This window comes from Actinoplanes sp. NPDC023936 (genome assembly GCF_040639325.1).
In the GTDB taxonomy this organism is placed as follows: Bacteria; Actinomycetota; Actinomycetes; order Mycobacteriales; family Micromonosporaceae; genus Actinoplanes.
This window is the reverse complement of record NZ_JBEZZR010000001.1, coordinates 170148-226671: the sequence shown is the minus strand read 5'-3', so window position 1 is coordinate 226671 and position 56524 is coordinate 170148. Positions and strand designations below refer to the sequence as shown.

Sequence of the window (56524 nt, the reverse complement as noted above, 5' to 3'; positions counted from 1 at the left end):
CGCTCCGGCAGGCAAAGTTCGATCTCCCCGGCGGGCAGCGCCGAACGCTCCAGCGCGGTGGTGACGAGGCGCGGACCGGCTTCCTCGACGGTCCGGCGGATCGAGTAGTACTGAGTGGCGAGCGGCGACGGCGGCAGGGTCAGCAGGGGTACGCCGAGACCGGTGAACAGCGGTGTCAGATCCACCGGCACACCGGCGACGGCGAGCCGTCCCAGGCCTTCGAGCAGCGCGTACCCGTCGTCCGGCTCGGCCGGCATCAACGCGATCTTGCTGAGCCTCGCGGTGGCCGGGATCTGCGCGGCCATGCCGAGCAAGGCGTCGCCGGCGCAGACCTGGACCAGGATCCGGGCGCCCGCGGCAACGGCCGTGTCGACCGCGTCGCGGAAGAGCACCGGCGACGAGATGTGCCGGCTCCACAGCGCGCGCAGCTGGTCCGGCTCCGCCGCCGCCTCCGGGTCGACGCTGGACACGAACCGCACACCGGGTGCACGAACCGCCAGGTCCGCGGTGTATTCGGCGATCCGGCCGTCCACCTCGGCCAGCAGCGGCGAGTGGAACGCGTGCGACACCCGCAGCTCGACCGCCGAGATCCCCCGGGTACGGCAGCGGTCCAGCAGGTGCGCGACGGCTTCCCGGTGGCCGCTCGCGACGGTCTGCGCCGGGTGGTTGTAGCACCCCGCCCAGACCCCGCGGATGCCCGACCGCAGCTCCTCGAAGGCAGCCGCGTCCGCCTTGATCGCGGCCATCGTTCCGGGCGCCGGCTCCTGCCCCGCGGTCACGGCTGCGCCGCGCTCGATCAGGAAGTCGAGGCCGTCGTCCGGGGAGAGCGCGCCGGCGGCCACCGCGGCGACCAGCTCGCCGACGCTGTGGCCGAGGGCGACGTCCGGCATGACACCGCAGTCGGCGAGCAGCTGGGCCATGCTGATCCCGGCGACGCCAAGTCCGGGCTGGCAGATCCGGGTGTCGCTGACCTGCGCCTCGGCGCCCGGTCCCGGGTTCTCGCAGAGCAGGTCGGAGACCGAGGTGCCGGTGCGCTTGTCGACGGTGTCGGCGAGCGGGCCGGCGTACCGGGCGAAGAGCGGGAACCGCTCGACCAGGTCGCGCAGCACGCCGGGGCGCAGCGAGCCCTGTCCGGGGAAGAGGAACGCGAGCTTGCGCTCCTCCGCGTCCAACGGCGCTTCGGCGGCGTACAGGCCGGGGCCCAGCCTGCCGAGGGCGCCGGCGCCGAGTTCCTGTGCGGCGAGCGCCAGACGCGCCGCGAGCTCCGCTCGCGTGCGGCACATCACCGCCAGGCGGGCCGGGAGCGCTTCGCGCGTGGCCATGGTCCGGGCCACCGCGGCGGGCGTCAGGGCCGGGTCGGTGGAGACCATGGTGGAGAGACGCTTGGCGTACGTGGAGAGCAGCTCGACAGTGCCCGCCGTGATGAGCACCATCCACGGCCGGCCCTCCGCACCGGTGTCCTCGCCCAGGCCCAGTGGGCTCGGGGCCTCGCTGAGCACCGCGTGCACGTTGGTCCCGCCGAACCCGAACGAGTTGACACCGGCACGACGCCGGTCGCCGGGGACCTCCGGCCACTCCCGCGCCGCAGTGGTGATCGCCAGGCCGGCGGCGGTCAGCGGCAGGTTGGGGTTCTCGGTGATCGCGGGCTGCGGCGGCACCGTGGTGTGGTGCAGCGCCAGCGCGGCGCGCATGATCCCGGCAGCGCCGGCGGCCGGCATCGTGTGCCCGATGGTCGCCTTGCCGGAGGAGAGGTAACAGGGCCGGTCGGTCACGTCCGCGCGCAGCCGCCGGATCGCCTCCACCTCGACCCGGTCACCCACCGCCGTGCCGGTGCCGTGCGCCTCGAGGAAGTCGATGGCGCCGGCTTCCAGCCCGGCGTCCCGGTACGCGGCGCGCATGGCCGCCTCCTGACCCTCCGGGAACGGCGTCATCGGCCCGGCGCCGCGGCCGTCGTTGGCCGTGCCGATCCCGTTGATCACCGCATAGATCCGGTCGCCCGCCGCGAGCGCGTCGTCCAGCGGGCGCAGCACCGCGAGAGATCCGCCCTCACCGAGCACGAAGCCGTCGGCGCGGACGTCGAAGGGACGGCAGACGCCGTCCGAGGAGAGCGCGCCCACCCGGGAGAAACCGATCAGCGCGCTCGGCGTCATGTTGATGAAGACCCCGCCGACCAGCGCCGTGGTGCAGGAGCCGGTGCGCAGGTGGTTGATCGCCTCGTGCAGGGCGACGAGCGCGGAGGAGCAGGCGGCGTCCACGGCGAACGACGGGCCGCCGAGGTCGAGCAGTTCGGACACCGTGCAGGGCGCCATGTTGAGCAGGTTGCCGGCGAGCGAGAACGACTGCGGGGGCTCGATCGCTGCGGCCGCCTCGGCGGTGGCCGCGAGCAGCGCCTCGTCGTACGCGCCGGCCGGCAGCGAGCCGTCGGCCAGCATCGTCGCGGTGATCCGGGCCCCGGCGATCTCCCGGTAGTCCGACGAGCTGAGCCCCACGAACACGCCGGTACGGGCGCGGTCGAAATCGGTCCGCTCCCAGCCGGCGTCCTGCACCGCTTCCCGGGCCAGGTCGACGAGCAGCCGGTGCTGCGGGTCCATGGCCTTCGCCCGGCGCGGCGGAACGCGGTGGTGCAGGGCCGCGAACTGCTCCACGTCCTCGAGGAACGCCACCCGGTCGGTGTAGGTGGAGTACTTGTCCCGGTAGTTGGTCGAGAAGAAGCTGTCGTGATTCCACCGTTCGGCCGGAACCGGCCGGAAATGATGGGCCGCGTTCAACGAGTTCGTCCAGAACTCGGTAACGTCGCGAGCGCCCGGAAAACGGCAGGAAAGGCCGACGATCGCTATATCCACTGATGTCCCCATGCTTGCGGTACCCGTTAGGCCCGACCGGAAAGAGAGCAGAAAAGCGCCGACCTCGCCGATGAACGACCGCCGGCGGTGGCGCTAATGAGCAAGGGCTAACGCCTTCCGGGACTCCTACCCGGACGTCGCAGCCTGATCGTACAAGAAGCTAGAGCATGTGATCACGATCGAGAAGATCTTTCCCATGGCGTCACCCGGATGGGGTCGACCCAGCTCTGAGCTGCTGATACTCACCGGCATCACCGGCGGCTCACGAAGCCGAAAATTTCTATCAATTCATTCTTTGAATAAACCTCGATATCTTTCTCAGGCGCGGTTCACTCCTACTCAACGGCACGGCATTCGGAAGGTGTCGGGGGGAGGTCGATGATTCACAGCACACCCCGCCGCCAAACATCAGCGATGCCGCCGCCGGCGCCGCTCGACGCGCAGGAAACGCATCGGAACGGAAAGGGTTACGAATGTTGACCCGATTCGGTAGTCATCGGCCACTCGTGAGTGCGGCGTTTTGGTGTTAGGTCGCCGGATCGCCTAGTTTTCTGCGCCATGAAGCACATCACCAAGCGGTGGCTCGCCGCCGCGGCCGCTGTGGCAGCCCTTGTCGCAGCGAACCCGGCACCGGCTCAGGCCGCTCCTACTTTCCAGCGGCAGCGTCTCATCGCGACTGCCTACTACGGCACCATGGACATCATCGCCCGGGAGACCCTCGGCCTGCGGGCCCGGTTCATCACGGTCGGCGGCCGTCCCGTGCCCAACCTGATCGTCAACTTCGTCACCACCGGGGAGCGGTTCCCGATGTGCGAGGCGACGACCGACCTCAACGGCTGGGCCGAGTGCCGCAACGGCCCGATCCCCCCGCCGCAGTCGCTGGCCAACCTCCTGGTCAACGGCTACGACGCCGTCTTCGACGGAAACCGCTACTACATGCCGGTGAGCGCCCACAACAACATCGGCATCGGCTGACAACAGCCTCTGGCAGTCCGGCCGGTGATCGACAGCCTCAGCCCTCGATCACCGGCCGCCCGGCAACAGTGAAAAGCCCCGCTGATCAGCGGGGCTTTTAGCCGTACCAGGGGAAACTTTGTCGATCGCCCAGACGGCCAGCGCACAGGCCGCGAATCCCGCCCCGAGGAGACTGGAGGCGGTCCAGCCCGCGGCGGTGAACATGACCGTGGTCGCGGCCGCGCCGAGAGCCGAGCCGAGCGAGTAGAAGACCATGTAGCTCCCGAGGACGCTGCTGGTGCGATCCGGATACGCGGTGGCTATCACGTGCTGGTTGCTCACATGTACGGCCTGGACCGCGAAGTCGAGAACCAGGATTCCGACGATGAGCAGCCACAGTGAGCGCGGCAGTTGTGCGATCGCTGCCCACGAGAGGATGAGCAGCGCGAGCGAGAGGCCGATCACCGGCCCCGTCCGTCCCGCGTCCGCCCACCGCCCCGCACGTGCCGCGCCGAGCGCGCCCGCGAGCCCGACGATGCCGAACAGGCCGATCTGGCTCTCGCCGAGCTGCCACGGCGCGCCCGCCAACGGCAGAGACATCCCGCTCCACAGGGCTCCGAACGAGGCGAACAAGAAGAACGCGATGAGCCCGCGCACCAGGAAGAAGCGCTGCCGGAACATCCCGCCGAGTGCGACGACGGCCCGCCCGTAGCCCACCGGCCGGCTGCGTCGCTCCTCCGGCGGCAACACGACGAGGACGAGGGCCGCGAGCGCCAGCGACAGCGCGGCCAGCACCGCATAGACGCTCTGCCAGCCGCACGCCTCGGCGAGCATGCCGGTGACGACCCGCGCGCCGATGATGCCGACGACAACTCCCGATGTGACGACACCGATGTTTCGTCCGCGTTCAGCAGGCGGCGAGACCGACGCGGCGTAGGCCACGGTGGTCTGCACCACGACCGCGAACACACCAGCCGTCGCGAGGCCTGCGAACGCCGCCCATGCGACCGAGGCCGAGGCCGTCAGTGCTGCGCCCGCCGCGATGAGCGTCAGGTGCGCGGCGATGAGCCGGCGCCGGTCGACCACATCACCGAGCGGCACCAGCAGCACCAGCCCGGCCAGATAGCCGACCTGGCTGATCGCCACGATCCATCCGGTGAAGGCTGCCGACACGCCGAGATCGCGACCCATCGGCTCAAGAATCGGCTGCGCGGCATAAACGCTCGCCACTGACACACCACACACCATCGCGAGCAGAAAGCTTCGCCACACAGCCACCACGGCCCCGATCAGTAGCAGATTGCAACCAATTCACCGTAGGGCATGATGGTTTCAAACCGCAACCAATCGAGGTGTCATGTCACGCTCCGCACTTCGCGCCCCGAACCCCGACTGGACCGACCCGCACTGTCCCGTGGCTCGCACGCTCGACCTCGTCGGCGACAAGTGGAGCCTTCTCGTCATCCGCGACGCGATAGACGGGGCCCGATCGTTCACGGAGTTCCAGCGAAGCACCGGCATCGCCCGCAACATCCTCACCGACCGCCTCGGCAAACTCCGGGCTCACGGGCTCCTCACCCAGCGCACCGCACCATCGGGCCGTCGCCAGGAATACGTGCTCACCGATGCCGGCCGCGATCTCTTCGCCGTCGTCCTCACCCTCCGGCAGTGGGGAGAACGCCACGCCTTCACCCCCGGCGAGACCCACTCCACCCTTGTCGACCAGCACGGCAACCCGGTGCCGGAGATCGCGCCGACCAGCGCGGACGGCACGATCCTCGGCCCCGACACCACCAGCGTGCGGAAGGTCCGATAGACGGCAGCGCCTCCGCTCCGCCGGCTGAACCTCCGCTCCGCCGGCTGAACCTAGGAGACGCGGCTCAACAGGTCGGCCTCGGCCATCCGGATGTCGTCAGCGAAGGCAGCCACCTCGGTGAAGATGTTGCGCCGGTCGTCGTATTCGGGGTCGCAGTCGCCGCCGAAGCTGACGATGCCGACCTGTTGCCAAGTGCTGTCGGTGAGCTGGGTCAGGGCCGGACCGCCCGAGTCGCCGCCGCAGATGCCCTTGCCCTCATCGGCGAAGGTGCACACGTGACGATCGGGGTGGTACATCCCCTCGACGCCGCCCTCCAGCTCGGTGCAGGCGGTGTCGTTCATGAACGGCACCTCCGCTCGCTGCAGGAACCGTTGCTGGTCCTGGTCTTCCTGCGACCGTCCCCATCCGAGCACCGTCAGGTCCGCGTAATCCTGGGACGCCTCGCCGGCCAACGTGACCACGGGCAGGTCAACCGGCTCGGCGAGCTTCAGCAGTCCCCAGTCCGACTCCCACCAGAACAAGCCGGCCGCCGAATAGCTGTCGACGACGGGCACGCGGGTAGTGGTGTCACGGTCCTGCTGGTCCACGGTGCCGACGACCGCGGTGAGGTCTTCGGCTTCCGGGTTGACGCAGTGCCCGGCTGTCAGCACGATCTGCGGGCTGATCAGCGTGCCACCACATCCGGTCGGCAGCAACCGCACCATGAACGGAAACTCGCCCTGGGCAGCGGAGTTGCCGCCGTTGACGGCCTGCGCCCCGCCGGCCGGCGTCATCGCCAGAACCAGACCTACGGCAGCAGCCGCCAGAACCGTACGCGTTGCAGAGAAAACCATGGTGTCCTTCCACGTCATCAGGAGCCGTGATCTCAGCGGCCCCTTCGCCGGGATCAAAACGCTCGCCGAGGACCGGAAGGTTGCATACGGATGCGCCGAATCTTCGCGATGTGGCAGTGGTCTCCCTTTCGCGCGCCTCCGCGACCCGCACTGCCGGGCCCGGGAGTTCAGCCGGTACGTGCTGGGGCCGGGACGAAGCAGCGGCCGGCCCGTACCCGGTCCTCATGTAGCTCATGGGCACGTCGCAGCAGGTCGAGCAGCTCCTTCTCGATGCGGATCCGGCTCCGATGTTTCGCCGGCAGACCGTCGATGCGTGCCTCGTCCTCGAGCAGGCGGTGGTAGATCTCGTCGCAGTAGGCCGGGTCGGTCTCGACGTCGAGGTACGCGTTGGCGTGCCGGCGCGCCGCTCGGGCGTACGTCTGTGCCCGGCCTTTCGGGCTCAGCAGTGAGAACACCACCGTGACCAACAGGATGCCGATGATCAGCGACAGCGACAGGCCGGTGGAGATCTCGGCGGCGTCGACGTGCTCGCCGCCGTTGATGAACGGCACGTTGTTCTCGTGCAGGGCGTGCAGGAACAGCTTGACGCCGATCAGCGCGAGGATCGCGGCCAGGCCGTAGGAGAGGTAGACCAGCCGGTCGAGCAGGCCGTCGATCAGGAAGTACAACTGTCGCAGGCCGAGCAGGGAGAACGCGGTGGCGGTGAAGACCAGGTAGGTGTTCTGGGTCAGGCCGAAGATCGCCGGGATCGAGTCGAGGGCGAACAGGATGTCGGTGCCGCCGATCGCCACCATCACCAGCAGCATCGGGGTGAGCATCCGGCGCCCGTCCACGACGGTGACGAGCTTGTCGCCGTCAAAGTTCTCGGAGGTACGCAGGACCCGCCGCGCCAGCCTGATGACGATGTTGTCCGGCGGCCGGTTGTCGTCATGCTGTTCGCGCAGCAGGTTACCGGCGGTGATCAGCAGGATCAGGCCGAACAGGTAGAACACCCACGCGAACGAGTTGATCAGCGCGGCGCCCAGGAAGATGAACCCGGTACGGACGATCAGCGAGAAGGTGATGCCGAACAGCAGCACCTTCTGCTGGTCGGCACGCGGCACCCGGAAGCTGGCGAGCAGCAGCAGGAAGACGAAGAGGTTGTCGACCGACAGCGCCTTCTCGGTGACGTAGCCCGCGAAGTACTCGGCGCCCGCCGTGCCGCCACCGAGGATCAGCACACCGATCCCGAACGCCACGGCGATGCCGATGTAGACGGCCGTCCAGCGCGCCGCCTCGCCCAGTGACGGGACGTGCGTGCGCCGTACATGGAAGAAGTAGTCGAACAGCAGCAGGCCGACGATGCCGGCCACCGTCAGCAGCCAGACGCCACCGGACACGCTCATGCGGAGATCTCCGACAGCAGTTGCCCGGTGATCTGCTTGGCATCGCGGTCGTCGCCGGACAGGAAGACCGAGCCGCGCTCGGGCAGGGCACCCGGGTTGGTCATGACCTCGCCCGAGGTGACGGCCTCGGCCGAACCGAGCGCCGTGCCGACGCCGCCCGCTCCCAAAACCGCAATCTTCACCGCTGAACCCCGTTCTGTGTTGGTGCGGCAGTCACCGCCGTGGTGGGAGCCATGCCGGTCACAGCGGCGTGAGCGGGCAGGCGGTCGTCGGTGAGTTGTTACGGGCGAGCTTGCCGGCGCATCACGAACTCGGCGTGGAACAGCTGATCGCCGATGAACTCGCCGAACGCGTAGAAGCCGGAGTCGTCCAGGTAGTCGATGCGGTCCCCGTCGAGCCAGTAGCGGCCGGTGTAGGCATGCCGGCGCCCGCCGCGGGTCTCGTCGTAACGACCCTGCGGCAGCAGTTCCTGATGCAGCCAGTCGTTCTGGTCCACCCACACGCCGATCCGGGCGCCGTCCGGGTTCGCCGGCCGGTCGAGCGGCTCGCCGTCCCGGATCACCACCCGGCCACGGGTCAGCAACGCGCGGAGATCCGTACGGCCGACGATGACCCGCCACCACGGTGTGCCGAGCCTCGGCATGCTCCCCCGAGGGACCAGGAGCAGGTCGGCTGGGATGCCCGGCTCCACGCGTCCGACCATGTGTCCCTGATCCTTGCGGGTCGCCGGCACCACGGCGACCAGGCCGAGGCCGGATCCGTCGATGATTTCCGTGTCCGGCCCGGTGCCGGCATCGGCGACCATGCCGTCCTTCACCCGGACATCGGTGACCAGGCTCCCGGTGGCGCCATGGACCTGGACATTCTTGAACAGCACGGATCCTCCTGTGGGAGCGGCAGCCGGCGTCCGAGGATCGCCGGCCGAGCATGCCTGCTGAGACATGACCGTCGCGGCTACGACCGTTACGGCGAGCGTGTGAAGACTTCCGCGCGTCATCGTTCCCCTCCCGGCCGGCGCTGGTTCCATGATCGAAGACCCGCGGCCGGCTGGAATCGGTGCTCGTCGCCTATAACCGCGCGCCTTCGCCGGCGTCCCGGTACATGTCGCGCAGTTCGCGGCGCGACTTCACCCCGAGCTTGGCGAAGATGCTGCGCAGGTGCGCGTCGACCGTACGCGGGCTGATGAAGAGCTCGGCCGCCGCTTCCTTGCTGGTGGCGCCGCGGGCGACGAGCCGGGTGACCGCCTGTTCCGCGGCGGTCAGCGCTGCTTCTCCGGCGTTGGGGCGCCGGACCACTCCGGTGGCGGCGCGCAGCGCGCGACTCGCCCGGCCGGCGAAGTCCCGGGCGCCCATGGCCAGGAACATCTCGTGCGCGGCTTCCAGCTGCTCGCGGGCCTCACCCTTGCGTTCCTCGCCGGCCAGCCACTCGCCGTAGGCCAGGCGGGCCCGTGCCAGGTCGATGCGGCGGGTGGTGCGGGCCAGCCGCTTGATCGCCTCTCGGTAGGCGGTGTCCGCCTGTTCGCCGGCACTGATCAGGGCCCGGACGTAGAGCGCGGTCCCAGTCCCCCAATCGGTGTCCATCTCGGCAGCGACCCGTTCCAGGCGCTCGACCACCTCGAGCGCGTCCTGCGGCCGGCCGGAGCGGGCGGCGCCCTCGACGAACTCCGGTATCAGCCAGGGCGGGAAGCTCGGCTCGTCCAGGTGCACGGCGGTGCGGCAGGCGTCGGCCGCGGCCGCGAACTCACCCATGCCGTTGAGGGAGACGGCGGTGGCGTACTCGGCGGCGGTCAGCAACCGGCCCTCGTCGCGGGCGGTCGCGTCGGCCATGGCCTGCTCGGTGAGTTCGCGCACCCGCTGCCGGTCGCCCTGCCAGGCGGCGATCGCCATGTCGACGAAGGCCATCCGTGGCGCGCCGATCTCGGCGGAGATGGCGTACCCCTCGTCGACGAGCCGCTGTGCCGGCGGGAAGCGTCCCTCGTGAATGAGGCTCAACGCCCGATGGGTCAGCGCGATCGGCATCCCGGCGAGCGCGCCGTTGTCGCGGGCATAGTCGAGTTGCTGGCGCGAGAGCGCGATGAAGATCTGGTCGTCCCAGATGTCCTGGGCTGCTTGGCAAGCCAGCCACAGCTCGCCGATGTCGAACCGCTCCACGGCCCGGTCCGCCTGACCGGCCTTGCTGCCGTACTCCAGGTAGTGGGCGAGAACCGGCCGGATCGCGCCCGGGTCGGCCTTCCCGCCGCTGATGCAGGCGATCAAGGGGTCCAGCAACCGGTCCAGTGGGCGCGTTCGCTCGTCGTCGACCGGCAGGTCCCGCACGGCCTCGGCGAGGTCGAGGGTCAGCGACCAGGTCGCGAACCGGCCCATGAGTGTCGCCGCGGCGAGGGCGTCGAACAGCACGTCCCGACCGAACAGCACGTCGAAGGGTCCGATCGCCCTGGCGGCCGCGATGAGCCCGCGTACGGCCGGCTCGTCACGTCCGCGGTCGAAGGCGACCCGGGCGCGGACCACCTGTGCCCGGGCCTGCAGCACCGGGTCCTGCACGGTGGCCTCGGCGGCGGCGACGAGTCGCAGAGCCCGGCCGAAGTCGCCGCATTCGTGCCGGGCGCGGGCGGCGGCGAGCAGGCGCCGGGCCTGGGAGCCGGTGTCCGGTGTCAGCGCCGCGGCCTGTTCCAGGAAAGCGCCCGAGGCCGCCAGGCCGCCTCGGGACCGGGCCCGGTTCGCCAGCCGTTCGAGTTCGTCCGCGAGCTGCTCGTCGGGTTCGGCCGCCGCCTGCGCCGCGTGCCAGGCCCGGCGCTCCGGGTCGACGAGGGGGTCGGTCGCCACCGCGAGCGCGTCATGGACGGCCCGGCGGTCGTCCACAGTGGCGGACTCGTAGATCGCCGAGCGCACCAGCGGGTGCCGGAAGCGGATCCGGATGTCGATCTGTATCAGTCCCGCGTCCACCCCGTGCGACGCCGCCACCGGGTCGAGCCCGAGATGACGCGCCGCGCGCCAGACGACCACCGGATCGCCCGTCGGGTCGGCCGAGGCGACCAGCAGGAACCGGCGCGCCTGGGCCGGCAGCCGTTCCAGCCGGTCCTGGAAACCCACCTCCAGGGTGCGGGGCAGCCGGGCGGTCCCGGGGACACCGAAGCCGCCCGCCAGCGCACCCAGGTCCGCGCTGCGCGGCAGCTCCAGCAGAGCGAGCGGATTGCCCTGCGCCTCGGCCAGGATGCGGTCGCGCACGCGCGGGTCGAGTGGAGCGCGCAGGCCGGTCCGCAACAGGGTGCGGGCGTCGGCGTCCTCCAGGCCGCGCAACCGCAGCACGGTGACCCCGCTGAGCGCGTCGGAGGTCAGCGGCTCGCGGGCCATGAAGATCACCGACACCGCGGCGCCGCTCAGCCGGCGGACCACGAACGCCAGCACCTGCGACGAGGCGTCGTCCAGCCAGTGCGTGTCGTCGACGACGCAGATCACCGGACGTTCCCGGGCGGCCCAGGTGAGCAGGTTCAGTGTGCCGAGGGCGACCAGCACGGTCGCCGGTGACACCGTCTCGCCCGTGCCCAGCGCGGAGGCGACCGCGCGGGCCTGCGGCTCCGGCAGGGACTCGATGCCGCCGACCAGCGGTTGCAGCAGCTGCTGGAGCGCCGCGAACGGCAACTCCATCTCGTACTGGGCGCCGGCGGTCTGCAGCACGCGTACGCCGCCGGTCACCTCCGCGATGGTCTCGGCGACGAGCGCCGTCTTGCCGATACCCGCCGGGCCGGTGACGAGGATGGCGTCACCCGTCGCGCCACGGGCGCCCTCGACGAGTTCGCGTAGCACCGCGCGTTCGTGGTGTCGTCCGAGGAAGGTCATGCCGGCTCGGGAAGGGGGGTCAGCGCGCCGCCGGTGGTGAACACTCGCCCGAGACTACGAGTCGAAGCGCCCGGAAATCTTGCCGGCATGGGTCGAGAACGTCACATCCGGGCGACACCACGTCCTTTTGCTCCCCCGAGGAGTAATTTCAGCCAGTCCGAGTGACGCATGTCACAGCTACTGGCCGCCCGGCGCGTCGTACCTGGAGAAGTACGGTCCGTAGCCGTTGTCCGCGATGGCCCGGACGAGCCGCAGATGCTGCTCCAGCAGTACGGCACGGTGGAGGTCGCCGACGAACACCGGGGCGAAGCCGACGTCGCGGATCAGCTGCTCCGCGACCGACCGGGCCGCCGCGTCGGCGGCGTACAGGTGACTCGGGCGGATCACCTGGCGCTCGATCTGGTCGTACAGCAACGCGTAGTCGGTGTTGAACGCCTTCGCGACCGGGCCTCCGATCAGCGACTGCACCAGGTGCGCCAGGGACGGGTGCCCGGCCGGCGGCGGGCCCTGCAGGTTCGTCGCGTCGACGGTCACGGCCCCGCGAAAGCCGCGGACGCGGGTCAGGGCGTCGGTGATCGCGGCGGCCGGCACGGCTACGACCAGCACGTCCGCGCCGGCCACGTCCCCGCCGTCGCGGCCCAGCACGGTGATCCGGTGGCCGGCCCGCGTCCAGAGCCAGGACAGGGTGGAACCGAGATGCCCGCGGCCCACGACGGCGATGTCCACTCGTACCCCTCTCTGAATCTTTTGATCGTGTCGCGGCAGCCGCCCACTCGAATCGGTGAAGTCGCCTATCCGGGATGGCCGGGCCCCGACCGGACCGCCCGATTCAGGTCGTTCACCGGCGGCGGTCCGTCTAGGCGAAAGCTGCCGATTCAAACCGGTCTCGGCGGCTGCGATCTTCGGATCAGCCGATGCCGGCCACCCGGCCCGGCCTTCGCTTTCCGCAGTGTCAGAACGCAGCGTCAGAACCTGGAGGAACGCACCATGACCGATAGCCTCGCCACCCTGGCCGACCTGCGCCGGCAGGCTGCCGACCCGCAGCGCAGGATCCTGTTCACCAACGCGACGATCATCTCGATGGATCCGCAGATCGGGATCCTGCACCGCGGCGACCTGCTGGTGGAGGGGTCCCGGATCGCCGCGGTGGCGCCCGATCTGCGCTCGCAGGGCGCCGCCGACGGCGCCGTGGTCGTCGACGCGACCGGAGCGATCCTCTCCCCCGGCTTCGTCGACACGCACCGCCACTCCTGGCAGGCGGCCCTGCGGCGGATCATGCCGGACGTCAACGACCTCGGTGAGTACGTCATGTCCACCCTCGCCCGGTACGCGCCGGTGTACCAGCCGCAGGACGTGTATCTCGGCACCCGGCTCGCCGCGCTGAGCGCCATCGACAGCGGCATCACGTGCCTGCTCGACTTCTCGCACAACGCCCGCACCGCCGCGCACTCCGACAGCGCCGTCCAGGCACTGCTGGACACCGGCATCCGCGGTGTCCACGCCTCGATGCGGCCGCACTTCGGCGCCTGGGACGGGCAGTGGCCGGCCGACCTGGCCCGTCTGCGGGAGCAGTACTTCAGCTCGGCGGACCAGTTGCTGACGCTGCGCCTGGCGACCCTGGCCACCGACGAGATCGCCGGGCCGGACCTGGCCTACGGGCCGCAGCTGGCGCAGGTCGCACGGGACCTCGGCATCGGCGTCAGCATCGACGCCGTCTTCGGCACCACGTCGTCCGCGGCGATCCTCGGCTGGGCTCGCGACGGTCTGCTCGACCCCGGCGTCACCCTCATCCACTCGACCGGCCTCACCGGTGAGGCATGGAAGGCGATCGGTGACACCGGCGCCACCGTGTCGCTGGCCCCGGTCTCGGAGGCCCAGATCGGCCTGGAGACCGCGGTGCCCGCCGTCGACGAGGCTCTCGCCGTCGGTATCCGCCCCGGCCTGAGCATCGACGTGGAGGTCGCCCTGCCGGGCGACATGTTCATCCAGATGCGCACCCTGTTGTCGATCCAGCGGATGCGGGCCGTGAACGCCGGCTACGGGACCGATCGGATCCCGCCCCGGATCACCACTCACGACGTGCTCGACTTCGCCACCCTGCAGGGCGCCCGCACCAACGGGCTGGAATCGGTGACCGGCTCGCTGACCCCCGGCAAGCAGGCGGACCTGCTGCTGATCCGCGCGGACGACCTCAACAACATGCCGCTCAACGACCCGATCGGCACGGTGGTGCTGGGCAGCGACGCCCGCAACATCGACGCCGTCCTCATCGCCGGTCAGGTCCGTAAGTGGGCCGGCACGGTCCTGGACGTCGACCTGCCGCAGCTCCGGAACGCGGTCGAGGAATCCCGCGACCGGCTGCTCGCCGCCGCCGCACGGTGAGGCGCCGCAGTCCCCGGGTCCCGCGACCCGGGGACTGCGCCAGTGCTCAGGCTCCGATCGCGGTGAGTGCCGGATCGGCCGCCGGCCCGGTGAGATCGCCGAGATCGGCGATCTCCCGCCGGGACGTGACGCCCAGCTTGGCGAAGACGTTGCGGAGGTGTGCCTCGACCGTTCGTGGGCTCAGGTACAACGTCTGCGCCACCTCCCGGTTGGTGGCGCCGCCGGCGACCAGCCGGGCCACCGCAAGCTCCTGGGCGGTGAGCTGGTGGGCGGGCTGCCCGCCGCCACGCTGCAGGCTGATGCCCGTCGCGGCCAGTTCCCGCGCGGCGCGTTCGGCGAAGGCGGACGCCCCGATCGCGGTCAGCTGACAATGCGCCAGCCGCAGCTGGACGCGGGCCTCACGTTTGCGCCTCTCCCGGCGCAGCCATTCCCCGTAGAGCAGGTGCGCCCGCGCCAGCCGCGGCGCGGCCTTGCTGCTGGTCAGCTCGTCGATCGCCTCCCGGTAATGGGCCTCGGCCTCGGCACCGGTCGCGGACAGCGCCCGGCACAGCGCGGCCAGGCCACGGCTCCAGGCGGACGGGCGCAGCCGCGCCCGCTGCGACAGCCGCCGCGTCAACGGCTCGGCCAGCTCGGGACGGCCGGCCCGGACCGCGGCCTCGACCACCTCCACCGGCAGCCAGGCGTGGAAGCCGCCCTCGTCGAGCTCGGCCGCGAGCCGGCCCGCTTCGAGGGCGTCGGCGTACCGGCCCAGCCCGTTGAAGAGCACCGTCCGGGCGTAGTCGAAGCCGGTCAGGAACCAGCCCTCCTCCCGGGCGACCACGCCGGGCTGCCGTTCGGCGATCAGCCGTTCGACATGCCGCTGGCGGCCCTGCCACGCCGCGATGACCACGCTGACGTGCGACAGCGGCGGCACCCCGATGACAGCGGCCGACGCGTCACTGTCATCGGCGAGCTCCTTGGCCCGCTCGAACTCGCCGGCATGCAGATGCCAGAGGGCCTGGTACGCGGCGACGACCGGAACCGACCCGAGAGCGCCGTCCTGCCGTGCCGACCTCAGCCGGTCCCGCGTGACGGCCCGGAACGCCTCCTCGTCCCACGCGTCGCCGGTCTGCCGGGAGAGGTGTTTCAGGGCGGCGAGGTCGCTCCCGCTGTCACTCTCCGATGCCGCGGCGAGCGCCGCCCGCAGCTCCGTCACGATCCGCGGGTCGGCGAGGCGTCCGTGCAGGATGGTGACCGCGTAGGCATCCAGCCGGATCCGGACGGCCTCGGCGGGATCGGTCGCCTCCACCTCCTCGGCGGCAGCCAGGAACATGTTCAGCGCTTCGCGGTTGTGCCCCTTGGACAGGGCGATCCGTGCCTCCAGGACGTCCACCGCGACCGGGTTGCCGGTGCCGCCGGCGTGCGTGCGCGCCGCGACGGTGAGCGCCGTCGCGGCCTCGAGGTTCCCGCTGAGCCGATGGGCGTCCGCCGCGGCCAGCAGGCGACCGCGCCGCAGACCCGGATCCGGGGTACGGGCGGCCGCCAGCCCGAGGAGGACGGCCGCGGCCGGCAGTCCGCCACGCTCTCGCGCATGCGGAGCGGCGTCGGCGAGTTCCCGGGCCACGTCCTCGTTCAAAGCGTCGCTGGCGAAAGCCTGGTGCCACGCGCGCCGGTCCGGGTCGATCAGCGGGTCGATGACCGCCGAGATGGCTCGGTGCACTGCCTGACGGTCTTCCGGGGTGGCCGCGTGATAGACGGTGTGGCGCGTGTGCGGGTTGGGGAACCGCACATGCGAGTCGATGGTCAGCAGGCCCGCCTGTTCCACCGCGCGCAGCGTGCCGTCGGGCAGGCCGAGGTGCCGGGCCGCGGTGGCCAGCAGCACCGGGTTGCCGGTCGGGTCCGCGGCGGCCACGGTCAGCAGTCGCCTGGTCGCTTGCGGCAGCGTGGCCAGCACGGGGAAGGGTTCCTCCGGTGCGCTGGTCCAGGCGGGTGGCGGAGGGCAGTCGTACCCTCCGCCGAACGCCCATGGCGTGGTGGCGGTGAAGTCGGTCAGCAGACCCGGATTGCCGCGCGCCTCGGCCACCAGGCGCTCCCGGACCCGGGGATCCATCGGAGTGAGCGCCCGAGTGATCAGGAAGTCCCGGGCGGCGTCGTCGCTGAGCCGTGCCGGGATCACCGTCGGCAGGTCGCCGAAGGACGCGGCGGCGCCGTCGCGATGCACGAACAGCAGGAGCACCGGCTCGCTGGTCAGCCGGGAGGCGACGCTGCGCAGCACGGTCAGGCTGGCCAGATCGATCCACTGGGTGTTCTCGACCACGCAGGCGACCGGGCCGGAGTGGGCGGCATCGGCGAGCCAGCCCAGCAGTTCGTCGATCAGGGCGCGGGTCATCTCCAGCGGCAGATCGGCGGAGTTCAGCACCTGGTGCAGGATCGGCGCCGAGGAGGCGAGGTCGCCGCTCTGCGGGCCCACCGCGCAGGACAGCAGGTGCAGCCCGGCGAACGGCACCGCGCGCTCGTGGCGGCTGCCCACCACCTGCAAAATCTTGAAACCTTTGCCGTACGTTCCCAGCGCGTGCTCGACGAGCGCGGACTTGCCGATCCCCTCCACGCCTCGAACCACGACTGCGGCGCCCGCCCCGGCACGTACGGTGTCGAACAGCCGGCCGAGGCGGGCGAGGTCCTCGTCACGTTCGTACAGCGCGGCGCCAGTGCTCATTCGCTTTCCCCCAGGTGCAAGCTGACTTTTCTGGTTCCTTCATCGAAGCGGTTCCGTCGTCCGGAGACCAGGAAGAAGACACGAAGAGTTAGTCCGCAGCGGGGCTCGGGCGCACCGATGCCGGTGGAGGCCGCCCCCACGACCTCCACCGGCTGGCGGCAACGCCGCGCGATGGCCTACTCAGATGATCTGCTCGGTGGGCAGGATGGTGATCTCGGTGAGGTTCACGTGCTTGGGCACCGAGGCCACGAACGCCACTGTCTCGGCGACGTCAGCGGACTGCAGCACGTCGATCTGCTTGATCAGGTCAGCCATCAGCGCGGTGGCGTCCGGATCGGTGACGTGCAGCGGCAGCTCGGTGTCGACCATGCCGGGCTCGACGGCCGACACGCGCACCTTCTTGCGGCCGAGCTCGGTGCGCAGCACCCGGGCCAGGTGGCTGATGTAGGCCTTCGTGCCGGAGTAGACCTGGAACTTCTCCAGGATGCGGGTGGCCGCGATCGACGAGGTGAAGATCAGGTCGGCGGACTTACCGGCGGCGGCCGCGGACTCGAGGTCGTGCACGAACGTCTGAACGGTGTTCATGACGCCCTTGATGTTGAGGTTGATCTGCTCGTCCCAGTCGTCGATCGTCAGGTCGTCGATCGGGGAGACGTGCTGGACGCCGGCGTTGGCGAAGACCAGGTCCACGGTGCCGAACTCGTCGTGCACGGCCTCGGCGGCGCGGACCATGGCGGCCCGGTCGGTGACGTCGGTCGGCACGGCAAGGGCGCGGCCGCCACGCTCGGTGATCCGGGCGACGGCCGCCTTCAAGCGGTCCTCACGGCGGGCCAGCAGCGCCACGTTGGCACCGAGCGCGGCGAGCCGCTCGGCGGTCGCCTCCCCGATGCCGCTGGACGCGCCGGTCACCACGGCGATGCGGCCGGCCAGCGGGCTTGCGGTCAGGACGGTGCTCATGTTCGTCATTCCTTCCGTGGGGGTGAACCGGATCAGTTGTGAACGGGCAGGCCGGCGGACTCGCCGCCGTCGGCGATGAATTCGGCGCCGGTGCTGAAGGCGGAGTCGTCGCTGGCGAGGAAGAGCACCAGCGGGGTCAGCTCGGTGTCGGCAGCGGTGCGGTGCAGCGCCACGTTCGCGGTGTTGTCGCCGAGTTCCTCGGTCATCGGGGTACGGACGAAGCCGGGGTGCACCGAGTTGACACGGATGCCGTACTGGCCGAGGTCGAGAGCCGAGGTCTTCGTGAGGCCGCGGATGCCCCACTTCGAGGTCGTGTACGCGGGCAGCCACGCGTACCCGGTCATCCCCGCCGTCGACGAGACGTTGATGATCGATCCACCACCGGCCGCCTTCAGCGCCGGGATGACCGCCTTCGTGCCGTTCCAGATGCCGGTCAGGTTGACGCCGATGACCTCGTCCCAGAGTTCGTGCGAGTGGGTCTCGATCGACTCGCGCCGGAAGATGCCGGCGTTGTTCACCAGGACGTCGAGGCGGCCGAACCGTTCCACGGTCTGCGCGACGACGTCGGTCCACCGCTCGCGGTCCCGGACGTCGAGCTCGGCGAAGATCGCTCGCTCGCCCAGGTCGTCGGCGAGCTTGGCGCCGAGGTCGGCGAGCACGTCGGCGATGACGACGCTCGCGCCCTCCTCGACGAATCGCCGGGCGTGCGCGGCACCCATGCCCCGGGCGCCGCCGGTGATGATGGCTACTTTGCCGTCGAGTTTGCCCATCTTTCCTCCTTGTGCGTCAGTGCTGGATGAGTGGTGATGTGCGGGCTGCCAGGGCAGCCGCAGCCGAGGGGTCGCGCGCCTCGTCGCTCGGCACGACGATCTCGCCGTCGTCGATGTAGGTGCCGGTGGGCACGTCGGCGGTGACGGCCTCGGCGATACGCCGCCCGCCGTGCTCCACCCGGGCGCCGCCGGCCCCGAACATCTGATGCAGCAGGCTGGTGCTGATCACGCCGGGGCTGATCGCGACGACGCCGATGCCGCGATCGCTCACCTGCTGCGCGAACCGCAGGGAATAGGTGAGGATCGCCAGCTTGGACTGGGCGTAGGCGCGAACGGGGTCGTACCCGTGCTCCAGATTGAGGTCGTCGAGCGCGAGGCTGACCATCCGGTGCGTGGTGGAGCTGACGTTCACGATCCGCCCGCCCGCCGGGATCGCCGGCAGCAGATTCTCGGTCAGCAGGGTCAGCGCGAGGTAGTTGACCTGCAGCGTGCGTTCGTTGCCGTCCGCGGTGACCTGCCGGTGTGCGGTCCCGGGCACACCGGCGTTGTTGATCAGAACGTCGATCGCCGGCACTGTCGCGCGGATCTCGGCGGCCGCCTGCCGCACCTGCTCGAAGGACGTGAAGTCGGCCGCCACGTAATGGACCTCGGTATGGGCGCCGAGCTCCTTGATCAGGGTGGCGACCTCGGAAGCCGGCTGCGGGCCCTGGATGACCAGCGTGCCGGTGCGCGGTGCCAGCAACCGGGCGGCGGCTTCCCCGATGCCGCTGGTGGCACCGGTCAGGACGACGGTTCTGCCGTCGAGGTTCATCTCAAGCCCCCTTCCGTTGGACAAACCGAATGTCCCAGGGGGAGGTGGCCGAACGTATCGGTGTTTCTCGCCTAAACGGTCAACGCGACGGCCACGGCGTCGCCCGGGGCGAGAAACGCAGGCGGTGGGTGATCCGGTCGCGTCGCCATCGGCGACGAGCACCTATACCGGTGGCTGCGGTCGCGACAGCCACCGGACTCCCGTGGTGGCGTCCCGGCGCGAGAAACCGCAACGGCCGAAGTAGAACTCGCTCAGCGGCGGCTCGAACTCCACCAGCAGGCGCGACAGCCCGGCCGCTTCGACGTCCCGGATCACGTGGCGGACCAGTGCCAGGCCGATGCCCCGGCGCTGCCGGTCCGGATCCACAGCCACGTCGAGCAGACCGGCCTGCCCGGGATCCGTCCGGCGCGCCTGCGCGAACCCGACCAGGTCGGCGCCGAGGAAGGCCCCGACGAACGTGACCGTCGCCGGCTGGCCGAGGACCCGGCCCCAGGCGAACGGCGTCTCGGCGTAATCGAAGGCCCGCGCGTGCAGGCGACTCAGCGCGGTGTCGTCCACGGCGAAACGTGTGCGGTAACGGATCTCCACCTGACGACGATACGCAGCGCGTACAACCTCGATGGAATAGCACAGCCCAGCTCGGCGTCGTCGGCGTGGGAGCGCTCACCTCCCCCGCGAAGTGGGAATACGGTGTAGCTCGGGGACTTCGGTTCGTTACGGAGGTGGACGTGGTGGAGCCCGAAGCACTGGGCCCCTTGCTCCGCCGGCTCCGCCTGGCCGCGGACATGACCCTCGATCAGCTGTCCACTGCGGCCGGCATCACCGACCGCGCGCTCAGCGATCTGGAGCGTGGAGCCAGCCGGGGTGCGCGGGTCAGCACGATCGACGCGATCGCCGACGCGCTCGGGCTCGATGCCGCCGAGCGGTCGGCGCTGACCGCCGCCGCCCGAGCCGGCCGCAAACGCGGTTCGGCGGCCACCGCGCAGGCGCTGCCACTGCCTGCCCCGTTCGCCGATTTCACCGGACGCGACGCCGAACTGACCCACATCCGGGCACGGATCGGCAGCGACCCGGCCGACGGTCAGTGTCCGACCGTGTTGATCAACGGAGAGCCCGGCATCGGGAAGACCGCACTGGCCGCGCAGGCCGCGACACAGCTCGCGCCGCGCTTCCCGGACGGCCAGTTCTTCGTCGACCTGCAGGGACTCGCGGAACATCCGCTGAGCCCCGAGGCGCTGCTCATGCAGCTGATTCAGGCGGTGGAGCCGTCCACCGGCAGCTTTCCTCCCCGGCTGGCCGACGTCACCGCCGCCTGGCGCAGCGTCAGCAAGGGCAAGCGGATCGTCATCGTGCTCGACAACGCGGCGAACGAGGCGCAGGTGCGGGCGGCGATACCCGCACACGGGCCCGCCCTGGTCATCGTGACGAGCCGGCGGTTGCTCAGCGGACTGGAGAACGTGGAACGCGTCGTGCTCTCCCCGCTCCAGGAGCGGGAGGCGGTCGCGCTGCTCGCGGACATCACGGCCGATCGTCCGGCCGACGAGACCGAGCTTCGTGATCTCGCCCGGCTCTGCGCCCACCTGCCGCTCGCGATCCGGGTCGCCGGCAACCGCCTGGCGGGCCGCCCCGACAAGACGGCGGGTGACCTCATCGCCCGCATGTCGGACCGGCAACACCGCCTGGCCGAGCTCTCCGCGGGCGAGTCGGGTGTCAGCGCGGCGTTCTCGCTCTCATATGACCAGCTGTCCGACGACGGCAGGCGACTCTTCCGGCGGCTGTCCTTGATGTACGGTCCGACCTGTGGGGCGACGATGGCCACCGTCGTCGAGCCGCAGTCCGTCACCGGGGCGGAGGACGCCCTGGACGAGTTGATCGAGCTCGGCCTGCTGCAGGAGGCGGAGAACAACCGGGTCACGTTCCACGACCTGTTCCGGCTCTACGCGCAGCTCAAACTGCGCGAGGACGACGACCCGCACGCCGTCTCGGTGGCCCGGGCGCGGCTGCGGAACTGGCTGCTCGACACCGCCATCGTCGCGGGGCGATGGTACGAGCCCGACGGCGCAGACGCTCCGGAGCCGCGGCTCCCCGTCATCGACTCCCCGGCGGCCGCCAAGGCGTGGTTGACGGTGGAGGCGGAGAACTGGTTCGGCGCTCTGGCCGAGGCGGCGGAGCTCGGTGAGCACCAGCGGGTCGTCGACGTCGCCGAGTCTCTGCACTGGTTCTCCGATCATTGGCTGGACTGGGGCCGCTGGCACGAGGTCTTCGCACTGTCGAGCGAGGCGGCCAGCCGGCTGTGCGACGACCGCCTGCAGGCCACCCACCTGGGCTACCTCTCCTGGGCACACAACTTCTGTCTCGCCGAGTACGACGTCGCCACCCGGTTCGCGGAGCGGGCCTTCTTCTTCGCCCGGCGCGCCGGTGATCGCCGGCAGATGGCGTGGGCGCGCATGTATCAGGCATGGGCGCTGCTGACGCAGGACCATTACCAGCAGGCGCTCGCACCGGCGCGGGAGTCGGTCGAGCACTTCTCCGCCGCCGGCGACCGGGCGGGACTGCCACAGGCGCTGATCGGCCTCGGCAACGTGTTGCGGGCGCTGGACCGGCACCAGGAGGCACTCGACGCCATCGAACGAGCCCTGGCCCTGGTCACGGACCCGCGGACGGCGCCCCGGGACAGCATCGCCTACTTCACGATGATCTCGGCGCGTGCTCACGCCGCCCATGTGTATGTGCACCTGCGGCAGTGGCAGAAAGCGGTGGATGCGGTCACCGCGGCACTGCGACCGCACGAGACGCCGATCCCGTTCCAGCATCGGATACGTCTGCTCGGACGACGCGCCGAGGCCTACCAGCAACTCGGCGAGAACTCCGCAGCCAGAGACGATCTCGAAACGATCCTGCGGCTGCAGGAGGCCGCGGACGACGACGGAGCCGAGCAGACCAGGACGAGGCTGCGGCATCTGCCGGCGTAGGACCCGGCGGGGCTCGGCCCCGCCGGGTCCGGTGTCACTCTCGTGCGCCCAGCAGGGCGACGGGATGTTCCCGGGTGGCCGCCCAGGTGGCCACGGTGCTGGTCACCCCGGTCACCAGCACCGTGCCGGCCACCACGGCGCTCACCAGCAGCCACGGCACGTCCACCGTGACCGTGCCCGCCACGGCGGCCGTCGTGGCCATCACCCCGACCAGCGTTCCGGCCGCCGCCAGCAGACCGAGGAGCAAACCGGCCACGGCGACCACTATCGCTTCGAGGACCGCCGCGCGGACCGCCTGCCCGCGGGTGAATCCGGTGACCCGCACAGCGGCGAACTCGCGCGGCCTCGTCGCCCCCGCGACGACGACAGAGTTGATCACTCCGATCAGCGCGTACAACCCGCCCAGGCCCATCACCATGATCAACACACCGGTGCTGGTGGCGGTACGGGCCACGCTGTCGCGCTCCAGCCAGGCGTCCAGTTCGGAGACCGTGCCGACACCGGTGAGGGCGGCGACCACCTGTTGCCGGGGCACGCCCGACACCAGCTGCACGAACGTGTGCGACGGCACGCCGGCGAGCTGATCCTCCGGCACCACCCCGGCCGGCAGCAGCACTGTCGCGCCGCCACCGATGGCCTGGGGCACCGCGGCGACGACCGGTAGCGGGCCCAGATCACGGTCACCGACGCGAACGCCCACGGTGTCGCCCGGGGAGAATCCGTCGGCTCCGGGCCCGGCCGCCACCGCGCCTTGGCGCAACGCGGTCAGGTCGCCGGCGCCGGGATGCGTCCGCCCGTACGAGACGGGGTCGACGAGAAGCGCGGTGGCGGACCGGGTGTAGGCCAGGTCGCCACTCCCGGTGGTCAAAGCGATCGGCACCTCCACCTCGGTCGACGCGCCGGCGACACCGGGTGTGGCGGCGATCTGGGCGCCGGGCGCCTGCGGTGCGTCGATCACCAGGTCGGCGGAGATCCATCGCTGCTGCTCCTCCCGGCCGGCGGCGGTGAACGACGACGACGCGGTGGCCTGACCGAGCAGCAACCCGACCAGGACGATCACCGGTGCGGCGGTGGACGCGGTACGGCGCCGGTCGTCGCGCAGGCTGGCCGCGGCGAGCTCGCCGAGCACGCCCGCGGCCCGGACCGGGATCAGGCGGGCCACCGCCGGCACCAACGAGGGCCCCAGCAGGGTCAACGCGATCGCCGCGCAGACCGACACGTTCATCGCCATGGCCTGTCCCCCGACGGCCCCGCCCACCGGCGACAGGCCGATCAGGGTGATGGCACCCGCCAGGAACAGCAGTCCGGTCACCCACCGTACGGTGGTCATCACCCGGGTCGCCTCCCCGGTCTCCCGCAGCGCCTCCAGCGGCCGGACCCGGGCGGCGCGGCGGGCCGCGAGGGACACCCCGGCCACGGCCAGAGCCACGCCGGTGCCCACCGAGACGGCGACGATCCAGAGGTGCCATCGGCCGGAGAACCCGTCCGGCACGAAGCCCAGCCGGTGCAGCAACCAGGTCTGTACCGCCATGAGGGCGACACCGACCGGCACGCCCAGCGCCGAACCCACCACGCCCAGCAGTGTCGCCTCGGCGAGCAGCAGCCGCCGGATCTGGCGCCGTGCTCCGCCGACCAGCCGCAGCAGCGCCAGTTCCCGGCGTCGCTGCTCGACAGTGAACGCGAAGGTGGAGCTGATGATGAAGACCGCGAGCAGGGCCGCGAAGCCCAGCGTCACGCCCAGCAGCGCCACCGCCGCCTCGGTGCTCGCGTCGAACCGCATGCGGGCGAGCGCTGTCGCGCCGGCCGGAGCGCTGGTGGCGGCCGCCGAGACCAGGAGCAGCAGCGACGATTGCACCAGCGCCACGCCCAGGCACACCGTCAGCACCGCTCCGGCGAACAGCGTCCATCGTTCGCGGAAACCGGCCCAGCTCAGTCGGAGCATGTCACGCCTCCAAGGCGACGAGGCGGTCCGCGACGGCACGCACGTCGGCGCCGGCAAGGCGGTCGACGATCCGGCCGTCGCGCAGGAACACGACGGCATCGGCGCGGGCTGCGGCGGCGGGATCGTGCGTCACCATCACGATCGTCTGCCCGTTGTCGGCAGAGGTCCGCAGCAATCGCAGCACGTCGCGGGCGGCACTGGTGTCGAGCGCGCCGGTGGGCTCGTCAGCGAACAGCACTTCCGGACGCGTCACCATGGCACGGGCGATGGCCACCCGTTGCTGCTGGCCGCCGGACAACTCCCGCGGGCGGTGGCCGGCCCGCTCGCCCAGTCCGACGGCGGCCAGCGCATTGCGTACCTCGTCGCGCGGCGGGCGGCGCCCGGCCAGCCGCAACGGGAGCGCGACGTTCTGCTCGGCGGTGAGCGCGCCCACCAGGTTGAAGCTCTGAAAGACGAAGCCGATACGGGTACGCCGCAGCTCCGACAGCGCGTCGTCGTCGAGGGTGGTGATGTCGGTGTCGCCGAGCATCACCCGGCCGGCGTCGACGCGTTCCAGGCCGGCAGCGCAGTGCAGCAGGGTGGACTTGCCGGAGCCGGACGGTCCCATCACCGCGGTCCAGCTGCCCCGGCGGAAGCCGATGTCGATGCCGTCGGCAGCGCGGACCGCGGTGGGCCCGGCGCCGTAGGTGCGGCTGACGCCCTCCAGGGCGATCACCGTGTCTGATTGCATGTTCGTCCTGTCGTATGGGTCACGGGTGGCAGTGTGACGATCCCGGACGGGGCAGAAGAGCGAATCGGTGAAGATCGCCTAGTCCGTGCCAGCGAGCCGTCACCGCCTTCGAGCGCGCCGTCGAGGCGCGGAACCGGGAGACGGCCGTGATCGAATCCATTGCCGCCGTGGGGACCGGCGTGGCGCTTCACTATGCGGCACTGGTCCACGCGGACCTGCAACAGTGGGAGACCGCGGTTCAGGTCACCACCCGAGCACTGCAGACGCCGGGGTTGCCAATCGCGGCACCCATCCGCCCCTGGATTCTCCGGACCAGGGTCCGCGCCTACCGGGAACTCGGTGATCTGGCGGCGGCCCGCGCGGACCTCGAAGCGGTACGGGAGATCAAGAAGGTCGACGGTGACGCATCAGGTCTGCGCGAGGTGGAGGAGGAACTACGCGCCCTGAGCTGATGGAGGGCGAGCGAGACTCGGCGCGGCCCGGCACCACGCCGTTTCAGACGGCGGGCAGACCCGCGCGCCGGTCCGGCGCCATCACGTGCAGCACCCGCTTGCCCCGGACGTGGCGGGTGGCCAGATCCCGGTAGGCGTCCGCGACGCGGTCCATCGGGTAAGCCTGCGCGATCGGAACGACGATCCGCCCGGCCGCTACGAGCCGGGCGAGTTCGTCCCAGATCTGCGGAGAGTCCGCCTGCTCCTGTGCGTCGGAGTGGACCCCGTACTTCCGGACACCGTTTCCGTCGGCAACCGTGTTGATCCGATACGGCGGCACGCCGAGCGCGATCGCGATGTCGACGTTGCCGGCGCCGAAGGTGTCAAGGTAGGCGTCGACGCCGTCGGGCGCCGCTGCCAGGAGGCGTTCGAGCAGCCCCGGGCCGTAGCGGACCGGGATCACGCCCAGTGAGGCCAGGTAGTCGAGGTTGCCCTCCCCGGCGGTGCCGATGACCCTGGCGCCGCGCAAAGCCGCCAGCTGAGCGGTGATGACGCCGACACCGCCGGCGGCGGCGGACACGACAACGGTCTCCCCTTCCCGGGGGAAGACCGCTTCGACGCCCGCCCACGCGGTGGCGCCGACGCCGGCGATGGTCGCCGCTTCGTCCCAGCCGAGGCCGGCGGGCTTGTGCGCGAGCGCGGCGGGATCTGCCACGACGAACTCGGCCTGCGCCGCCCGTGGCGCGAAGCCGAGCACCGGCTGACCGACCTGGAACTCGGTGACGCCCTGTCCCACCTCGGCCACCACACCGGAGTAGTCGTTGCCTTGGCCCTCGGGAAAGGTCGCCGGCCAGATCGAGGCGAAGACGCCCGCACGGATACCGATCTCCCCCGGGTTCAGGGCGGCCGTGACCACCTCGACCAGCACCCGGCCGGCCGGGACCACCGGCCGTGGGACGTTCACGACCTGCAGCACTTCGGGGCCGCCGTACTGCTCGAATCGCACTGCTCTGGGCACTGTTCTCCCTCACCAGGTTGTCGGCGCTTCGATGACCGCGCAGCCCGAGTCTGCCGATGTCCCCGAGCCTTGACATCGGTGTGACTCGCCTAATCCCTACCGTCTGGACCTGGTGGCTCTCCGTCGAAGGGCTGCGGGTTCGGACGGCAGGGGAGCTTTCCCTCACGGTGCAACCCCGACGCCCGGGCAGCCGTCATCGGGCCGGAGCCTTGCCCGCCTTCGGTGAGAGCCAGATCGAGGTTGTTCATCCGGACGACCATGCGCCGTCGCCCGACCCACGTAAGTTCGCGCGGTGACAACAACGCAAAAGGCGCGGTTGGCCGACGTGCATCGCCGTGTGGCCGACACCGAACGCGCCGTCAGTCGCCGGTATGCCGATCTCGCAGCGGCCGTTCGACTCTCGTTCGAGCACCTGCGCCACGGCCTGGAGCTGGCGCATGCCCGGTGCTCGGCGGTCGAGGACGGGCACTGGGCTGACTACGTCGCACAGCTGGATCGCGGGCTCGCCGAACTGGACATCGAGATCAACCGGGCTGCGAGCGGCGGCGCCGGCCCCAGCGCCCCGGAGGTCCTGGTGATCCATACGACCGCTGTGGAGCTCGCCGGCTGGCGGCTCCGGACGAGCCTGCCGGATTCGGGCCTTGAGGAGCCGTCCGCCGTGCGGTCGCGGCTCGCCGCCGCGGAGGCGGAGCTGGAGCAGTACCGGGCGGAGTGCGTCACCGGCCGGGCGTCGGCCACCGCCCTCGAGCGCCGCGTCGAGGAGCTGCGAGCCGGGGCCCACAGCTGATCGTCAGCTCCACAGATCGCCGGGGGCGGCGTACCAGGAGAAGTAGGGCCCGTAACCGTGCGCCGCGATGGCACGGACCAGGCTCAGATGCTGTTCCAGCAGTGGGGCGTGGCCGAGGTCGCCGATGAAGACCGGACTGAAACCGACGTCCCGGATGAGTTGCTCGGCGACGGGCCGCGCGGCGGCGTCGGCGGCGTACAGGTGACTCGGCCGGACCTGCTGACGTTCGATCTCGTCGTACAGCAGGGCGTAGTCGGTGTTGAACGCTTTCGCGACCGGGCCGCCCACCAGCGACTGCACCAGGTGCGCCAAGGACGGGTGGCCGGTTGGGGCAGGGCCCTGCAGGTTGGTCGCGTCGATGGTTACCGCGCCGCGGTAGCCGTCGACCACCTGCAGGGCGCGCGGGATGGCGGCCGCCGGTACCGCGACGACGAGCACGTCGGCTCCGGTGACGTCTCCGCCGTCCCGGCCCAGCGCGGTGACTCGGTGGCCTGCGCTCGACCAGAACCGGGACAGGGTGGAGCCCAGGTGTCCCCTGCCCACAATGGCGATCTCCACTGATCTCCCGTCGACTGCTCCGCTGCCTGAGCGGAGTCGGTCCGGCATTGGGAGCCGGTCTGGCTGCCGCCCCCGCTGGACACCAGACGCTCGCCGCGCCACAGAAGGTTGCATAGAACTCGTCGTAGCGTTCGAACCTCGCCGGCCCGGCTCCGTAGCGCCGGGCCGGCGGGGATCACGCTCAGGACATCATGTCGCGGACCATGGGTACGACAGTGGATCCGAACAGCTCGACGGCGCGCATCCGGGCGCTTGCCGACTGGGCGCCAGCGGTATAGATCATGTCGAACCGGCCGACACCGAGCGCGCCGGCGCCCTGGGCGATCCGGCGGGCGACGGTCTCCGGGGAGCCGATGTAGAGCGAACCGTGGGCCACCTCGGCATCGAAGGTGGAGCGGCGCAGCGGCGGCCAGCCGCGCAACGCACCGATCCGGTCGATCTGCACCTTGTAGGCCGGGTAGAACAGTTCCTTGGCCTCCTCGTCGGTGTCGGCGACGAAGCCGGGCGAGTGCATACCGACCGGGTGCGCGATCGTGCCCAGTTGCTCCGCCGCTCGCCGGTACAGGTCGACGTACGGCGCGAACCGCTGCGGCTGCCCGCCGATGATGGCCAGCATCAACGGCAGACCGTGCCGGGCGGTGCGCACCACCGACTGCGGCGACCCGCCGACACCCACCCAGGTGGACAGCCTGCCCGATTCGGTCTTCGGGTAGACGTCGGCGTTCTCCAAGGCCGGCCGGGTCGTGCCGCTCCAGGTCACCGGCTTCTCGTCGAGAAGCTTCACGAACAGGTCGAGCTTCTCTTCGAACAGCACGTCGTAATCGGCCATGTCGTAGCCGAACAACGGGAACGACTCGGTGAACGACCCCCGTCCGAGGATCGTCTCGGCCCGGCCGTTGGACAGGGCGTCGACGGTCGAGAACCGCTGGAAGACCCGAACCGGGTCATCCGAGCTGAGCACTGTCACCCCGGAGCCCAGCTTGATCCGCTTGGTCCGGGTGGCGATGCCGGCCAGCACGGTCTCCGGCGTGGAGATCGAGTATTCCGGACGGTGGTGCTCGCCGAGCGCGATCGCGTCGACGCCGAGGTCGTCGGCGAGCACCGCCTCGTCGACGACCTGACGGATCGCGGCCGCGTCGGACAGCAGCGCGCCGGTGTCGTCCGACGGCACGTCGCCGAAGGTGTCGAGGCCCAGGATCAGGTCGGTCATGGCAACCCCCAAGTGGTTGACGCGTCAATCATCAGCTTCTGGACGCGTCAACCACTCGGCGGGCCGGTTTATGCCGTCCAGCTCGCACCGTAAGCAGCAAACACCGAACGACCGTTACCAAATTCAGAAGCCAAAAATGGGAAATGAAAGGCCGTGACCTTTTTTGTGCAGGTCACAGCCTTGATCATTTAGGCGCCCGAAGGGCGACTTACTTCATCGCTGCCCGCCTCCGTCATCGTGACGCTCAACGGTTCACCGCGGCGCCGGCACCTCCGGCGAGCGCCATCACCTCAGCAGCCGTCGCCATCGAAGTGTCGCCGGGAGTGGTCATCGTCAGCGCACCGTGTGCCGCGCCGTACTCGACAGCGATCTGAAGCGGACGCCCGCAGAGCAATCCATAGATCAACCCGGAGGCGAACGAGTCACCTGAGCCGACCCGGTCGAGCACGTCCAGGTCCAGCCTCTCCGTGGCTCGTACAACACCGGTCGACGGCGACCAGGCCGCGGCGCCGAAGTCGTTGCGACTGGCGCTCACCACCCGCCGCGTGGTGGTCGCGACAACGGGTGTCTCCGGGTACGACTCGACATCGCGCACACCGATCAACACGTCCACGAACGGCAGCACCTCAGGCAACAGGTCATTACCGAGACTGGGCCGGTAGTTCACGTCGAACGACACCGCGGTCCCGTGCCGCCGAGCGGCCTCGACAGCGGTGAGAACTGTGGAGGCCGCCACCGGCGACAACGACGCGAAGATCCCACCGGTGTGCAACCACCGCACCCCGGCGACCCCGAACAGATGGTCCCAGTCCACGTCGGACGGCCGCATCTGTGACACCGCGCTATGGCCACGATCGGACACCCCCAGCGCTCCGCGTACCCCGAAACCGCGTTCGGTGAAGTTGAGCCCGTTACGAACGGTACGACCGACGCCGTCATAGGGCACCCAGCGCACCAGCGACGTGTCCACCCCACCGGTCAGCATGCAGTCCTCGACGAGCCGCCCCACCTCGTTGTCGGCGAGCGCCGTGACAATCGCGGTCCGCATCCCGAAAACACGTCGCAGCGCGCGAGCCACGTTGTACTCGCCGCCACCCTCGGAGACTCGGAACGTCCGCGTGGTCCGTACCCGCCCCTCGCCCGGGTCGAGGCGCAGCATCACCTCACCGAGGCTGACCACGTCGTATTTGCAGGAATCAGCGTCCCGCAGCCGCAATGACGTCACGCACCCCTCCGATGAGCTCGTGGATCTGGTCGAGATCAGCCGAGCGCGGCACCATCCAGGAGCCGCCGACCGCGAGCACCGAGGGCAGCGCAAGATAGTCACCGGCATTGGCCGCGGTGATACCGCCCGTCGGCACGAACCGCATGTCGCCGAAAACCGCCGCGAGCGCGGCCACAGCCGGCGCTCCTCCCGAGGTTTCGGCCGGGAAGAACTTGACGGCCTCCAGGCCGATCTCCCGAGCAGCCAGGACTTCCGTCGCGGTGGCGACCCCCGGGAGTACGGGCAATCCGAGCGCGCCGCACCGCTCGACCACGGCGCGGGACAGTCCCGGGCAGACGGCGAAGCGGGCACCGGCCTCCGCAGCGGCCGTCGCCTGCTCGGGGGTGAGCACGGTGCCCGCCCCGACCAGCAAGTCCTTGTTGCGCGCCATCGTGGCGATCGCCGCGAGCGCCCCCGGCGTACGCAACGTGACCTCAGCGATCGGCAGCCCGCCGCCCACCAGCGCCCGTCCCAGGTCCGCGGCCCGGGATTCGTCATCGAGAACGACGACCGGAACAATGGGATGTTCCTCGAAGATTTTCATCGGATCACCTTCTCCAGGCCGGCAGCGGCCCGGCGTCGTGAATCGTGCAGGTGTTCGGCGATCTCAACCGTGAGCGCCGGCGTCAGCGGGCAAGCCATCCGCCGTCGACCGGAAGGATGGCTCCATTGACGTAGTCAGCCGAGCTGGAGCAGAGGAACAGCACCGCACCGGCGATATCGGCGGGCTCGGCCCAGCGTGCGGCCGGGATCCGACCGAGGATCTCGCCGCTGCGCTGGGGGTCTCGGCGCAGGTCGTGGGTGTTGGCGGTGGCGACGTAGCCGGGCGCGACGGCGTTGACGTTGACGCCCCGACCGGCCCACTCGTTCGCCAGCGCCTTCGTCAGACCGGCGACAGCCGACTTGGAGGATGTGTAACCCGGGACGTTCACTCCGCCCTGAAAGCTGAGCATGGACGCCATGTTCACGATCTTCCCGTGGCCGCGGTCGAGCATCGAGCGGCCGATCTCGCGGGACAGCACCCAGGTCGCGCGAAGGTTGACATCCATTACGTGGTCGAAATCCTCGTCGGAATGCGTCGCAGCCGGGGTCCGACGGATGGTGCCGCCGTTGTTGACCAGGATGTCGACTTCGCGGCCTGCCAGATCGGCTGCCAGCGCCGTTACGTCCGGCCGGATGGAGAAATCGGTTCGCACGGGGGTGAAGTTGCGCCCCAGTCCTTCCACCAGAGAACGGGTCTCGCTGGCGCCGGACGGCATGTTGTGGCTGACGCCGATGATGTCAGCACCCGCGGCGGCCAACGACTCCGCGATCGCCAGCCCGATCCCCCGGCCGGCGCCAGTCACCACTGCGACCTTTCCCTCCAGGCTGAAGCTGCGGGTGAGGTACGCGGCAGGACTGCCGGCTGGGCGCGTCATGGATAGGCTCCTTCAGGTGGCACAAAAGACGATGTGGGGGTGAATCCGAGGGCTTCTGAGATCTGCGCGGCGCTCTCGACGACCAGTGGGGCCATCGCCTCCAGTTGCTCGAGAGTGTGTTCGATCGTCAGGGTCGAGATGCTGATTCCGTAGTTGATCTTGTGGGTCGAGTCCCGGATCGGTGCCGCCACGCAGATGACCCCGGGCACGTTCTCTTCGCGGTCGAACGCGTATCCCACCTCGCGGATCTCGGCGAGCTCGGCCCGCAACGCGTCCAGGGTGGTGATCGTGTTCGCGGTCAGGGCCGGCAGTTCCGCGCGAGCCACGAATCGGTGGAGCTCGTGGTCGTTGTACCCGCTGAGCACCACCTTCCCGATGCCCGATGTATGCATGGGGATCGCAAGACCGACCCGCGACGGCATCCGGTACGGCTTGTCCGAATCGGCACGGATCAGGTAGATGATTTCGTCGCCGTTGACCACGCCGACGTGGACCGTGCAATGCACCTGATCGACCAGAGCGTCGACGAAAGGCTGTGCGATCGCGGAGATGTCGATTCGCCGCAGGGCCTGCCCGGCCAGCGAGAGAATCTTCGGGCCGGGCAGGTAGCCGCCGTCGGGCGCGACAGTGACGAACCGCCGGTCGATCAGGGTGGCCAGGATGCGGTGTGTGGTGGCCTTGGCGAGACCTGTCGCCTCGACCACCTCCGAGAACCGCGCATGAGTCATGACCGCTTCCAGGACGAGCAGGGTCTTCTCGCTCGCGTTGGCACCACCGGTAAGCAGCTGGTCGGCCATTCGGACCGTTTCGTTGGTCATGAACTCACCTAACTGAAGGGCGTCTGATCAGCGCATGTCAGCGATGGCGAAGCCATCCATGTCGTCGAACGACTGATTTTCCCCTGCCATCGCCCAGACGAAGCTATAACTTGCGGTGCCGACACCGGAATGCACTGACCAGCTCGGGGAAATCACCGCTTCCTCGTTGCCGACCACCAGATGCCGGGTCTCGGTGGGCTCGCCGAGCAGGTGGACCACCCGGGCATCGGCCGGCAGATCGAAGTACAGGTAGACCTCGGTCCGCCGGGCGTGGGTGTGCGCGGGCATCGTGTTCCACATGCTGCCCGTGTGCAGGGTGGTGACGCCCATCACCACCTGGCAGCTCCGCACACCCTTCTCGTGGATGTACTGGTTCAGGGTCCTCCGGTTCGACTGCTCCGGGTCGCCGAGCTCCCGGACGGTGCCCTCGCCGGGAGCCACGAAGGTAGTCGGGTAGGTCGTGTGCGCCGGCGCGGAGAACAGGTAGAACCGGGCCGGGCCCGCCTCGCCCGCGGCATCACCGGACTCGAAGACCACGTCGACGGCCCCGCGCCCCACGTACAGGCATGCGCCGTGCTCGGCCTCGTACCTGGTGCCGTCCACGGTGATGGCTCCGGGGCCACCCACGTTGACGATCCCGGCCTCCCGGTGCTCGAAGAAGTACGGGCTGACGATCTCCGGGAACGTCGGGAGTGTGACCGGCCCGGTCACCGGCTTCACGCCGGCCACGACCACCCGATCGTGATGCGTGTACAGGGCGTTGACGTCATCGTCGACGAACAGGCCGGGCACGAGGTAACGGTCACGCAGCTCGTTGGTGTCCATGCCCGGGACATGCTCGGGGCTGGTGGCGAAGCGCTGTTCCATCGTTCTCCTTACAGCTGTGGGGGCAGCCCCGGCCGGCGGCGCAGCCGGGGCGATCCGGATTCGGTGGAGGTATCGACCTTGATCAGGGCATCAGGCCGAAGAGCTCCGGCAGCCAGAGCGACAGCCCGGGCGTGAAGATGACGACGATCAGGCAGATCGTCAGCGCAGCCAGGAACGGCAGCAGTTGGCGGACGATGCCCTCGATCGGCTGGCCGGACACCTTCGCTCCGACGAAGAGCACGGTCCCGACCGGTGGGGTGATGGTGCCGATACTGAGGTTGAAAATCATCATGATGCCGAAGTGGATCGGGTCGACACCGAAGCTGGCCACGATCGGCAGGAAGATCGGCGTGAAGATCAGGACGGCCGGGGTGGCGTCCATGAAGCAGCCGACGACCAGCAGGATGACCGCGATCAGCAGCAGGAGCACGACCGGGTTCTCGCTGAACCCGAACATCGCGTCCGCGACCAGCTCGGGAATCTTCGAGAAGGACAGGACGAAGCCCATGATCGTCGAAACGGCGATCAAGAACATGACCACTGCCGTGATCTTGGTGGACTCCAGCAGGATGCCCGGGACGTCGCGAAGCTTGATCGTGCGGTAGAGCGCCGACTGGATCGCCGAGTAGAACACCGCGATGGCAGCGGACTCGGTCGCCGTGAAGAAGCCGGCCAGGATGCCGACGATCACCACGGCGATGAGCATCAGCGACGGCAGGGCGATGAGCAGCACCCGGGCACCCTCGCGGAGGCCGACCCGCTGGGTCTCCCGCAGTTCGGGGTGCCGGCGGACGTAGAGATACACGACGGCGGAGCAGGCGACCGCCCACAGGAGTCCGGGCAGGTACCCGGCCACGAACAGGGCCGCGACCGAAGATCCCGACACCAGGGAGTACACGATCATCAGGTTGCTGGGCGGGACCAGCATCCCGCCCGGGGCTGAGGCGACGTTGACCGCGGCGGAGAAGTTCTTGTTGTACCCCTCCTTGGCCTCCAGCGGGCCCATCGTGGTGCCGATCGCGGCCGCCGCCGCGATCGAGGATCCGCTGACCGCCCCGAACAGGGTGTTGGCCGCCACGGTGGTCTGGGGCAACGACCCCGGCACCCGGCCGACCAGCACCTTGCCGGCATTGATCAACTGCAGGGCGATGCCGCCTTGACTCATGATCACACCGGCTAACACAAAGAACGGGATGGCCAGTAGTGCGAATGAGTTGATCCCGCGGAACATCTGCTGTGCCGCGGTGAGCGCTCCGTTGTCGAAGCCGACCACGACGAACATGGCCAGCGTTGAGGACAACCCGACCGCGACGCTGATCGGAGCTCCGATCAGCAGCAGAACGGCGATACCGACGACCAGGACGAGACCCGCAAGTGCTGCGGCTTCCATGAATTCCTCCTTCCTACGAGAGCGCGGTCTCGGCTTCCAGGTCGATGGGGACCTCGTCGCCCTTGCTGATCGAGATCGTGTGGTAGACGGCGTAGAACGCGGTGATCACGCCGGAAATGGGCAGGGCCAGGTACATCCACCCGACATTCAGCGGCAGTCCGGTCAGGGTCTGGTCCCAGGTCAGGTGCACCACCTGGTAACCGCCCCAGATCAGGGTCAGCGCCGCGAACGTCAGCGTGGCGAGCTGAACGAGGACGGCGGTGACACGCTGGACCTTCTCCGGCATCCGCTGGACCGCCAGATCGGCTGCGACGTGCCCGCGCTCGCCGAAGACCCAGGCCCCGCCCAGCAGGCCCAGCCAGATGAACAGGTACTTGGCCAGCTCCTCCGACCAGCCGCTGGGCGAATTCAGCACCTGCCGGGCGAACACCTGCCAGCCGACATCGAGCACCAGAGCCGCGAACAACACGATGCAGCACCAGCCCAGCACTCGATCCAACACATTCTTGACCGCGGTCATCCCGCCAGCCCTTCCGCTGTCACCCACCCGGACCGCCGGCTCACTTGGCGGCCGCACGAACCTTGGCGTGGATGCCGCGGATCTTGTCGTTGTCGAGCTTCTGCTGCGTCAGCGGAGCGATCAGGCTGGTGAAGGCGGCCGAGTCGACCTCGTTGAACTTCGCGCCGGCCTTCTCGGCAAGGGCCTTGGACCGGGGGATCTCCTGACCCCAGAGCTGTCCCTCCTCCTCGACCGCGAGGGCGATCTCCTCCAGGAAGATCTTCCGGACGTCCTCGGGCATCGCGTCCAGAACCTTCGGGTTGATCAAGAGGTAGTCGGGGAGCATCAGGTGCCGGGTGTAGCTGTAGAACTTGGCGACCTCGGCGTGCTTCACGTTGGCGTACGTGAGTTCGTTGTTCTCGGCGCCGTCCAGAACTCCGGACTGAATGGCGGTGTAGACCTCGCCCATTCCCATCGGAGCCGGGCTACCGCCCATGAGCTTCATCATCTCGACGTTCGTGTCCGACTCGATGACACGGATCTTCAGGCCCTTCATGTCGGCGGGCGTGTTGATCGGCTTCTTCGAGGTGTACATGTTCCGCACCCCGCCGTGGAAGGAACCGAGCACGCGCAGGCCCTGGCTGTCCAGTGAGGAGTACAGCTCGGAGACGATCGCCGGGTCGTTCGTCGTCTTCCGCTGGTGTTCCTGCGAGTCGAAGGTGAACGGCAGGTTGAAGACGATGAAGTCCTTGTTGAAGCTCTCCATCAGGGGCGCGGCCACCATCGACATCTCGATGGTTCCGGCCTTGACCAGCTCGACGGTGTCCTTCTGCGTGCCGAGGGTCTCGTTCGGGAACACCTCGATGTCGTACTTGCCGCCGGTCCGCTGCTTCAGCCGCTCGCCCATGGCGTCGAGTGCGATGAACTGCGGGTGATTCGGCTGCTGGTTGAACGCCAGCTTGAAGGTCTTCTCGGCTTTCGCGCCGCCGTCCTTCGTGTCGCCCTTGCTGCTCGTTCCGTCGCCGGCTGCGCACCCCACCAGGGCGAACGCGGCGACCATGGCCGCGGCGGTGAAGGTAACGACCTTGTTCCTTCTCATGCTGACTCCTTCTCGGTACACCAGCGCGTGCCGCACTGCGGCGGTCCGCAGGTCCGAGGGCGGTCCCGGGAGCGGGGGCCCTGAGGGGTTGAGGACGGTCCTTGCGGGACACTCGATCTCGGTGCAAGATTCATGGAACCGCGTTCCGTCGAACGGAACCATAACCAGGAGTAACCGAAGCGTCAATCCTTTTTTGTGATCACCAACACCCGCCAAGAGACAGCTCCGGCCTGCGGTCGCGGCTGCTGCCTCGGCACGCCACCCCACGGAGGAATCGATGACCAACCCCGCCGGCATGTTCCTGTCCGCGTACATCTCCGCGCCGACGGATCCCGTCGCTGAAGACGCCTTCTACGACGCGGCTGCCGGGCTTGACATCGACGGTCTGGAGTTCGCGCTGTTCCCGTCCGGCGCCCGAACCCTCGAGCCGGACTGGATCCGGGCGCACGTCAACCCGGGACACGATCTGATCGTCTCGCTCGTGCCGTCGATGATGGCCGCACTTGGCAGCACTCCGAACTACGGTCTGGCCTCGACCGACGACGTGCAGCGGAAGCGGGCGTTGAGCGACGTCGGGCGGGCATGCGACCTGGCCGTCAGCCTCGCCGCCGAGTACGGGACCCGGCGGGTGGTCGCGATCGAGGTGCACACCTCCCCCGGTCCCCGCGGTGGCTCCCTCGAGGCGTTCCAGCGATCTCTCGCCGAGATCCTGACCTGGGATCGGGCCGGCGCCGAATTGCTGGTCGAGCACTGTGACGCCTACGTTCCCGGCCGGACACCCGCCAAGGGCTTCTTCCCGCTGGCGGACGAGATCGCCGTCGTCCGGTCCTTCGGCCTGCCCGCCGACGTTCTCGGGATGAGCCTGAACTGGGGCCGCTGCGCCATCGAGGGACACGGACCACGGCTGCCGATGGAGCACATCCGGGCCGTCACCGACGCCGGGCTACTGCGGGCCTACATCTATTCCGGCGCGACCGGCGAGGACACCATGTGGGGACCTGCCTGGACCGACATGCACATCCCCAGCCGCGGTGACGCTCCCGCCCTGGCCGCTTCCGCGGCATCCCTGCTGGGGCCCGACGAGATCGCCGAAACCCTCCGCGCGGTAGGTGACACCCCACGGATCGGCTTGAAGTTCGGTATCCGCCCTACCGACGCCGATGTGGCGACCAGGCTCGCGGTTGTCGAAGCGACCCTCGCGCAAATCGTCGCTGCCCGCGCTGCCGGCTGATCCGACCCCGCACCGGCCACCGCCCCGATGAACAACCGAACGATCAACGCCTTCGGCAGCCTGTCCCCTGGCGGCAGGCGCAACTTCACCGACACCCTCCGGGCAGAGAACGCCGGCGCGATCCTGCTCGCCATCGGAACAGTGCTGGCCCTGATCTGGGCCAATTCACCGTGGCGCGACTCCTACACCGACCTGAGCAACACCGTGGTCGGCCCCGCCAGCCTGCACCTGAACCTCTCCATCGCGGACTGGGCCACCGACGGACTGCTGACAATCTTCTTCTTCGTCGTCGGCCTGGAACTCAAGCGCGAATTCGTCACGGGCCAGCTCCGCAATCCCGCCACCGCAGCGGTCCCGATCGTCGCCGCGGTCGGCGGCATGATCACGCCGGCCGCCGTCTACACCCTGGTCAATCTCGCCCACGGCGGCCCTTCGATGGGCGGCTGGGCCATTCCGGTCGCCACCGACATCGCCTTCGCGGTGGCGGTGCTCACCCTGTTCGGCCGCAGCTTGCCCGTCGCGCTACGAGCCTTCCTGCTCACCCTCGCCGTCGTCGACGACCTGCTCGGCATCGTCGTCATCGCGGTGCTCTACGCAGACGGCCTGGCCTTCGGGTGGCTGGGCGCGGCCCTCCTGATGATCGGTGTTCTCGCCGGCCTGACCCGGCGGCACGTCACCGCCTGGATCCTGGTCCCGCTCGCTGTCCTGGCCTGGGCCTTCATGCACCTGTCCGGAGTCCATGCCACGATCGCCGGCGTCCTGATCGGGTTCACCGTTCCCGCGCTGGCCCGGGACGGGGAGGATCGCAGCGTGGCCGAACGTTGGGAGCACCGCTGGCGTCCGGTGTCAGCGGGGCTGGCCGTCCCGGTCTTCGCCCTGTTCGCCGCCGGAGTCAGCCTGAGCCCGGACGCCCTGGCAACGACCCTGACCGAACCCGCCGCCCAGGGCGTCATCCTCGGGCTCGTGGCCGGCAAACCCCTCGGCATCATGCTGGCAACGTTTGCGCTGGTCACTCTTACCCGAGCGGCCCTTGACCAGAGGGTTACCTGGCTGGACCTGCTCGCCGTCGCCGCGGTATCCGGGATCGGGTTCACAGTCGCGCTGCTGATCGGCGAACTCTCCTTCGCCCCCGGCACCCCCCAATCGGAGCCCGTCAAAGCCGGCATCCTGATCGGCTCTCTCGCCTCCGCCGTGATAGGCGGCCTGCTGCTCACGTGGCGGAGCCGAGCGCACGAACGCCGCCGGAGAGCATCAAGTCGGGGCACGGCCGGGCGACAGCCCGGCGAGCGACGCGGCGCTGCATGACCCGGACGACCGCCGGGTGAAGCTCCGCACGACCCGCCCACACCGACCCGGCGGTCGTCACCCATCACCCACGGGAGCACACCGCAGAGCCCGATCACCGTAGATGATCTTGCCCCCGTCTGCTTCACCGTAAGCACCAAAACGCCAACGGCCCGTTACCAGAATCCTGGTAACGGGCCGTTGAGCTGCATAAACTTCTGTGGGCGATACTGGGATCGAACCAGTGACCTCTTCCGTGTCAAGGAAGCGCGCTCCCGCTGCGCCAATCGCCCTCGTCATCCGAGGTGGAGACGGGATTTGAACCCGTGTACACGGCTTTGCAGGCCGTTGCCTCGCCTCTCGGCCACTCCACCGAGGCGGCCGATGCAAGGATCAGCAACAGCCCTCTCCGAGCGGACGACGGGATTCGAACCCGCGACCCTCACCTTGGCAAGGTGATGCGCTACCAGCTGCGCTACGTCCGCACGCCCCCGGAGTCTTTCCCGGCGACGGATGAAACCTTAGCCGAGGCCTGCCCCTGTTGACAAAGCGGGTCCCCTCACCGCGATTCCCCACAGCGCGCCGGCCGTCGTGGGCCGGTCATCGCGGGTCGCCCAGGATTCGGCGCATTTCGGCGGCGAGTTCGGTCTGGAAGGCGGCGACGCTGCCGTCGACGACGCCGACGCGGTAGTCGGAGCCGGTCTCGGGGTGGTCGGCCTGCGCCTGGTCGCTGTGCCGGGCGGCGCCATCGGTGTGGCCGGCGTTATACGCCTGCAAAGAATCGTCGAACACGGCGACAAACCTCCCACACCCGGGCGGCCGTGGCGCTCCGGCCTTCAGGTCGAAAGAACCGTCACGCAGTGGAGTTTCCGCACCTTGCGGAGGGGCCCGGTGTCGGCGGACCGGACACCGCCGGTCGGCGTTTCCGGTGGGCAGCGATCAACCACAGTCGACCCTCACTGTGATCACAGACTCCGCACAACCGGGGTGCCGATGCTTGTCTCCGGTGACCAGTCGAGGAGCCTTGATGACCACGCATGACCAGGAAAAACAGTCCGTCAACCCGGAGCCGGCGGCCCCGACGGCGGGCGGCGGCGCAGCAGACGAGCCCACCGCTGCCGTCGTGCCGGCCGCAGGCCCTTCGTCACAGCCGGGCCCTTCGTCACAGCCGGGCGCCGCGGAGTCACCCACCACGGCGACCGAGATCATCACCGCGCCGCCGGACGCGATCACGCCGACCGAGGTGGTGCCGACACCGCCCGAATGGGCGCAGACCGGACAGTCCCTCGAGGTGAGCGCCGCCTCCGCCGCACCAGTTCCCGCCGCTGACGGATCCGGCACGAGCGCTACCCCCACCACGACGCAGACCGCGCCGGGCGCTCCCGGTGAGCCGCCCGCCGGCGGCGGGGTCCCGCCGACGACGGATGCCGGCGCCCCGCCTCCGTGGATGCCGCCATCCAAGGTCTCCGCGAAGGAACGGTTCGCGAAGAGCCCGAAACTCGTCCTCGCGGCGGCGGTGCTGTTCACCGCGGTGGCGAGTTCCGGCCTGACCGCCGGGATCATGTCCGCGACCGGCGACGGCGCCTCCACGCCCGGCGTGACGGTCCAGCAGGGCGGTCCCGGCACCGGCATGCGTGGCGGAGGCGGTTTCCCCGGCGGCGGCGGCTTCGGCGGCGGCCAGGGCGGCTCCGGAAGCGACCAAGGCACCACAGATCAAGGCACCACAGATCAAAGCACCACAGACCAAGGCACCACAGACCAAAGCACCACCCAGCCGGGCACCACCGGTCAGGGCACTCAGCAGGGCACCACCGAGCAGGGCACCGGCACCTGATCCGAACAGCGTCGCCAACCACGACCACCCGAACCGAAGGCGGCGTGACTCCCCCCGGGTCGCGCCGCCTTCCCTATCGTCCCCTCATCACTCGCCGCACCCGTGACCGTCACCCGGCGTGCGAGCACCAGAGGTAAACACAACGCTGACCGGAAAGGCGCGGACGCCCCAGGCCCCACAGAATGACGCAAAGCGCCAACGCTCCACGGTCACCAGTCACCCACCGTCACACCGCGCGCCCTTCACGCGGATCCAGGCGAAAGACGCGGCACCACCCTGGGCAAACATCTCCAAGATCGCCAAAAGCGGGGCGGATCGCCCTACAACCCCAGGACACCCGGGTCGGACGCCAGCTCGCGCAACCGCTCCGCCGGACTCGGCACCAACCGGCGACTCTCCCGGTCCAGCAGCCCCGCCACCCCGGTGACCGCCGCGACCGGCGTCCCGTCGACCCGGGTGTAATCCTGCTCCACCCGGAACGTCTTGCCCGAACCCCAGAAGAAGCGGCAGTCGACGTCGACCTCGTCGCCCGAGCGGAGCTCCTTCAGGTACCGGATGGTGGTCTCCAGCACGACCGGCCCGCATCCGGCCGAGACCAGCACCTCCGGGGAAAGGCCGGCGGCCTGGAAGCACTGCCAGCGGGCGTGTTCGCCGTACTGCAGGTAGACAGCCTGGTTGACGTGCCCCTGGACGTCGAGTTCGTAGCCGCGTACCGCGATCCGTACCTGAAAGAGGTCAGCCATCGCCCGATCGTCACACACCATCAGCCCCAGCGCTGGAACTGCGCCTCCGCCTGCCGCGCACGGCGGCCGGGTCGTTCGACGATGAAGTGCGCATTCATCGCTGGCCCGCCGGCGTTAGGCCTCGCGCCACTCCCGGAACCGGCGTAGGTGATCGTCGTCCGCGCCGGTCGTGACGGGCGCCTCGCCGAGGACGATCTCGCCGCTCGTGCCGTCGATCGTCACCAGTGTTCCTTCGTCGAAGGTGCGGCCGTCCACCCGTACCCGCGAGTTGTCGAGATCGACGGAAAGTCCTGCCTGGACCACCGCGGGTTTGCCCATCGACCGCGCCACCACCGCGGCGTGGCTGGTCGCGCCGCCGAGGACCGTGACGACGCCGGCGGCCGCGGCCAGACCGTGCATGTCCATCGGTGAGGTGTGCGGCCGGACCAGCACGACAGGTCCGGTGGCCGCCATCCGCGCCGCCCGGTCCGACGTCACAGCGATCCGGCCGCAGGCCACACCGGGGCTTGCGCCCCGGCCTCTGGCGATCACGTCCAGGTCCGGGCCGGTCCGGCCGATTCTCCGGGTACGGGTGAAGCGGGCGTCCCCGGGCACCCGGCGCACGGCTTCCGCCCGGTCGATGAGTCCCTCGTCGACCAGGTCGACGGCGACCCGCACCGCCGCCGGGCCGGACAACCCGCCGGGCCGGACCTGCAGCAGCCAGAGCTCACCGGACTCGATCGTGAACTCGACGTGGCAGGCGTCCCGGTAATGCCGCTCGGCTTTCTCCAGGGCCGCCCGGAGCGCCTCCCGCTGCGGCGCGGCCAGCTCGGACAGCGGCCGGGTGGCGGACTCCCCGGCGACCACGGCGTCGCCCTGCGCCCGCAGCGCCATCTCGCCGAACATCACCCGCTCGCCGGTGTTCGGATCCCGGCTGAAGGCGACCCCGGAGCAGCTGCGCTCGTCACGGTCACCGAAGACCATGGCCTGCACGATCACCGACGTGCCGAGGTCGTGCGGGATCCCGTGGATCTCGCGGTAGGTGATCGCGCGCGGGCTGTCCCAGGACGCGGCGACCGTGCGGACGGCCTGTGCCAGATCGTCGCCGACGTTGAGGATCGTGCTCATCATGCCCGGCATCGAGACGGCGGCGCCGGAACGCACCGAGACCAGGAGCCGCTCCGATCCCTCGCCGCTGCCGAAACGCCGGCCGGTGGCGATCTCCAACCGGCGGATCCCGTCGGCCAGCATCGCGTCCAGGCTGGCGCTGCCGGTCTCGGCGGGGCCGATCGTGAACCAGGGCGGCACCGGCAGGCCGAGGGCGCGCAGCGTGCCGAGCCCCTGCTCCTTGGCCGAGCTCACCGCGGGATCCCGAGCGTCGCCAGCAGATCTTCGTGCAGCTGGAACCAGACCGTGTGGTACGACTCCATGCTGTCCGCGAGATGCTGCAGCTCACCGGCTCGCACCCGGTCGAGCGCCTCGCCGAGCCGGACCCGATAGCGCCCGAACCGGGGCAGAGCCGAGGTCAGCGTCGCGAGCACCGCACCGGCCCGGTCGTCCAGGTCGGCGACGCGGGTCAGAATCCGCTGGTCGTACCCGGGGTCGGTGTGATCGTTGACCCCGGCGCCGCGCATCTGCCAAGCGGTGCAGAGATCGAGCAGCTCCGGATTGAGGACCAGGAACCGCTCGAAGGCCGCCGTGATCGCCGGCCGGGCCCCCGCGGCGTCCAGCTCCGCGGCGGTCCGGCGGGCGTCCTCGGCGCGGCCCCTCTCGGTGAGCCCCCAGCCGCCGAACTCACCGGGTGTGCGGGTGACGAACCCCTCGACGGCCAGATCGATCAGCTCGGACTCGGCGTCGGACTCGGGCATCCCCGCTGCCCGGGCCACCCGTCCCAGCTCAGCGACGCCGATACATCGCAGGATGTGCAGGACCATGCCCGCCAGGATAGTGATTACTGTTGCGCTCCCAGTTTCACCGTCGCCGTGCCGGACTGCCCGCCGCGGGTGTAATCCACCGTGACCGTGTCGCCGGGATTCTTGGTCAGGGTCACCGCCGCCACGTCGTTCGTGGTGGTCACCGCGCTGCCGTCGATCGCGGTGATGACGTCACCGGCTTCCAGGCCCGCCTTCGCCGCCGGGCTGCCGGGCACCACCGACCGGATGTAGACGCCGCCCGCCCGGCCCTGCGCCTCCGGAACCGTGATCAGTTCGACCCCGAAGTACGCGTGGGTCACCGTCCCGGTGTCGATGATCTCGTCGGAGACGGCCTTCGCGTGGTCGACCGGGATGGCGAACCCGAGCCCGATGTCCCCGCCGCTACCGCCGCCGCCGCTCGGGTCCGGGATGTTCGCACCGGCCGACGGCACGCCGACCAGCTCGGACGCGCAGTTGACGAGCGCGCCACCGCTGTTGCCCGGGTTGATCGCCGCGTCGGTCTGCACCGCCGAGACCAGCAGCGCCGTCTCCCCGTTGTCGCCGGGCACCTCGATGGTCCGGTCGAGCGCGCTGACGATCCCGGCGGTGACCGTGTTGGAGAGGCCGAGCGGCGCGCCGAGCGCGACGACCGGCTGGCCCACCTGCACGTCCTCGGACCTGCCGAACGCGATGACCGGCAGGTCCGACTCGCCCTCCACCTTGATCACCGCCAGGTCGGACTTCGGGTCGCGGCCGACGATGGTGGCCGGCACTCCCCGGCCGTCGTTGAAGAGCACACCGACCTCGCCGCCGTTCGCCGCCACCGAGATCACGTGGTTGTTGGTGAGGATGTAGCCGTCGCTACGGATGATCTCGCCGGATCCGGTGCCGCCGGTCTCGCCGTTCGACGCCGAGATGGTCACCACCGACGGCAGCGTCTTCTCGGCCACCTCGGTCGCCGCGCACGTCGTGGCGGTGCTCTGCGACGCCGCCGGGGTGCCCGCCGCGGGCTCCTCGTTGGCCGACACCGCCACCGCACCGGCCACCGCGCCGAGCGCGGCCGCGACCGCCATCCCGGCCCACATCACCCAACCGCTGCTGTTCGCGGTGTCCATGCTCACCGTCTCCTCGTCTGTGGGTCCGTCCCGCAGTCCAGAAAAGGTGATCCGGCCCGATCCGGCATCCCCCGCAGTGAATGAACCGTCGCCGACATGGCGCGGCCGGGGAGACAGGGTTCAGGTGAGGCGCCCCGCACACGGGCGAACTCTCAACTCCGCTATCGCACCGCCGACAGGATCCGCCGACCCCTGGCTGTAACCAGGCGCGTCACTCCCCCCGCAGTCGACGAGCGAAGGGTCACCCGTGCACCTCCCCCGAAGTGCGGCAGTCGGCATGGCAGCAGTCATGCTCTGCGGCAGTCTCAGCGGCTGCAGCAGCCTCAAGGAGCTGACCAGCAGCAGTAAGCCGCTGCTCGGCGGCAGTTCGACGAGCAGCCCCGAACCCTCCGCCGCGGCGACCGGCACGGACGCCGCGGCGAAGAAGACGGAACGCGAGAGCGGCCCGCTGGACACCGGCACCGTGACCCATCGCCTCAAGCAGGGCGACTTCACCGTCACGCTGAACTACTGGACCTCCGACAACGCGAAGCTCTACACCGCCGCGTCGGACAAGACGATCAACGTGGCCGCCCACATCGAGGACGCCGACAGCAAGCACCGGATCAAGGTGAGCACGTTCCAGGTGACCCAGGACGACGGCACGGCACGGGTCGACGTCACCACCGACAGCGGGTCGTTCGACATCACCCCGCCCTATCCCTACAACACCGTGGTGACGCTGCCGGCAGCGACGACCGGAGCAACGACGCTCACGCTGACCTTCCGGATGGATCTCCTGGTCGAGACCACCCCGAAGTCGAACAGCTACTACCGCTCCACGGCCCTCGACACCCTGACCCTGCCGTTGATCACGAAGGGCGCCACTCAGTGAGCGAATCCAGTCCCGGCCTGCGCCGGGCGACCGACCGTCAGATCCTGCTGCCACGCAGCGCCAAAGCGGGTCCGCTGGCGCTGCCGCCGGTGCCCGCGCTGGCCGAGCTCGAGGCGGTGGAGACCACCGCCGGCGAGTTCGCCGCGGCCGCCGCCACCCCCCGGCACGCGACGATCAGCTGCATCATCCCCTGCTACAACGAGCAGGAGACGATCGGCGACGTCCTGCGGAGCATCCTCGCCCAGACGCGGCTGCCGAACATCATCCACGTCATCATCAACAACACCGACGACGACACCCCCGAGATCGCCCGTGGCTTCGAGGGCCGGCACACCCGTACCGTGAAGGGCGAGGAGTTCGTCACCACCGTCCACGTCCACGACATGGGCGTGAACCCCGACAAGAAGGTCGGGGCGCTGAACTACGGATACTTCCTCTCCCGTGGCTACGACTACATCCTCGGCGTCGACGGCGACACCACCCTCGCCCGGGACTGCGTGGAGCGGCTCGAGCTGGAGATGACCGACGACCCGCGGATCGGCGGGCTGAGCGCGATCTACAGCATCGACAAGAGCCGCTACAAGGGCCTGATGGCGCGCTTCCTGATCGCCGGCCAGCGGGCGCAGTTCGGCGCCTTCAACATGGACAACCTGCTCCGCGGCCGCAACATGGCCGTGCTGGGCGGCCAGTGCAGCCTGTTCAGCATGCGGGCGCTGGAACAGGTGATGGTCCGCCACCACCAGCAGGCGCCGTGGGTCCGGGACAGCGAGGTGGAGGACAGCAAGCTGTCGCTCCAGATCAAGGACGCCGGCTACAGCACCAAGATCAGCGCCTCGGCCCGCGCCTACGTCGGCCCGATGACCAACCTGCGCGCGCTGCACGGCCAGCAGGTGAAGTGGAACTTCGGCGCCATCGACCTGTTCTGGCCCGGCCAGCGGGGCGACAACAAGGGCCAGCCGCTGCACCCCAACCTGCGGCTGCGCTGGTACGAGAACATCGCGATGGTGTTCAACATCGGCTCGCGGCTCGGCTTCATCCTGCTGCTCGTCGCGTCGCTGTCGATCGACGCCTTCGTGTTCAACCCGATCTGGCTCATCCCACCGGCGGTGGCGGCGCTGCTCAACCTCCGCCTGGCGCTGGCCATGAAGGACAAGAGCGCGTCCGACCTGCTCTACGCCGCCCTGGCGTTCCCCGCCGAGCTGTACATGTGGATCAGGATGGGGCACTTCGTCTCCGCCTGGACGCAGTTCCTGGCCCAGACCGACAAGGACAACTGGGCGGCCCAGGCCAACGCGGAGAAGGGCAAGGGCTCCGCTTACGTCATGCCGCTGGTGGTGCTGCTCGCCATCATCGGCGCCTCGATCTACGCCTGGAGCCAGCAGAGCATCTCCGTCCAGTCCGCGATCCTCAGCCTGGGCTGGCCGATCCTCTACATCTTCACGATCGCCCAGACCGTCTTCATGCTCAAGAAGCTTTTCCGCCGCCACCGCGGCTTCGCCGTCTGATCCCGCCCACACCGGCCGGCCGATCGTCGACGATCGGCCGGCCGGCGTCAGCCGCCGCCGTCGAACGCGAGACCACGCGACTGCGAGACCGGCTGCGCACCATCGACACCGAGCCCACCCTGCCGTTCCGACGCCTGCGCGATGGCGACTACCAGAGGACCCGAGCCCTACGCGAGGATCTACTGCCGGGACGTACCGATCTCGGCATTCACTCCGCCCACGGCGGTTCCAGCTTCGCTGGCGCGCAGTAGGCGCTGGCGAAGCCCCTGCGAGGCGTTACTCTCTGCTGGTTAGTCAGGAACCGAAGGAGAGTGCAGAATGGGAACGCGGCAGGAGATCAGTGCTCTCCCTCCGGAGTCCGATCTGGCCCGGGCCGACTCGCTGGCGCGGGAGATCTTCTCGGACGTGGCCAACAAGTGGGCTTTCCTGATCATCGAGTTCCTGGGGCAGCGCACCATGCGCTTCAGCGAACTGCGCAACGAGGTCGGCGGCATCAGCCACAAGATGCTCACCCAGAACCTGCGAATGCTGGAACGCAACGGGTTGGTGGAGCGAACGGTCCACCCCACCATCCCGCCGCGCGTCGAATACACGCTCACCGAGGCCGGCCAGGGTTTGCGCGCCGTGGTCGACGGCATGTGCGGCTGGACCCAGCGCTACCTGGGTCACATCGAGTCGTCCCGCAGCAGTTTCCGCGACCCGGCCGCCTGATCAGTCGAGGACGGCGACCGCCTCCACCTCCACCAGGTGTTCCGGCACGTCCAGTGCGACGATGCCGAACAGTGACGCCGGCGCGGCCGGGGTGATGCCCAGCTTCGCCGCCGCGCGGGCGATCCCGTCCAGCAGCAGCGGCATCTGCTCGGGTTGCCAGTCGACGACGTGCACGGTCAGCTTCACCACGTCGTCGAAGGTCGCGCCGACGCCGGCCAGCGCGGCGCCGACGTTGAGGTAGGCCTGCTCGACCTGGGCGGCGAGGTCACCTTCGCCGACCGTTGTGCCCGTCTCGTCCCAGGCGACCTGACCCGCGACGTGGACCAGTTTCGAGCCGGTCGCCACCGACACCTGCCGGTAGATCGGGATCTCCGGCAGCCCGCTCGGGTTCACCAGGGTTACGGCCATGACGCGTACCTCCGCACTCTCTTTCAGTTACCGGGAAACCATAAGAGATCGCTGCGAACAGGGGAAGAAAGCACTTTTTCGTGACTAGGTCACCAAAAGGTGACCGGTCAGGAGATATCGATGCGACCCAATGGTGCGGCCTTTGCGGCCAGAGCTGCGGCGGCATCGGCCCAGGCGGGGTCGCCCGGGCCGAGGGCGCGGCACAGATAGGCCCAGCTGAGTGCGCGGACGGCGGCAACGCGCTCGGGGTTCTCATCGGTGAGCCCTGGTATGACTAGACCGAGCGTCCGAGACCTCTGTTTACGCAGGTCACGGCCTTGATCTTTGGGCGCACGAAGGGACTAGAACACCTTCCCCCAGCGAGCGAAGCGAAGCGACCCACCCACGAAGCGCAAGCCCGGCAGAGGGGGTGCGGGTGGCGAAGCCCTCGCCGCGCGACGAAGTCGCGCATGACAAAACGAGCGCCCCCGTCTGCGCTTCCCGCAGACAGAGACGCCCCAAGCTGGTGGGCGATACTGGGATCGAACCAGTGACCTCTTCCGTGTCAAGGAAGCGCGCTCCCGCTGCGCCAATCGCCCTGGCAATGCACACAAAGCAATGCGTGCAAAAATATGCGAGGTGGAGACGGGATTTGAACCCGTGTACACGGCTTTGCAGGCCGTTGCCTCGCCTCTCGGCCACTCCACCGAGCTGGCCCCGTGGAAGAAGGCCTCTCCGAGCGGACGACGGGATTCGAACCCGCGACCCTCACCTTGGCAAGGTGATGCGCTACCAGCTGCGCTACGTCCGCGTGTCTCCGGCTGTCCCGGCGACGAGGAAAACATTAGCCGGTCACCGCGCCGCCCGCCAAACCGGGGTACCCCGGCGTGTCGCGACCTGGGAAAACACGTCAGGATCCAGGCGTGGAGCTGACGACCTGGTACCTGGAACAGACCGACGCCGCCCAGATCCGGCCGGGGCGCGAGCCGAGTGTGCCGGTGGAGGTCAGGCGGGCCGAGATAGCCAGCCCGGAGCTGAGCCGCTTCCTCTACACGGCGGTGGGCGGCGACTGGTTCTGGACCGATCGGCTGTCCTGGACCTGGGCGCAGTGGCAGGACTGGCTCACCCGGCCGGGCGTGGAGACCTGGGTGGCGTCGGTGCGGGGCACGCCGGCCGGGTACGTGGAGTTGGACGGCCGGCACGCCGGTGCGGTGGAGATCGCGTACTTCGGGTTGTTGCCGCACTTCGCCGGCCGGGGCCTGGGCGGGCATCTGCTCACCGAGGGACTGCGGCAGGCCTGGCGCCTGGCGGACCGCTGGCCGCACCAGACGCCGATCTCCCGGGTCTGGGTGCACACCTGCAGCCTGGACGGCCCGGCCGCGCTGGCGAACTACCGGGCGCGCGGCCTGAGCGTCTACCGGACCGAGGTCACGCCGTCGAGCCAGCCCGCGGAGACACCCGGACCATGGCCGGGCGCCGGCCCACGCACCACGCCAGCCTGAGAACACGGCCGGAAAGCACGGCCGAAAGAAGCACGGCCGGAAACGCGACCCCGCCTCACCCCAGCCTGAGCGCCATACCGAGAGAGTGCGGCGCCGTCTCCGTGAAGCCGTGCCGCGCATACAGACGCCGCCCGGGCGGGTCACCGAGCAGGTTGACATAGGCGCCGGGCGGCGCGGCGCGGCGGATGGTGTCGAGCAGAGCGGTCAGCACCGCGTCACCGAGGCCACGGCGCTGGTGCTCCGGGAGTACGGCCATGTCGATGATGTGGAAGTACCAGCCGCCGTCGCCGAGGACACGGCCCATGCCGGCCGCAACCCCACTCTCCTCGTGGACCAGATGCACGGCGGCCCACGCGCCGCTCAGGCCGGCGGCGGCCTGGTCGCGGGTAGGCGGGGTCAAACCCGATCGGGTACGGAGTTCGAGGTACTCATCAAGAGACGGCGGGCCGTCGAGAAGCCGGTAACCCGGAGGCGGAGTCGACATGCTGCCAATGTTCACGCCACTGGCAAGCCCGGTGACGTGAAGGCCCGCCCGTCGTCGGTGACGGCCGCGGACTCGTACCCGCCGGCCACCCGTCCGGCGAGCCAGGACAGCCCGGCCTCGCCCATGGCGAGCGCGGTCGTCGCGTACGCGTCGGCGACGGCCAGGTCCGGGCCGACCACGGTGACCGAGCGCAGCCCGGTGGCCGGTTTCCCGGTACGCGGGTTGACCACGTGCGCGCCCCGCTCGTACGTACCGGAGGTCGCCACCGCCCCGTCGGTGAGCGCCAGGACCCAGCTGAGCTTGCCGGCTTCCCAGGGATGCCGGACACCGACCCGCCAGGGCCCGCCGGTGGGGCCGGCCCCGCGCATCCGGATGTCGCCGCCGGCGTTCAGGTAGTGCCGCCGCGACCCGGCTTCGACGAGGCGCTGCGAGGCCACCTCGATCGACCAGCCCTTCACGTAACCGGACGGGTCCAGCCTCCCGCCGGCGTAGGCGTCGAAGTACCCGTCGGTGTCGCGCCAGAGGTCGGCACAGCGGTCCAGCACGAGACGCAGATCGGCCGAGCAGTCCTCGAGTCTCAGCGAGCCGTCGCGGAACCGGCACACCTCGCTGTCCGGCTTGTAGGTGCTGAACCGCGCGTCCACCTCATGCAGCCACGAGCAGGTCATCTCCACCAAGTCCGACAGGGCGGACTCGCTGAGCTCATCTGCCAGCTCGATGCTGACGACCGTACCCATGACCTGCTCGACGTGGCGCACGAACCTGGACCCTACGCGCCCGCCTTGTCCAGCGCGGCCTGCAGCGACGTGACATACGACTGGCTGGTGAACGTCGCGCCGGAGACCGCGTCGACGTCCGCGCTCTGCGCCTTCAGCGTCGCCGCGCTGAGCTGCTTCACCGCTTTCGGATTGATCGTCCCGCTGAAGCCGTCGGTGGGGTACGTGGCGTCCGCCGCGCTGACCTTCCCACCGCTGACCTTGATGGTGACCTGAACCGTGCCGTACTCGTTCTGCACGGCCTTGCCCTTGTAGGTGCCGGCCTTGAGCCCGGCCTCCTCCTCGGCGGGGGCCTCTTCCTTCTTCTTGTCGGAAGACTTCTTGTCGGAAGAGGAGGAGCCCTTCTTGCCGGCCGACGGAGAAGGCGCGGCCTCGGCGGCTTCGGGATCGTCGTCACCGGCGGCGGCCTCCTGCGCGACCGGCGCGGTGGCGACCGGCGCGTCCGGCGGCTGCACGCTCAGGCGTACCCCGAGGATCAGGGCCGCGCCGGTGAGGGTCCCGACGGCTGCTGCGGTACTACGTCGCATCGCGAATCTCCCAGGGAATCAGAACTCGAAGGGGTCGAGGTGGATCTGGCTGCTCGGGACGTCGAGGTCCTGCAGCGTGCCGACCGCCGTGTTGACCAGGCCGGGCGGGCCGCACAGGTAGACGTCGCGCCGGTTCACGTCCGGCACCAGGCCGCGCAGGCCTTCCGGGGTGAAGAGCCGCTGCGGGCCGGGGTCGTTGCGGCCGCCGACGATGTAGCGCACCCAGGCGTCCCGCTGCTCGGCCAGTTCCTCGAGCTCGGCCCGGAAGACCAGCTCGTCCGGGCGGCTGGCCCGGTAGATCACGATGGTGTCCGGCGGCATGTCCTCCAGCAGCGCCCGGATCGGCGCGATGCCGCTGCCGCCGGCGATCAGCAGAGCCCGCCGCCGGGTACGCCGTTGCGCCGTGAACGTGCCGAACGGTCCTTCCGCCCAGACCGGCGTGCCCGGCCGCATCGTGGCGAGCTTCGCGGTGTGCCCACCGGCGATCGTCACGGTGAGCCGCAGCCACTGCCCGTTCGGCGCCGCGGAGAGCGAGAACGGGTGCGACTGCCACCAGCCGTTGGCGGTCAGGAAGCGCCAGCGCATGAACTGGCCGGCCTGCACCGGGATCTTGTCGAGGCGCTTGCCCTCGATGTAGATCGAGAACGTGTTGGCGCCCTCGCCGACCACCTCGGCGACGCTGAACCGGTGCCGGGCGTTGAGCCAGAGCGGCTCGACCACGCGACCCCAGACCAGCGCGGAGAGCGTGAGGCAGCCGAGGGCCGGCCAGAAGACGGACGCGAACCTGCCGCTCATGTCGGCGCCCGCGGAGATCTGGTGCGCGTACCCGAGGAGCAGCACGGCATAGCTCGACAGGTGGATCAGATGCCAGAGCTCGTACGGCAGGACGGTGCGGATGAACCGGATCGAGGTCAGCGCGATCACGACGAGCAGCACCGTCGCGACTGTCGCACTGATCATGTCGGGGAACGTGGTGATCACGGTCCAGCCCTGCTCGACGACGCCGGTGCCGGCGGTGAGCGCGTAGGCGTAGACGATGAAGACGACGTGCGCGACGACCGCGGTGAACAGGGACGTGCCGAGCCAGCGGTGCCAGCGCAGCAGGTCACGGGAGCCGACCCACTCCTCGAGCCAGGAGACCCGGCTCATCATCAGCAGCTGGATGAAGAGCAGGTAGCCGCCGACCACGCCGGTGATCCGCCCGGCCGCCAGCATCATGCTGGTGGTGTCGCTGACCGCGCCGGCCTGGGTGTTGAAGAGCCAGAGGGAGATGCTTGTCGCGAGGCCGGAGAAGAACAGCAACACGGTGAGCAGCCGGTTGCCGCTGGTCGCCTCGGCGGGCGGGCGGTCGTCGGGGATCGGGACGCCGGCGCCGGCCTTCCAGCCGGTCGGGTCGGTGAGCGACTCCACCACGATGTCGCCACGCCGATAGGGATCCGCCGGATCGAATTGCTGGGGCCACTGTGACTGCTGGGGCCCTTGTGACTGCTGGGGCCACTGTGGCATCGACGGGTTGTCCCAGCTGGGACGGTCGTCGCTCCGGAGATCGGCGAAGTATCCGTCGTATCCGTCGTCGGGCCGCTCACGAGAAGCGTGGAAGGCCGGTATGGCCATCGTCCTCACCTGCTAGCAGTCGTCTCTCGGCGTCTGCCACCCCTGCGGCTGACGTGACGGCCCGGTCGCAGGAGGAGCCGTCAGGGATGGGTACGCGTCCCGCCGCCGGTTGGCTCAACGACCCTCCGGAAAATTCGCCGGACCCCATCGGGATAGGTTCAGCCGATGAGCAACCCGGAAGTGGTCACGGTGGTCGGCGTCGGCGCCGGCGGGTGGTCAGACCTTTCCGGTACGGCTCGGCGCGCCCTCACCTCCGCCGAGGTGATCTTCGGCAGCGCCCGTCAGCTCGATCTGCTTCCGGACACCGTCACCGCCCGCCGCGAGAAGTGGCCGTCACCGCTGGTCCCGGCCCTGCCCGGACTGATCGAGGCGGAACGCGGCCGTGCGGTGGGCGTGCTGGCGAGCGGCGACCCGATGTTCCACGGCATCGGCGCCACGCTCGCCCGGGTGCTCGGCCCGGACCGCATCCGGGTCCTGCCGCACCCGTCGTCGGTCTCGCTCGCGGCCGCCCGGCTGGGCTGGGACCTGGCCGCCGCCGACGTGGTGACCTTGGTCACCGCGCCGGTCGCGACGCTCGCCCGATGGCTCCATCCGGGCCGCCGGATCCTGGTGCTCTCGGCCGGCGCGCACACCCCCGCCGAGGTCGCCGCCCTGCTCGACGACCGTGGCTACGGCTCGGCGTCGGTGACCGTTCTTGAACAGCTGGGCGGCCCGGCCGAGCGGGTGGTCGCCGGCACCGCCGACGGGTGGGTGGTCCCGCCCGGCGATCCGCTCAACGTGGTCGCGATCGAGCTCGCCGACGGGCCGCCGGCATCGTGGGTGGCCGGCCTTCCCGACGATGTGTACGCGGGAGACGGCCAGCTCACCAAGCGGGAGGTCCGGGCCGTGACGCTGGCGGCGCTCTCCCCCGTACCCGGTCAGTTGCTCTGGGACGTGGGCGCCGGATCCGGGTCGATCGGCATCGAGTGGATGCGCGCCCACCCGGCCTGCCGCGCGATCGCCGTCGAATCGTCGGCGGACCGGATCGCCACCATCACCGCGAACGCGGCAGCGCTCGGCGTGCCCGGACTGCGGGTGGTGCACGGCCGCGCGCCGGACGCCCTGGACGGGCTCCCGGCGCCCGACACGATCTTCATCGGCGGCGGCTTGACCCGCGACGGAGTCCTGGACCGCTGCCTCGCGGCGCTGCGCCCCGGCGGCCGGCTGGTGGCGAACGCTGTCACCGTGGAGTCCGAGGCGGTGATCGCGGCCGGGTACGCGAAGCACGGTGGCGAGCTGACCCGGATCACCGTGCAGCGGGGCTCACCGGTCGGCGGCTTCACCGGCTGGCGCTCGTTCATGCCGGTCACCATCTGGTCGGTGGTGCCGCTCGGCTCAGGAGGATCACAGTGACCGTGCACTTCATCGGCGCCGGACCGGGCGCGGCCGACCTGATCACGCTGCGCGGGCACCGGCTGATCGCCGCGGCGCCGGTCTGCCTCTACGCCGGCAGCCTGGTCCCGCCGGAGCTGCTGGAGGCGTGCCCGCCCGGCGCCCGGCTGGTGGACACCGCGAACCTGAACCTCGACGAGATCGTCGCGGAGATGGTCGCGGCCCACGAGGCCGGTCAGGACGTGGCCCGCCTGCACTCCGGTGACCCGTCGGTGTTCAGCGCGGTCGCCGAGCAGATGCGCCGGCTGGACGCGGCCGGGGTGCCGTACGACGTGACGCCGGGTGTGCCGGCCTTCGCGGCGGCCGCGGCCACGCTGGGACGGGAGTTCACGGTTCCCGGGGTGGCGCAGACCGTGATCCTGACCCGGACCGCGGAGCGGGCCACCGCGATGCCGCCCGGCGAGGACCTCGCGACGCTCGGCGCCAGCCGCTCCACGATGGTGCTGCACCTCGCGGTCCAGCGGATCGACGCGGTGGTGGCCGAGCTGATCGGCAACTACGGCGCGGACTGCCCGGTCGCCGTGGTGGCCCGGGCCAGCCGCCCGGACGAGCTGATCGTGCGCGGCACGCTCGCCGACATCGCGGCGCGGGTCACCGAGGCCGGCATCAAGCGGACCGCGGTGATCGTGGTGGGCGCCGCGCTGACCGCCGGCCAGTTCCCGGACAGTCACCTCTACTCGGCGAGCCGCTGCCGGTCATGAGGATCCTGCTGCTCGGCGGCACCGCTGACGCGCGGCGGCTGGCCACGCTGCTGACCGAGGCGGGACATCACGTGGTCAGCTCGCTCGCCGGACGGACCCGGGACCCGCTGCTGCCCGCCGGTGCGGTGCGGATCGGCGGGTTCGGCGGGGTGGACGGGCTCGCCGCGTACCTGCGGGACAAGCGGATCGACGTCCTGATCGACGCGACACACCCGTTCGCGGCCACGATGAGCGAGCACGCGGCGGCGGCGTGCGGGGCTCTGCGCGTACCCAGGCTGGTCGTGGACCGGCCCGGCTGGACCGCCTCGCCGGGCGACGTGTGGCACCGCGTCGCGTCCCTCGGCGACGCCGCCGCCCTCCTCCCCCGGCTCGGCCGCCGGGTGTTCCTGACCACCGGGCGGCAGGGCATCGCGGCCTTCGCGGACCTCGACGAGTGCTGGTTCCTGGCCCGTTCGGTGGAACCGCCGGGCGCCGTCGCGCCGCAGCGGCTGGAGGTGCTGCTGGACCGGGGACCGTTCACGGTGGACGGTGAGCGGCGGCTGATGGCCGGGCACCGGATCGACGTGCTGGTCACCAAGGACAGCGGCGGCCCGGACGCCAAACTGGTGGCGGCCCGCGAGCTCGGCATCCCGGTACTGATGGTGAACCGCCCACCGGCGCCCGCCCTCGGCCCGCTCGATCGGGTCGTCGGCGTGGAGGCCGTTCCCGGGGAGATCGGCTAGTCCCGGGAAGTCGGCTCGTCCCGGGAGATCGGCTCGTCCCGGGAGATCGGCTCGTCCCGGGAGATCGGCTCGTCCCGGGAGATCGGCTCGTCCCGGGAAATCGGCGAGGCTGAAACACGACACCTCCGAGGGGATCCGCATCGGCGCCTGTCGGTGCGAGGCTCGGGTCATGCCGGGCCACGCGCTGCATGCCGAGTTGAACGCGGTCCGTGCGCTCGTGTCGCACGGCCTCGCCGAGGTGACGAGCGCGAACGAGATCGGCCAGTTCTGGGTCCGGTCGGCGTGCGCCCGGCTGGCCGCGATCGACGCCGTGCTCATCGAGGCCGCGGGCGCCGGCGCCCGGGCCCTCGCGCTGGGCGTGGCGTCGATCGGCGCGGCGCTGCTGGCCGTGAGCGCGGCCCGGGCGAGCGTCGCCGGGATCCTGATCGGCGCCGCTCTGCTCCTCGTCGCGCTCGCCGGCGTCACGCCGCGGGCGGCCCACCGGGCACGGATGGCGATCGGCCGGCGGCGGCTCGCCCGGCTGCCGATGCCCGTCGTTCCCGGGCACACCCTCCGGCGACCGGGACTGATCATCGTGCCGGAGGCGCTGCAGCACGCCCGGGTGCGACTCGTCTCGGCGACGCTGCGGCACGTCGGACCGGACCGGTGGAGCGCGCCGGAGCTGCGGCTCGCGGCCCGGACCGATCCGGTGACCCAGCGGCTCGCCACGGCGGACCTGCTGCTCTGCCAGGCCCTCGACTGCCTGGAGCGGCACCTCGCCGACAGCAGCGACGTCTCCGACATCTCCGGCAAGGAGGGGGTGTGCCTCCCCGCCGATGCCACGCCGTTCGCCGGTCCGGCAGCGCCCGAGCTGGACCGGATCCGGCGGGAGCTGACCACGGTGATCACCGACGCGCAGTGCCGGGA

At 70.1% G+C, this 56524-nt stretch carries 53 protein-coding genes and 6 tRNA genes (2 of these 59 only partly in view); 17 read left to right on the top strand and 42 right to left on the bottom strand.

Annotated features, from left to right (window positions below; genetic code table 11):
* On the bottom strand, positions 1–2855 hold the 5' portion of the coding sequence (locus AB0F72_RS01075) for an aminotransferase class I/II-fold pyridoxal phosphate-dependent enzyme (protein WP_360423088.1). 1798 nt of this gene lie to the left of the window's left edge; the window shows 2855 of its 4653 coding nt (coding positions 1–2855); its start codon is at positions 2853–2855; its stop codon lies beyond the left edge, outside the window.
* Positions 2856–3401: 546 nt separating this feature from the next.
* On the opposite strand from AB0F72_RS01075, the gene AB0F72_RS01070 reads away from it, so the two are divergent.
* Positions 3402–3818, top strand: coding sequence for a hypothetical protein (locus tag AB0F72_RS01070; protein ID WP_360423085.1), 417 nt, complete (start codon positions 3402–3404; stop codon positions 3816–3818).
* Between the two features lie 48 nt (positions 3819–3866).
* Here the strand turns inward: AB0F72_RS01070 and AB0F72_RS01065 are convergent, their stop codons facing one another.
* Positions 3867–5078 (bottom strand): MFS transporter, encoded by a 1212-nt coding sequence (locus AB0F72_RS01065; RefSeq protein ID WP_360423082.1) that lies wholly within the window; start codon positions 5076–5078, stop codon positions 3867–3869.
* A gap of 76 nt (positions 5079–5154) precedes the next feature.
* Here AB0F72_RS01065 and AB0F72_RS01060 point away from each other — a divergent pair, with 76 nt between their 5' ends.
* Positions 5155–5613 carry a helix-turn-helix domain-containing protein gene (locus AB0F72_RS01060; protein ID WP_360423080.1) on the top strand — a complete coding sequence of 153 codons (459 nt, stop codon included), beginning with the start codon at positions 5155–5157 and terminating at the stop codon, positions 5611–5613.
* Positions 5614–5663: 50 nt separating this feature from the next.
* Here the strand turns inward: AB0F72_RS01060 and AB0F72_RS01055 are convergent, their stop codons facing one another.
* The 6 genes from AB0F72_RS01055 to AB0F72_RS01030 form a co-directional block, all read right to left on the bottom strand.
* Positions 5664–6446 carry a serine protease gene (locus tag AB0F72_RS01055; protein WP_360423077.1) on the bottom strand — a complete coding sequence of 261 codons (783 nt, stop codon included), beginning with the start codon at positions 6444–6446 and terminating at the stop codon, positions 5664–5666.
* A 167-nt stretch (positions 6447–6613) separates the two neighbouring features.
* The gene (locus AB0F72_RS01050) at positions 6614–7831 is read right to left on the bottom strand and encodes a TerC family protein (RefSeq protein WP_360423074.1); all 1218 of its coding nucleotides are present in this window, start codon (positions 7829–7831) and stop codon (positions 6614–6616) included.
* Positions 7828–8013 (bottom strand): hypothetical protein, encoded by a 186-nt coding sequence (locus AB0F72_RS01045; RefSeq protein WP_360423071.1) that lies wholly within the window; start codon positions 8011–8013, stop codon positions 7828–7830. Before AB0F72_RS01045 ends, AB0F72_RS01050 begins: the two co-directional genes overlap by 4 nt.
* A 98-nt stretch (positions 8014–8111) precedes the next feature.
* The gene (locus AB0F72_RS01040) at positions 8112–8708 is read right to left on the bottom strand and encodes an Atu4866 domain-containing protein (protein ID WP_360423068.1); all 597 of its coding nucleotides are present in this window, start codon (positions 8706–8708) and stop codon (positions 8112–8114) included.
* A 190-nt stretch (positions 8709–8898) separates the two neighbouring features.
* On the bottom strand, positions 8899–11667 hold the full coding sequence (locus AB0F72_RS01035; protein WP_360423065.1) for an AAA family ATPase: 2769 nt from the start codon (positions 11665–11667) through the stop codon (positions 8899–8901).
* A gap of 177 nt (positions 11668–11844) precedes the next feature.
* A complete protein-coding gene (locus AB0F72_RS01030; RefSeq protein WP_360423063.1) occupies positions 11845–12393 on the bottom strand; it encodes a hypothetical protein in 549 nt (182 codons plus the stop codon).
* Positions 12394–12654: 261 nt separating this feature from the next.
* Between AB0F72_RS01030 and AB0F72_RS01025 the strand changes: the two genes are divergently transcribed.
* Complete coding sequence (locus AB0F72_RS01025; protein ID WP_360423060.1) at positions 12655–14049, top strand: amidohydrolase family protein; 1395 nt, start codon at positions 12655–12657, stop codon at positions 14047–14049.
* A 46-nt stretch (positions 14050–14095) separates the two neighbouring features.
* Here AB0F72_RS01025 and AB0F72_RS01020 read toward each other — a convergent pair whose 3' ends face one another.
* From AB0F72_RS01020 to AB0F72_RS01000, 5 genes are all read right to left on the bottom strand, one after another.
* On the bottom strand, positions 14096–16744 hold the full coding sequence (locus AB0F72_RS01020) for an AAA family ATPase (protein WP_360423057.1): 2649 nt from the start codon (positions 16742–16744) through the stop codon (positions 14096–14098).
* A 180-nt stretch (positions 16745–16924) separates the two neighbouring features.
* Complete coding sequence (locus tag AB0F72_RS01015; RefSeq protein ID WP_360423054.1) at positions 16925–17701, bottom strand: SDR family oxidoreductase; 777 nt, start codon at positions 17699–17701, stop codon at positions 16925–16927.
* A 32-nt stretch (positions 17702–17733) separates the two neighbouring features.
* A complete protein-coding gene (locus AB0F72_RS01010) occupies positions 17734–18471 on the bottom strand; it encodes an SDR family NAD(P)-dependent oxidoreductase (protein ID WP_360423051.1) in 738 nt (245 codons plus the stop codon).
* Between the two features lie 16 nt (positions 18472–18487).
* Positions 18488–19282, bottom strand: a complete 795-nt coding sequence (locus tag AB0F72_RS01005; protein ID WP_360423048.1) for an SDR family NAD(P)-dependent oxidoreductase — start codon at positions 19280–19282, stop codon at positions 18488–18490.
* Positions 19283–19444: 162 nt separating this feature from the next.
* On the bottom strand, positions 19445–19870 hold the full coding sequence (locus tag AB0F72_RS01000; protein ID WP_360423046.1) for a GNAT family N-acetyltransferase: 426 nt from the start codon (positions 19868–19870) through the stop codon (positions 19445–19447).
* 140 nt (positions 19871–20010) lie between these two features.
* Between AB0F72_RS01000 and AB0F72_RS00995 the strand changes: the two genes are divergently transcribed.
* The gene (locus tag AB0F72_RS00995; protein ID WP_360423043.1) at positions 20011–22254 is read left to right on the top strand and encodes an AAA family ATPase; all 2244 of its coding nucleotides are present in this window, start codon (positions 20011–20013) and stop codon (positions 22252–22254) included.
* 34 nt (positions 22255–22288) lie between these two features.
* Here AB0F72_RS00995 and AB0F72_RS00990 read toward each other — a convergent pair whose 3' ends face one another.
* Together AB0F72_RS00990 and AB0F72_RS00985 are read right to left on the bottom strand one after the other, a co-directional pair.
* Positions 22289–24196, bottom strand: a complete 1908-nt coding sequence (locus tag AB0F72_RS00990) for an FtsX-like permease family protein (protein ID WP_360423040.1) — start codon at positions 24194–24196, stop codon at positions 22289–22291.
* A gap of 1 nt (position 24197) precedes the next feature.
* A complete protein-coding gene (locus AB0F72_RS00985; protein ID WP_360423037.1) occupies positions 24198–24926 on the bottom strand; it encodes an ABC transporter ATP-binding protein in 729 nt (242 codons plus the stop codon).
* A gap of 146 nt (positions 24927–25072) precedes the next feature.
* Between AB0F72_RS00985 and AB0F72_RS00980 the strand changes: the two genes are divergently transcribed.
* Positions 25073–25378 (top strand): hypothetical protein, encoded by a 306-nt coding sequence (locus AB0F72_RS00980; protein ID WP_360423034.1) that lies wholly within the window; start codon positions 25073–25075, stop codon positions 25376–25378.
* A 43-nt stretch (positions 25379–25421) separates the two neighbouring features.
* On the opposite strand, the gene AB0F72_RS00975 is transcribed toward AB0F72_RS00980, so the two are convergent.
* Positions 25422–26375 carry an NADP-dependent oxidoreductase gene (locus AB0F72_RS00975; protein WP_360423031.1) on the bottom strand — a complete coding sequence of 318 codons (954 nt, stop codon included), beginning with the start codon at positions 26373–26375 and terminating at the stop codon, positions 25422–25424.
* Between the two features lie 292 nt (positions 26376–26667).
* On the opposite strand from AB0F72_RS00975, the gene AB0F72_RS00970 reads away from it, so the two are divergent.
* Complete coding sequence (locus tag AB0F72_RS00970) at positions 26668–27162, top strand: hypothetical protein (RefSeq protein WP_360423029.1); 495 nt, start codon at positions 26668–26670, stop codon at positions 27160–27162.
* A gap of 3 nt (positions 27163–27165) precedes the next feature.
* On the opposite strand, the gene AB0F72_RS00965 is transcribed toward AB0F72_RS00970, so the two are convergent.
* The 10 genes from AB0F72_RS00965 to AB0F72_RS00920 all read right to left on the bottom strand — a co-directional run bounded on the left by AB0F72_RS00965 (position 27166) and on the right by AB0F72_RS00920 (position 36285).
* Positions 27166–27720 (bottom strand): hypothetical protein, encoded by a 555-nt coding sequence (locus AB0F72_RS00965; RefSeq protein ID WP_360423026.1) that lies wholly within the window; start codon positions 27718–27720, stop codon positions 27166–27168.
* 181 nt (positions 27721–27901) lie between these two features.
* Entirely contained in the window at positions 27902–28930 is a 1029-nt protein-coding gene (locus AB0F72_RS00960; protein ID WP_360423023.1) for an LLM class flavin-dependent oxidoreductase, read from the bottom strand.
* 244 nt (positions 28931–29174) lie between these two features.
* Positions 29175–30155: a sugar kinase gene (locus tag AB0F72_RS00955; RefSeq protein ID WP_360423020.1), complete on the bottom strand. Its 981-nt coding sequence runs from the start codon at positions 30153–30155 to the stop codon at positions 29175–29177.
* Positions 30127–30738, bottom strand: a complete 612-nt coding sequence (gene eda / locus AB0F72_RS00950) for a bifunctional 4-hydroxy-2-oxoglutarate aldolase/2-dehydro-3-deoxy-phosphogluconate aldolase (protein ID WP_229067478.1) — start codon at positions 30736–30738, stop codon at positions 30127–30129. The genes AB0F72_RS00955 and eda overlap by 29 nt, the downstream gene beginning before the upstream one ends.
* Before the next feature lie 82 nt (positions 30739–30820).
* Positions 30821–31612: an SDR family oxidoreductase gene (locus AB0F72_RS00945; protein WP_360423016.1), complete on the bottom strand. Its 792-nt coding sequence runs from the start codon at positions 31610–31612 to the stop codon at positions 30821–30823.
* Complete coding sequence (locus tag AB0F72_RS00940) at positions 31609–32430, bottom strand: IclR family transcriptional regulator (protein ID WP_360423013.1); 822 nt, start codon at positions 32428–32430, stop codon at positions 31609–31611. Before AB0F72_RS00940 ends, AB0F72_RS00945 begins: the two co-directional genes overlap by 4 nt.
* 27 nt (positions 32431–32457) lie before the next feature.
* Positions 32458–33297, bottom strand: a complete 840-nt coding sequence (gene kduI, locus AB0F72_RS00935) for a 5-dehydro-4-deoxy-D-glucuronate isomerase (protein WP_360423011.1) — start codon at positions 33295–33297, stop codon at positions 32458–32460.
* An 82-nt stretch (positions 33298–33379) separates the two neighbouring features.
* Positions 33380–34687 (bottom strand): TRAP transporter large permease, encoded by a 1308-nt coding sequence (locus AB0F72_RS00930; protein ID WP_360423009.1) that lies wholly within the window; start codon positions 34685–34687, stop codon positions 33380–33382.
* Positions 34688–34700: 13 nt separating this feature from the next.
* Entirely contained in the window at positions 34701–35207 is a 507-nt protein-coding gene (locus tag AB0F72_RS00925; protein WP_360423006.1) for a TRAP transporter small permease, read from the bottom strand.
* A 40-nt stretch (positions 35208–35247) separates the two neighbouring features.
* Positions 35248–36285, bottom strand: a complete 1038-nt coding sequence (locus AB0F72_RS00920; RefSeq protein WP_360423003.1) for a TRAP transporter substrate-binding protein — start codon at positions 36283–36285, stop codon at positions 35248–35250.
* Between the two features lie 277 nt (positions 36286–36562).
* Here AB0F72_RS00920 and AB0F72_RS00915 point away from each other — a divergent pair, with 277 nt between their 5' ends.
* Positions 36563–37516, top strand: coding sequence for a DUF4862 family protein (locus tag AB0F72_RS00915; RefSeq protein ID WP_360423000.1), 954 nt, complete (start codon positions 36563–36565; stop codon positions 37514–37516).
* Positions 37517–37543: 27 nt separating this feature from the next.
* Entirely contained in the window at positions 37544–38821 is a 1278-nt protein-coding gene (nhaA, locus tag AB0F72_RS00910; protein WP_360422997.1) for a Na+/H+ antiporter NhaA, read from the top strand.
* Between the two features lie 200 nt (positions 38822–39021).
* On the opposite strand, the gene AB0F72_RS00905 is transcribed toward nhaA, so the two are convergent.
* The 4 genes from AB0F72_RS00905 to AB0F72_RS00890 form a co-directional block, all read right to left on the bottom strand.
* Positions 39022–39093, bottom strand: a tRNA-Val gene (locus tag AB0F72_RS00905).
* A 10-nt stretch (positions 39094–39103) separates the two neighbouring features.
* A tRNA-Cys gene (locus AB0F72_RS00900) sits at positions 39104–39174 on the bottom strand.
* Positions 39175–39212: 38 nt separating this feature from the next.
* Positions 39213–39285, bottom strand: a tRNA-Gly gene (locus AB0F72_RS00895).
* A 115-nt stretch (positions 39286–39400) separates the two neighbouring features.
* Positions 39401–39592, bottom strand: coding sequence for a hypothetical protein (locus tag AB0F72_RS00890; protein ID WP_360422994.1), 192 nt, complete (start codon positions 39590–39592; stop codon positions 39401–39403).
* Between the two features lie 235 nt (positions 39593–39827).
* Between AB0F72_RS00890 and AB0F72_RS00885 the strand changes: the two genes are divergently transcribed.
* A complete protein-coding gene (locus tag AB0F72_RS00885; RefSeq protein WP_360422991.1) occupies positions 39828–40634 on the top strand; it encodes a hypothetical protein in 807 nt (268 codons plus the stop codon).
* 320 nt (positions 40635–40954) lie between these two features.
* Here the strand turns inward: AB0F72_RS00885 and AB0F72_RS00880 are convergent, their stop codons facing one another.
* The 4 genes from AB0F72_RS00880 to AB0F72_RS00865 all read right to left on the bottom strand — a co-directional run bounded on the left by AB0F72_RS00880 (position 40955) and on the right by AB0F72_RS00865 (position 44384).
* Positions 40955–41377 carry an acyl-CoA thioesterase gene (locus AB0F72_RS00880; RefSeq protein ID WP_360422988.1) on the bottom strand — a complete coding sequence of 141 codons (423 nt, stop codon included), beginning with the start codon at positions 41375–41377 and terminating at the stop codon, positions 40955–40957.
* A 114-nt stretch (positions 41378–41491) separates the two neighbouring features.
* Positions 41492–42718, bottom strand: a complete 1227-nt coding sequence (locus AB0F72_RS00875) for a PEP/pyruvate-binding domain-containing protein (protein ID WP_360422985.1) — start codon at positions 42716–42718, stop codon at positions 41492–41494.
* On the bottom strand, positions 42715–43290 hold the full coding sequence (locus AB0F72_RS00870) for a transcriptional regulator (RefSeq protein ID WP_360422982.1): 576 nt from the start codon (positions 43288–43290) through the stop codon (positions 42715–42717). Before AB0F72_RS00870 ends, AB0F72_RS00875 begins: the two co-directional genes overlap by 4 nt.
* 17 nt (positions 43291–43307) lie before the next feature.
* Positions 43308–44384, bottom strand: coding sequence for a trypsin-like peptidase domain-containing protein (locus tag AB0F72_RS00865; RefSeq protein WP_360422979.1), 1077 nt, complete (start codon positions 44382–44384; stop codon positions 43308–43310).
* 277 nt (positions 44385–44661) lie between these two features.
* On the opposite strand from AB0F72_RS00865, the gene AB0F72_RS00860 reads away from it, so the two are divergent.
* The 3 genes from AB0F72_RS00860 (at position 44662) to AB0F72_RS00850 (ending at position 47474) form a co-directional block, all read left to right on the top strand.
* Positions 44662–45258 carry a hypothetical protein gene (locus AB0F72_RS00860; protein WP_360422976.1) on the top strand — a complete coding sequence of 199 codons (597 nt, stop codon included), beginning with the start codon at positions 44662–44664 and terminating at the stop codon, positions 45256–45258.
* The gene (locus tag AB0F72_RS00855) at positions 45255–46763 is read left to right on the top strand and encodes a glycosyltransferase family 2 protein (protein WP_360422973.1); all 1509 of its coding nucleotides are present in this window, start codon (positions 45255–45257) and stop codon (positions 46761–46763) included. Before AB0F72_RS00860 ends, AB0F72_RS00855 begins: the two co-directional genes overlap by 4 nt.
* 318 nt (positions 46764–47081) lie before the next feature.
* Positions 47082–47474, top strand: coding sequence for a helix-turn-helix domain-containing protein (locus tag AB0F72_RS00850; RefSeq protein ID WP_360422971.1), 393 nt, complete (start codon positions 47082–47084; stop codon positions 47472–47474).
* Here AB0F72_RS00850 and AB0F72_RS00845 read toward each other — a convergent pair whose 3' ends face one another.
* The 4 genes from AB0F72_RS00845 to AB0F72_RS00830 all read right to left on the bottom strand — a co-directional run bounded on the left by AB0F72_RS00845 (position 47475) and on the right by AB0F72_RS00830 (position 48672).
* Complete coding sequence (locus tag AB0F72_RS00845) at positions 47475–47882, bottom strand: RidA family protein (protein ID WP_360422969.1); 408 nt, start codon at positions 47880–47882, stop codon at positions 47475–47477.
* Between the two features lie 503 nt (positions 47883–48385).
* Positions 48386–48460: transfer RNA gene (locus tag AB0F72_RS00840), tRNA-Val, on the bottom strand.
* A gap of 38 nt (positions 48461–48498) precedes the next feature.
* A tRNA-Cys gene (locus AB0F72_RS00835) sits at positions 48499–48569 on the bottom strand.
* 30 nt (positions 48570–48599) lie between these two features.
* A tRNA-Gly gene (locus AB0F72_RS00830) sits at positions 48600–48672 on the bottom strand.
* 112 nt (positions 48673–48784) lie between these two features.
* Between AB0F72_RS00830 and AB0F72_RS00825 the strand changes: the two genes are divergently transcribed.
* Positions 48785–49363 carry a GNAT family N-acetyltransferase gene (locus AB0F72_RS00825; RefSeq protein ID WP_360422966.1) on the top strand — a complete coding sequence of 193 codons (579 nt, stop codon included), beginning with the start codon at positions 48785–48787 and terminating at the stop codon, positions 49361–49363.
* Between the two features lie 55 nt (positions 49364–49418).
* On the opposite strand, the gene AB0F72_RS00820 is transcribed toward AB0F72_RS00825, so the two are convergent.
* Genes AB0F72_RS00820 through AB0F72_RS00805 form a run of 4 tightly spaced genes read right to left on the bottom strand, consistent with a single transcriptional unit; the run spans position 49419 to position 52764 of the window.
* Complete coding sequence (locus AB0F72_RS00820) at positions 49419–49847, bottom strand: GNAT family N-acetyltransferase (protein WP_360422963.1); 429 nt, start codon at positions 49845–49847, stop codon at positions 49419–49421.
* An 11-nt stretch (positions 49848–49858) separates the two neighbouring features.
* Positions 49859–50584 carry an FAD:protein FMN transferase gene (locus AB0F72_RS00815; protein WP_360423803.1) on the bottom strand — a complete coding sequence of 242 codons (726 nt, stop codon included), beginning with the start codon at positions 50582–50584 and terminating at the stop codon, positions 49859–49861.
* 32 nt (positions 50585–50616) lie between these two features.
* Positions 50617–51150, bottom strand: a complete 534-nt coding sequence (locus AB0F72_RS00810; RefSeq protein ID WP_360422960.1) for an FMN-binding protein — start codon at positions 51148–51150, stop codon at positions 50617–50619.
* 18 nt (positions 51151–51168) lie between these two features.
* A complete protein-coding gene (locus AB0F72_RS00805) occupies positions 51169–52764 on the bottom strand; it encodes a ferric reductase-like transmembrane domain-containing protein (RefSeq protein WP_360422957.1) in 1596 nt (531 codons plus the stop codon).
* Positions 52765–52929: 165 nt separating this feature from the next.
* On the opposite strand from AB0F72_RS00805, the gene cbiE reads away from it, so the two are divergent.
* The 4 genes from cbiE to AB0F72_RS00785 all read left to right on the top strand — a co-directional run.
* On the top strand, positions 52930–54156 hold the full coding sequence (cbiE, locus tag AB0F72_RS00800; RefSeq protein ID WP_360422954.1) for a precorrin-6y C5,15-methyltransferase (decarboxylating) subunit CbiE: 1227 nt from the start codon (positions 52930–52932) through the stop codon (positions 54154–54156).
* Entirely contained in the window at positions 54153–54896 is a 744-nt protein-coding gene (gene cobM / locus AB0F72_RS00795; RefSeq protein ID WP_360422952.1) for a precorrin-4 C(11)-methyltransferase, read from the top strand. Before cbiE ends, cobM begins: the two co-directional genes overlap by 4 nt.
* Positions 54893–55618, top strand: a complete 726-nt coding sequence (locus tag AB0F72_RS00790; protein ID WP_360422949.1) for a cobalt-precorrin-6A reductase — start codon at positions 54893–54895, stop codon at positions 55616–55618. Before cobM ends, AB0F72_RS00790 begins: the two co-directional genes overlap by 4 nt.
* Before the next feature lie 169 nt (positions 55619–55787).
* A protein-coding gene (locus AB0F72_RS00785; RefSeq protein WP_360422946.1) for a hypothetical protein crosses the window boundary here: on the top strand, positions 55788–56524 show its 5' portion. It continues 349 nt past the right edge of the window; 737 of the gene's 1086 nt are visible here — the first part of the coding sequence; it begins with the start codon at positions 55788–55790; its stop codon lies off the right edge, out of view.

Bases quoted from the DNA above. Each gene is read 5' to 3' on its own strand.
- AB0F72_RS01070 (WP_360423085.1), top strand. From the start codon at position 3,402: ATGAAGCACATCACCAAGCGGTGGCTCGCCGCCGCGGCCGCTGTGGCA.
- AB0F72_RS01060 (WP_360423080.1), top strand. From the start codon at position 5,155: ATGTCACGCTCCGCACTTCGCGCCCCGAACCCCGACTGGACCGACCCG.
- AB0F72_RS01055 (WP_360423077.1), bottom strand. From the start codon at position 6,446: ATGGTTTTCTCTGCAACGCGTACGGTTCTGGCGGCTGCTGCCGTAGGT.
- AB0F72_RS01050 (WP_360423074.1), bottom strand. From the start codon at position 7,831: ATGAGCGTGTCCGGTGGCGTCTGGCTGCTGACGGTGGCCGGCATCGTC.
- AB0F72_RS01035 (WP_360423065.1), bottom strand. From the start codon at position 11,667: ATGACCTTCCTCGGACGACACCACGAACGCGCGGTGCTACGCGAACTC.
- AB0F72_RS01025 (WP_360423060.1), top strand. From the start codon at position 12,655: ATGACCGATAGCCTCGCCACCCTGGCCGACCTGCGCCGGCAGGCTGCC.
- AB0F72_RS01020 (WP_360423057.1), bottom strand. From the start codon at position 16,744: ATGAGCACTGGCGCCGCGCTGTACGAACGTGACGAGGACCTCGCCCGC.
- AB0F72_RS01015 (WP_360423054.1), bottom strand. From the start codon at position 17,701: ATGAGCACCGTCCTGACCGCAAGCCCGCTGGCCGGCCGCATCGCCGTG.
- AB0F72_RS01010 (WP_360423051.1), bottom strand. From the start codon at position 18,471: ATGGGCAAACTCGACGGCAAAGTAGCCATCATCACCGGCGGCGCCCGG.
- AB0F72_RS01005 (WP_360423048.1), bottom strand. From the start codon at position 19,282: ATGAACCTCGACGGCAGAACCGTCGTCCTGACCGGTGCCACCAGCGGC.
- AB0F72_RS00990 (WP_360423040.1), bottom strand. From the start codon at position 24,196: ATGCTCCGACTGAGCTGGGCCGGTTTCCGCGAACGATGGACGCTGTTC.
- AB0F72_RS00985 (WP_360423037.1), bottom strand. From the start codon at position 24,926: ATGCAATCAGACACGGTGATCGCCCTGGAGGGCGTCAGCCGCACCTAC.
- AB0F72_RS00960 (WP_360423023.1), bottom strand. From the start codon at position 28,930: ATGACCGACCTGATCCTGGGCCTCGACACCTTCGGCGACGTGCCGTCG.
- eda (WP_229067478.1), bottom strand. From the start codon at position 30,738: ATGAAAATCTTCGAGGAACATCCCATTGTTCCGGTCGTCGTTCTCGAT.
- AB0F72_RS00945 (WP_360423016.1), bottom strand. From the start codon at position 31,612: ATGACGCGCCCAGCCGGCAGTCCTGCCGCGTACCTCACCCGCAGCTTC.
- AB0F72_RS00940 (WP_360423013.1), bottom strand. From the start codon at position 32,430: ATGACCAACGAAACGGTCCGAATGGCCGACCAGCTGCTTACCGGTGGT.
- kduI (WP_360423011.1), bottom strand. From the start codon at position 33,297: ATGGAACAGCGCTTCGCCACCAGCCCCGAGCATGTCCCGGGCATGGAC.
- AB0F72_RS00930 (WP_360423009.1), bottom strand. From the start codon at position 34,687: ATGGAAGCCGCAGCACTTGCGGGTCTCGTCCTGGTCGTCGGTATCGCC.
- AB0F72_RS00925 (WP_360423006.1), bottom strand. From the start codon at position 35,207: ATGACCGCGGTCAAGAATGTGTTGGATCGAGTGCTGGGCTGGTGCTGC.
- AB0F72_RS00920 (WP_360423003.1), bottom strand. From the start codon at position 36,285: ATGAGAAGGAACAAGGTCGTTACCTTCACCGCCGCGGCCATGGTCGCC.
- AB0F72_RS00915 (WP_360423000.1), top strand. From the start codon at position 36,563: ATGACCAACCCCGCCGGCATGTTCCTGTCCGCGTACATCTCCGCGCCG.
- nhaA (WP_360422997.1), top strand. From the start codon at position 37,544: ATGAACAACCGAACGATCAACGCCTTCGGCAGCCTGTCCCCTGGCGGC.
- AB0F72_RS00885 (WP_360422991.1), top strand. From the start codon at position 39,828: ATGACCACGCATGACCAGGAAAAACAGTCCGTCAACCCGGAGCCGGCG.
- AB0F72_RS00880 (WP_360422988.1), bottom strand. From the start codon at position 41,377: ATGGCTGACCTCTTTCAGGTACGGATCGCGGTACGCGGCTACGAACTC.
- AB0F72_RS00870 (WP_360422982.1), bottom strand. From the start codon at position 43,290: ATGGTCCTGCACATCCTGCGATGTATCGGCGTCGCTGAGCTGGGACGG.
- AB0F72_RS00865 (WP_360422979.1), bottom strand. From the start codon at position 44,384: ATGGACACCGCGAACAGCAGCGGTTGGGTGATGTGGGCCGGGATGGCG.
- AB0F72_RS00860 (WP_360422976.1), top strand. From the start codon at position 44,662: ATGGCAGCAGTCATGCTCTGCGGCAGTCTCAGCGGCTGCAGCAGCCTC.
- AB0F72_RS00850 (WP_360422971.1), top strand. From the start codon at position 47,082: ATGGGAACGCGGCAGGAGATCAGTGCTCTCCCTCCGGAGTCCGATCTG.
- AB0F72_RS00845 (WP_360422969.1), bottom strand. From the start codon at position 47,882: ATGGCCGTAACCCTGGTGAACCCGAGCGGGCTGCCGGAGATCCCGATC.
- AB0F72_RS00820 (WP_360422963.1), bottom strand. From the start codon at position 49,847: ATGTCGACTCCGCCTCCGGGTTACCGGCTTCTCGACGGCCCGCCGTCT.
- AB0F72_RS00815 (WP_360423803.1), bottom strand. From the start codon at position 50,584: ATGGGTACGGTCGTCAGCATCGAGCTGGCAGATGAGCTCAGCGAGTCC.
- AB0F72_RS00810 (WP_360422960.1), bottom strand. From the start codon at position 51,150: ATGCGACGTAGTACCGCAGCAGCCGTCGGGACCCTCACCGGCGCGGCC.
- AB0F72_RS00805 (WP_360422957.1), bottom strand. From the start codon at position 52,764: ATGGCCATACCGGCCTTCCACGCTTCTCGTGAGCGGCCCGACGACGGA.
- cbiE (WP_360422954.1), top strand. From the start codon at position 52,930: ATGAGCAACCCGGAAGTGGTCACGGTGGTCGGCGTCGGCGCCGGCGGG.
- AB0F72_RS00790 (WP_360422949.1), top strand. From the start codon at position 54,893: ATGAGGATCCTGCTGCTCGGCGGCACCGCTGACGCGCGGCGGCTGGCC.